The following is a 57,013-nucleotide window of genomic DNA, read 5'->3' on the forward strand; positions in this document are numbered from 1 at the left end:
ACGGCAGGTATTGCGGATCTGGCGTGAGCTGGGGCTAAGCTGATTCACGAGGCGGGGAGGCGTAGGCCTCCCCGGTTCGTTTTTGGAAACCACATGAAAATTCTGATCGTTGGGCCCAGTTGGGTCGGTGACATGGTGATGGCGCAGACACTCTTTCAGTGTCTCAAGCAACGCCACCCGCAATGCGAAATCGACGTCCTGGCCCCCGAGTGGAGCCGGCCGATCCTGGAGCGCATGCCCGAAGTCCGTCAGGCCTTGAGTTTTCCGCTCGGCCACGGTGCCTTGGAATTGGCTACACGGCGGCGCATCGGCAAATCCCTGGCTGGCCAGTACGACCAGGCGATCCTGCTGCCCAACTCGTTGAAGTCGGCGCTGGTGCCGTTCTTTGCCGGCATCGCGAAACGCACCGGCTGGCGCGGCGAATTCCGCTACGGCTTGCTCAATGACGTACGCACGCTGGATAAGGAACGTTATCCGCTGATGATCGAGCGGTTCATGGCCCTGGCCTTCGAGCCTGGCGTCGAGCTGCCAAAACCTTATCCACGCCCGACGCTGCAGATCGACCCGGTGTCCCGCAAAGCGGCGCTGGCCAAGTTCGGCCTGACCCTGGACCGCCCGGTGCTGGCGCTGTGCCCGGGTGCCGAGTTCGGCGAATCCAAGCGCTGGCCCTCCGAGCATTACGCCCAGGTTGCCGAAGCCAGGATTCGCGAGGGTTGGCAGGTGTGGCTGTTCGGTTCGAAAAACGACCACTCCGTTGGCGAGGACATCCGCGCCCGGCTGATCCCGGGCTTGCGTGAAGAGTCGGTGAACCTCAGCGGCGGAACGTCCCTGGCCGAGGCCATCGATTTGCTGTCCTGTGCCGACTCGGTGGTGTCCAACGATTCCGGCCTGATGCACGTGGCCGCTGCGTTGAACCGACCGCTGGTGGCCGTGTATGGCTCCACCTCTCCAGGGTTCACACCCCCCCTGGCCGAGCATGTCGAAATTGTCCGCCTGGGCATCGAATGCAGCCCCTGCTTTGACCGTACGTGCCGTTTCGGTCATTACAACTGCCTGCGCCAGCTTATGCCGCAAGCGGTGAACGAAGCCTTGCAGCGGTTGCAGGGCACTGTGGTCGAGGTCAATTAATTTGCGGGTCCTGTTGATCAAGACGTCTTCGCTCGGTGACGTGATCCATGCGTTACCGGCGCTGACGGACGCGGCCCGGGCGATTCCCGGCATTCAATTCGACTGGGTGGTGGAAGAGGGCTTCGCGGAGATCCCGACCTGGCATCCTGCGGTGGGCAAGGTGATTCCGGTCGCGATTCGTCGCTGGCGCAAAAACATCTGGCAGACCATCAGGAGCGGCGAGTGGAAGCGCTTCAAGCAAAGCATTCGCGCGACAAAATATGATCTGGTGATTGATGCCCAGGGCCTGTTGAAAAGTGCCTTGCTGACTCGTTATGTCAAGTCGCCGGTGGCAGGCCTCGATAAAGGTTCGGCACGTGAGCCGATCGCGGCACGTTTCTATGATCGGCGCCTGGCAGTTGCCCGCGGCCAGCATGCCGTGGAGCGAGTACGCCAATTGTTCGCCATCGCCCTGGGCTACGACTTGCCCAAGGGCCTGGGCGACTATGGCCTGAACGTCGAACGTCTGGTCGAGCTGCCGCGCAAGAATCCCTACGTTTTGTTCCTGCACGGCACCACCTGGGACACCAAGCACTGGCCCGAGGCCTATTGGCGAGAGCTGGCCGAGCGCGTTGGCTACCTGGGCGTCGGCGTGAAGCTGGCTTGGGGCAACCCGGCCGAAAAAGCGCGCGCCGAGCGCATCGCCAAGGACATGCGCCACGTTGAAGTCCTGCCCAAGCTGAACCTGGCGGGCGTTGGCAAAGTGCTGGCCGGGGCGCAGGCCTGCGTGGCGGTGGATACCGGTCTTGGCCATCTGGCAGCGGCGCTGGACGTCCCGACATTGTCGCTGTTCGGCCCGACCAACCCGGGCCTGACTGGCGCCTACGGCAAGTCGCAGATTCACATCGCCAGCGACTTCCCCTGCGCACCCTGCCTGCAAAAGAAATGCACCTATCAACCGACGGCCGAAGATGCCAGCCGGTTTGACCTGAAACGCGAGTGGCCGCTGTGCTTCACGCGTTTGAATCCCGAGCGTGTCGCGACCCGACTGAGCACGTTGTTACTGGCTGAGGAGCTGCGCTGATGCAATTGGCATTCGTCTTGTACAAATATTTTCCATTCGGGGGGCTGCAGCGCGACTTTATGCGCATCGCCCTGGAATGCCAGCAGCGCGGCCACCAGATCCGCGTTTATACGCTGATCTGGGAAGGCGATATTCCGCCGGGCTTTGAGGTGCTGGTAGCTCCGGTCAAGGCGTTCTTCAATCATCGTCGCAACGAGAAACTCAGCGAGTGGATGGCCGCGGATCTGGCCAGGCGTCCTGTGGATCGTCTGATCGGCTTCAACAAGATGCCGGGCCTGGACGTCTACTACGCCGCCGATGGTTGCTTTGAAGACAAGGCGCAGAACCTGCGCAACTCGCTCTACCGTCGCTGGGGTCGCTACCGCCACTTCGCCGAGTACGAGCGCGCCGTGTTCGCCAAGGACGCCAAGACCGAAGTCCTGATGATTTCCGAAGTCCAGCAACCGCTGTTCATCAAGCATTACGGCACCCCGCTGGAGCGCTTTCATCTGCTGCCCCCGGGCATTTCCCAGGATCGTCGCGCACCGGCAAACGCTGCCGAGATCCGCGCTGAATTCCGCCGTGAGTTCAACTTGCAGGACGATGAGCTGCTGTTGGTGCAGATCGGCTCCGGGTTCAAGACCAAGGGCGTCGATCGTAGCCTCAAGGCGCTGGCCGGACTGCCTGCCGATCTGAAAAAACGTACCCGGCTGTTTGTAATTGGCCAGGACGACCCCAAGATATTCCAGATGCAGAGTGCGACATTGGGCCTCGGCGATAACGTGACCTTCCTCAAGGGGCGCAGCGATATTCCGCGGTTTCTGCTGGGTGCGGACCTGTTGATCCACCCGGCTTACAACGAAAATACCGGGACCGTTCTGCTTGAAGCCCTGGTCGCTGGCCTGCCGGTGCTGGTGAGCGCGGTCTGCGGTTACGCCCATTACATCGCCGAGGCGGACGCAGGGCGGGTGTTGGACGAACCATTCGATCAGGCGCAGCTGACCCACTACCTGGCCGACATGCTGAACGACGCTCAGGCGCGTGCGGCCTGGAGTCGCAACGGTCTGGCCTTCGCCGACACGGCCGACCTCTACAGCATGCCGCAGCACGCGGCCGACGTGATTCTGGCGGAGCAGGCGAAATGAAATTGATGTTGGCTGAACCGTTCAAGAGCCTTTGGGCTGGACGCGACCCGTTTACCGAAGTCGAGCGTCTCGAGGGCGAGGTGTATCGCGAGCTTGAGGCGCGCCGCACCTTGCGCACTGAAGTGGACGGCCACGGTTTTTTCGTGAAAATCCACCGTGGCATTGGCTGGGGCGAAATCTTCAAGAACCTGCTCACCGCCAAGCTGCCGGTGCTCGGCGCCGGTCAGGAGTGGAAGGCCATCCAGCGCCTCAAGGAAGTGGGGGTGCCGAGCATGACGGCGGTGGCTTACGGGGAGAAAGGCAGCAACCCGGCCGACCAGCACTCGTTCATTGTCACCGAAGAGCTGGCACCTACCGTCAGCCTCGAAGACTACAGCGTCGATTGGGTCAAGAACCCGCCGGAACCGACACTCAAGCGGGCGCTGATCGCCGAAGTGGCGCGCATGACCGGCATGATGCACCGCGCCGGCGTCAACCACCGCGACTGCTACATCTGCCATTTCCTGCTGCACACCGACAAACCGGTGAAGGCTGACGATTTCAAGCTTTCGGTGATCGATCTGCACCGGGCCCAGACCCGCCCGGCAATCACTCAGCGCTGGCGCAACAAGGACCTGGCCGCGCTGTACTTTTCGGCGCTGGACATTGGCCTGACCCGTCGCGACAAGTTGCGCTTCCTCAAAGGTTACTTCCAGCAGCCGCTGCGGCAGGTCCTGGGCCAGGAAGCAGCCTTGCTCGCCTGGCTCGAAGGCAAGGCGAACAAACTCTACGATCGTAAACAGCGGTACGGAGATGCGCTCTGATGTCGGGTTGGAACCTGGAGCCTGCGTACAGCGAGCTGGCAGAAGATTTCGGAAGTCTTGATGCAGTGTTTGGGCTTCAGGGCGAGCGCCTGACCCGCGATCCGCTGTCCGAAGTCATCCGCGTTCAACGCAACGGCGTCAATTACTACGTAAAGCGTTACGTTGGCGCCGGCAAGGGCCTGCGTCGTTACCTGGGCAAACCTCGGGTCAAGGCCGAATGGCAGAACCTTAAACGGTTCGCCAAGTGGGGTATTCCCACCGCCGAAGTCGTGGCGTGGGGCCTGGAGCGGCGGGGGGCGGCCTATGACCGAGGTGCAATGATCACCCGGGAGCTGCCGCGTACCGAAGACCTGTCGGCACTGGCCGAGCGCCATGATCCGAAACTCCATGACCGTGCCTGGGTCGATGTTGTCAGCCGGCAGTTGGCCGGCTATACACGGACCATGCACGACCATCGGTTCACTCACAACGACCTGAAGTGGCGAAACCTGTTGATTGACGATCAGGCCCGGCTGTTCCTGATCGATTGCCCTAACGGCGACTTCTGGCGCGGTTTTTGGCTCAAGTATCGAATCACCAAGGACCTGGCGTGCCTGGACAAGGTCGCCAAGTACCAGCTGTCGGCCACTCAGCGCCTGCGGTTCTACTTGCAGTACCGCCAACGTGATCGCCTGAATGAGGCGGACAAGCAGCGCATTCGTCACGTTGTCAGATTTTTCGAGGGTCGCGAATGACTGATTTTCTCGCCGCTGATGACCGCGCGTTACTTGAACGCCATGGTCTGGGCACCTTCGAAGCGCTGTGGGCCAGGCAACTGGAAGCGGTGGACGAACCGAACACCGCACGCGGTGGCTGGAGCAGCGTGTTTCGCCTGGACCTGGAAGGTCATGGCTACTACCTCAAGCGGCAGTGCAATTACCAAATGCGTACGTTGCATGCGCCTTTTGGCGAGCCGAGTTTCGCCCGGGAGTTTCGCAATATCAGTCGCTATGAAAGCCTGGGCATTCCGGCGTTGAAAGCGGCGTTCTTTGGTGAGCGCAAGGTCAAGGGCGAAGTGCGGGCGATTCTGCTGACTCGTGCGCTGGATGGATGGGATGACCTCGACTCGCTGTTGCAGCGCTGGTCGCAACTTGGCGAGGTGGAGCAGTCGGCGATCATCCAGGCCTGTGGCCAGCTGGCTCGGCGCCTGCACGGTGCACGCCAGGTTCACGGCTGTTTTTATCCCAAGCACATTTTCCTGCAAACCACCGCCAGCGGTTATCAAGCCCAGCTGATTGACCTGGAAAAGACCCGGCCATTGCTGCTGGGGCAGCGCGACCGGGTGAAGGATCTAGAGCCTCTGCTGCGTCGTGCGCCGCAGTGGAACGACGCACAAGTGCGTGAGTTGCTGGCGGTTTACCTGGATCAGCCAGTGGCCAGTTCACTGATCGACAGCTGGCTGCAGCGCCTGGGTGCGCGGCGCGGTCACAAGGAGGCGCGCTGATGCGTTTGTCCGAACTGAAGCATGCAGGGCGTAACCCGGGCCTGCCATTGAGCATCTCACTGGCCGATGCCGCCGGGCCAGCCAACTTGCAGTTGCTGAGCTTGCTGCGCGTGCTGCCTGGGCAGCGATACGTCGGTGCTGGCGTTTGGCGCGGCCGTCCCGTGCTGGCCAAGTTACTGGTCGGCGCTAAAGCGTCGCGGCACTTCCAGCGCGAACTCAATGGCGTGCGCTTGCTCGCCGATCAAGGCTTGACCACCCCTTTGCTGCTGGCCGATGGCTTGAAGGAAGGCGAGGGCGGCTGGCTGCTGTTCGATTTTCTCGAGGGCGCCGAGAGCCTGGGCGATGCGTGGAAGCAGGTCGAGAGTTTGCCAATGCTCGCGGACGAGCAGTCGGCCGTACTGGCAGCTGCGCTGGGGGCGATCGGGCAGATGCACCGCAAAGGCTTGTGGCAGGAAGATCTGCACCTGGACAACCTGCTGCGCCAGCGAGGCCGTCTGTATTTGATTGATGGCGCGGGAATCTGCGCCGAAACGCCGGGGCAGCCACTGTCGCGGCAGAAAGTACTGGAAAATCTCGGGGTTTTTTTCGCCCAACTGCCCAAATCCCTCGAGCCTTTCACCGAAGAGCTCCTGGTGTATTACCTGTTGAGCAATGGCGAGCATGCCTTGCCCATGGAGGCATTGCAGAAGCAGATCAACAAGGTTCGCGCCTGGCGCCTCAAGGACTTCCTGATCAAGGTTGGGCGCGAGTGCACGCTCTTCAGCGTCCAGCGCGGGGCGTTTGCCTTGAGGGCTATTCGGCGCGAGGAAGAGGCGGCGATGCTGCCAGTGCTGGAGCAGGCGGACGAGTTACTTGATCGAGGCCATCTGTACAAGACCGGTGGCGCGGCGAGTGTAGGAAAAGTCGAGGTAGAAGGTAGAACGCTGGTTATCAAGCGATACAACATCAAGGGGTTCGCCCATTGGTTGAAGCGCTTCTGGCGCCCAAGTCGTGCGTGGCATTCGTGGCGCGAAGGCAATCGCCTGGCTTTCCTGGGCATTGCCACGCCCAAGCCGCTGGCCTTGCTGGAGAAGCGTTTTTTCTGGCTGCGCAGTCGGGCGTACCTGGTCACCGAGTACCTTCCAGGCCCGGATATCATCGAACGTTTTGCCCCCTATGTTGATAGCGGGGACGCTCCCGAGGCCGAGCTGCTGGCGCTGGATCATCTGTTCGCCGAACTGATCGGCGAGCGCATCAGCCATGGCGATTTCAAAGGCCATAACCTGTTCTGGCATCAGGATCGCTGGGCATTGATAGACCTGGACTCCATGTGCCAGCACAGCTCGCCAGGCAGCTTCGCCCCGGCCTATGCGCGGGATCGGGCGCGATTCATGCGCAACTGGCCAGAGAGCAGCGCCCTCTACCAACTCATCGATCAGCGTCTGCCCAAAGACATTTCCAGCGTCTGATACGGCGCGAAGATCGCAGCCTGCGGCAGCTCCTGCGGAGATTTGTGCCGGTCTCGCCTTCGCGCCCGGCTGCAGGAGCTGCCGAGGCTGCGATCTTTTGATCTTGATCGTCCGAGTCAAATAAGCGCTGGGTCATTCCCGCCTTGTTTACGCTATAATCCCGCCCTTTAGCTGTCTCTCGCCGCTTGCGAGGGCACATCAATTTTTTGAGGCGCATTGCGCCTGCATGCAGACTAAAGAGGCTAGACCCCAGTGGCATTGACGATTCTTGGCCTGTCCGGCGCCCTTAGCCATGATCCTTCCGCAGCCTTGTACATCGACGGCAAGCTGGTCGCGGCGGCTGAGGAAGAGCGCTTTGTGCGCGATAAACATGCAAAGAACCGCATGCCCTACGAATCGGCGAAGTTCTGCCTCGAACAGGCGGGCATCAAACCGTCCGACGTCGATGTAGTCGCGATTCCGTTCGCCCCGATCAGCCTGTTCGGCGAGGCTCGCTGGCACTACGCCAAGCGTTACTGGTACGCCCCGGATCGCGCACTTGATGCGATCCTGATGGGCAACCGTCGCTACAAGCGTTATCGCAACAAAATTGTCTGGTGCCTCGAGCAACTGGGCTTCGATCCGAAGAAAATCAAGATCGAGCCGGTCGAGCATCACCTGGCCCACGCCTCCAGCGCCTACCACTGCTCCGGTTTCAAGGAGAAAACCGCGATCCTGGGGATCGACGGCAAGGGTGAGTACGCCACGACCTTCTTCGGTTATGGCGAGAACGGGAAGATTCACAAGATCAAGGAGTTCTTCGATCCTGACTCCCTGGGCGGCCTGTATGGCGCGATCACCGAGTTCCTCGGTTTCGAGATGCTCGACGGAGAGTTCAAGGTCATGGGCATGGCGCCTTATGGCGATGCCAGCAAATATGACTTTTCCCGCCTGGCGTCCTTCGAGAACGGCGAGTTGGTGATCAACACCGATTACGCCAACGTGATCGGCCTGCGCCGCTACAAAGAGAAAGGCAAAGGTTTCTACTTCTCGCCGAAACTTATCGAGTGGCTGGGTCCAAAGCGCGAAGGCGACATTGCCGACGAGCCTTACATCCACTACGCCGCGAGCATGCAGGCGCTGTTCGAGAAGCTGGCGCTGCAGATGATCGACCATTATCTGGGCGACGTGCTCAAGGAAACCGGCAAGCTGGCCTTTGCTGGCGGCTGTGCGTTGAACGTCAAGCTGAACCAGAAGATTATCGCCCGCGACGACGTCAAGGAACTGTTCGTCCAGCCTGCATCGGGCGACGCCGGTACCGCAGTCGGTGCCGCGGCTTATGTGTCGCACGCCCGTGGTGTGCCAGTCGAGAAGATGGAACACGTCTACCTCGGCCCGTCCTACACCAACGAAGACGTGCTGGCAGCATGCGCCCGTCACCCGAGCAAGCCGGTGTGGCGCAAGCTCGAGAACATGCCGGAAAATATCGCCAGGATCATGGTCGATGGCAATCCGGTTGCCTGGTTCCAGGGGCGGATGGAATTCGGCCCGCGTGCGTTGGGCGGTCGTTCGATCATTGGTTGCCCGAGTGCCACTGGCGTGGCTGACCGCATCAACCACCAGATCAAGTTCCGCGAGCGCTGGAGGCCTTTCTGCCCGTCGATGCTCGACACCGTTGCACCGCAGATGATCAAGATCGATCACCCGGCGCCGTTCATGACCTTCACCTTTGAAGTGGCTGAAGAGTGGAAGACCCGCGTGCCGGAAGTCGTCCACGAAGACGGCACCTCCCGGGCCCAAGTGCTCAAGCGCGAATACAACCCGCGTTACTACGACATGATGAAGGCGCTGGAAGTGCTGACCGGCAACGGTGTTTCGCTCAACACCTCGCTCAACCGTCGTGGCGAGCCGATGATTTGCTCACCGACCGACGCCTTGAACATGTTCTTCGGTTCCGACCTGCAGTATCTGATCATGGAAGACATTCTGGTGGTCAAAGAGGGCGCTGACGCATATGACACGCTCGGCTGAACGCCATGTGCTGCAGTTCTGTCACGGCTATGACGGGCCGTTTCTGGACTGCGCCCGGCAGTACGCCAGCCTGTTCGCGGGGACCGGTTATCGGGTGACCACGGTGTTTCTTACCGGGACGGCCGATGCCGAAGTCGCTGCGGGCTGTGCTTCTGATGAAGTGTTGTTCATGGAGTACAGTTCAAAGGCCATTCGTGGCCTGAAGCTGGGCGCGATCCGGGATGTGCGCAAGATCGCCGCGTCGCGCAACTTCAGCTTCTGCATCGCCCACCGCTTCAAACCGATCTACATCGCCTTGCTCGGTACCTCGCTGCCGGTGATTGGCGTGCACCATGCCTTTGGCGATTACAAGCGCGGCACCCGCAAACTTTTTGCGCATATTTTTCGCAAGCGCCTGAGCCTGCTCGGGGTTTCCGATGCCGTGCGCGACGATATGCGCAAATGCCTGCCGAAATGGCCGGATTCCCGAATCCAGACGCTCTACAACCGCATCGACGTGCAGGCATTGCAAGACAGCCAGCTGTCACGGCACGAAGCCCGGGAGACCCTTGGCCTGGCGATGGATGCGTGGATCGTCGGTAACGTCGGGCGCCTGCATCCCGACAAGGACCAGGCCACCTTGTTGCACGGTTTTGCCAAGGCTTTGCCGGGCTTGCCAGTGAATAGCCAGATGGTCATCCTCGGTACCGGTCGTCTGGAGCAGGACCTCAAGGCGCTCGCCCGCGAGTTGGGAGTCGGTGACCGGGTGCTGTTCCTGGGTCAGGTGCCCGAGGCTCGTCGTTATTTCCGCGCTTTCGATGTGTTTGCCCTGAGTTCCGATCACGAGCCGTTCGGCATGGTGCTGCTTGAAGCCATGGCCGCCGGCGTGCCGCTGCTCGCCACTGCAGCGGGCGGCGCCAGGGAAGTGGTCGAAGGTGTCGGTATCCTGTTCCCCCTGGGTGATGCCGAGCATCTGGCCCAAGGCCTGCAACACCTGGCCGCGATGGACGATCAACAGCGCCGCCAATGCGCCGAACTGATGACTGATCGCTTGCGCGAACGCTTCTCCGATCGCGCGGTGGGTGACGCTTTCTGGCGTTTGCCGCGTGTTACCGAACTGGCAACGAGGGGCTGATGCTCAACCGACTTCAAGGCTGGCGCGAACGTGGCTGGGCAGTAATCGATGCCCCGACCTATGCCGATGTCTGGCACCGTTATGGCGGCAGTGTCGCAACTCATCCTATGGTCGTTGAAGGCCTGGCACAGATGGCCGACATCCCGGTGCGTTATCTGGCATGGGAACAGCAAGGTGAAATCAAGGCTGCTATCCCGACCTGGGGTCGCGACCTGGCGCTGTCCAAGGATGTGCTCAAGCGACGGGGTAAAAAAGGCCTGTTCGACCTGGGCAATGCAGAACTGATCCTGCCGGCCGCCGCCGATGCCCAGGCGCCGCTGCGCCATCGGGCACGCTACCTGTGCGCGATGAGCGAAGGAAGGTTCACCGGTATCAGGCTGCAAGCCGAGCAATTGGCCATGGCCCGCACCCCCGAAGAATTGTCGAAAAAGTTCCGCTATAACCAGCGCCGTGAATTGCGTCTTCTGGAAGAGGCCGGCGGCGTCGTGCGACCCGTCACCGAGTTTTCCAGCAGCGAACTGGCAGCGATCTACTGCGATCTGTTCCAGCGCAGATGGGGGTTCCCGGCCACAGGTGCGCAACGCATGGCTGAGGTCATCGAGCTGTTGCGTGAGTTACTGATTGGCTCGGTCATTTTCCTCAATGATGCGCCGATCGCGATTCAACTGGTCTACCGGGTTGAAGCGCCGCAATGGATCAGCGTCGAGTACATCAACGGTGGCGTCGATCCTGAAACCCGCGAATTCAGTCCCGGCAGCGTGCTGAGTTTCCTCAATACGCAAAGTGCCTGGGAGCATGCCCGGGCACTGGACAAGCCCTTGCGATTCTCTTTCGGGCGAGCCGATCGGGAATACAAGGATCGCTGGTGTAATCCTGTCCCGGTATTCACTGTATGAATCAGCCCACCAGCCGTAAACAGCTGCTGCTAAAGCGCCATCGACGCAACAAGCGCCTGAGCCTGCTTATCGCCTTTTTCGTGTTAGTGGCCCTTGGCTGGCTAGTGACCTGGTGGTTGCCGCTGGTCATTGCGGTGCTGGGCTGGGTAGCCCATGAAGCCTGGTTCGCCGACCATTTGTTCTATTCCCCAGGCGATGATTACCAATACAGCTTTGCGCCCTACACTCAGCAACCAAAAGTCCATCTGCACGGCGAACGGTTGCGCCTGGACGAGGGCGTCATGCTGGTCGACGACGCCACGCTGGTGTTGGCACTGCGCATTAAAAGCACCTGGCTGGGACGCTTTTTCGATCCCGTGGTCGAGTTGGCGGGGGGCACTAATCCCGATCGTCAGGCTTTCGAGCGGGGTGTCGACGGGTTGCGTTATCTCAATCTCACCGGGCAGGCGTCGGTGCTGTCCGAAGGGCAACTGCGCTTGCGCGGACGGTTCTGCCGGTTGCTCGGCGAACCCGTGCTGTGGGCCTTCGAATACCCCGACTACCGTGACAAGCGGGTGCTGGTCATCGCCCCCCACGCCGACGACGCCGAGCTGGCGGCGTTTGGCTTGTACAGCAGCGCCGAGCAAAGCTGGATCGTGACGGTGACCGCCGGCGAAATAGAGGCCGAGCACTACCAGCAGATGGGCCTTGATAGCGTCGAAGCGGCGCGCCTCAAAGGCTCGCTGCGTGCGTGGGACAGCATTGGGGTGCCATTGTGGGGCGGTGTCGCGCAGGAACGCTGCATCCAGCTGGGGTATTTCTGTCTGCAATTGCCGGCGATGCAGGATGCCCCGGACTGTCCGGCGGCCTCCCGCGAAGCGCAGCTTGGCGATACTCGCTACTTCCGCCGCTTCAATCCGTTTGCCCTGCGCAGTGATGCTGACGGTGCCCCTACCTGGAACAACCTGCTGGGGGATCTGCATGAGCTCATCGAGCGTATCCAGCCCCAGGTCATCGTGTTGCCGCATCCGCGCTTCGATCCCCATCCGGACCACCAGTGTTCTCAGCAAGCCGTCATGCAGGCGCTGGGCGCCACTGCCTGGCAGCCTGAAACCTTGTTGTATTACGCCAATCACCTCCACGATAACGATCGCTGGCCCATGGGTGAAGCAGGCACTGGCGTGGCGTTGCCGCCGCAACTGACGGCCGACGAGCCCATGCGTCCCTGGGCGCTCGGCCTGTCCGACAAACAACAATGCCGCAAGGCAATGGCGCTGGGCATGATGCACGACCTCCAGCCGAGGCTGCCATTGAAGCGCCTGCTGCGGCGCGCGATACAGAGGTGCCTGGCGGCTCGACGCTGGCCGGCTTACGGGGAAAACGAGTTTTTCCGCAAAACCGTGCGCCGCCATGAATTGTTCTGGGTGCAAGATCTGTCTGGAAAGAGAGAAAACAATTGAAAGTCCTGTTCCTGGTGCAGAAAGAGCAGCGAGCGATCCTTGATCGCCTCTACGACGGAATCGCCGCCCATTGCGATTGCGACAAGCGCGAGTTGACCAGCGAGGAGCAGGACGACCTGCGCGGTTATTTCCGCAATCACGTCGATGTAACTCGCTACGACCGCATTGTGTTCTTCCTGCGCTTCAAGAAGGAAATCAGGCAGGTTCGCTTTATCCAGACCGTGCCCAACCTGGTCTTTCTGGAACACGATGCCTACCAGAATTACATCCCGTGCAAGTACACCGGCAAGTTCAGCGCCCATTACCGCAAGTTGCCGTGGGTGCGGGTGATCAGCTCGGGATATGTGGTGGCCGAGCGTCTTCGCGAGGAAGGGTTTGATGCCGTGTTCGTGCCCAAGGGCTACGACCAGACCCTGCTGCAGGACCAGGGTCGCGAACGTGATATCGAGTTGGCATTTGTCGGCAGCACCAACAGCGTTGCCTACAGCGGTCGCAAAGCCTTGCTCGATGAGCTGGGGCGGGTTGAGCCGCTGGTCGTGACCCGGACCAAGTCCGGTGAGGAATACTGCGATACCCTCAACCGCATCCGTTTCTTCGTCAGTGCCGATGTCGGCATGGGCGAGTTCATGATCAAGAACTTCGAAGCGATGGCCTGCGGTTGTGTGTTGTTGGCGTATGACCAGGGCGAGGCCGAGAGCCGCGCGTTGGGTCTGCAGGACATGCATAACATCGTGTTCTACCAGACCATCGCACAGTTGCAGGAAAAGCTGGCGCAACTGCGGGCCGACCCCGAGCTGGCCCGGCGCATTGCCAGTAACGGCCGGGAACTGGTCGTGGCGCAATTGAGCTTCGCGCGTATCGGCGAACGCATCGTCGAGGCGCTCAAGCCGGCGCTGCGCGCCCGTGCGCCACTGAGTCTGCTGGAAAAAGTGCGCCTGAAGCTGGGCGTTTGACAAGGGCCGGTCAGCCATTGATATTGCTGGCACTTTGACTTTAAACGAGAATCAAGTGCAGTTTTCAACAGAAAGTAACATCACCTTGGTGGTCACCAGCTGTGGCCGCCTGGACCTGCTCAAAACCACTCTCGAGAGTTTTGACCGGTTCAACACAGCGCCCATCCGCGAAGTCTTCATTACTGAAGATGCCGGGGACGAGGCTGTGCATTCGGCCATCCCTGCGGGCTGGAAAGACCATTGCACGATTTTCGTCAATCGCCCGAAGCTCGGTCAGTTGGCGTCCATTGACCTGGCTTACGAACATGTCAGCACTCCGTACATTTTCCATTGCGAAGACGACTGGGAATTCTATCGCCCAGGATTCGTGGAAGATTCGCTGAAAATCCTCGAATTGCGTCCGGAAATCCTCCAGGTCTGGATGCGCAGCTATATTTACGATCTGAATGTTCACAGCCCATATATTCGCCTGGGTGCTCGGGAGTTCATTGGTGGCGTGGCCTGCTATCCGCTGATCTCGGACAAGCCCGAGTGGCAGAGTTTCTCGCTGAACCCCGGGCTGCGCCGAATCAAGGAATATCGGCTGTGTGCCCCTTATGCCTCGCACGACGGGGAGAAGGCGCTGTCCAAGCGTTACGCGCAGCTGAACCTGACTGCAGTGACGCTTGAGGGTGATGCGGTTCGGCATACGGGGTTTGGTTTGCACGTCCAGACTTCTGTCGAGCGTGAGCGCAAGGCGCGGCGCAGTCGGCGCGAACAGATCAAGTTCGCATTGTCTCTACTGGTGGGAGTATGCATTGGCTGGTTCATCAATTAAGTGCACCAGGAGAGAACCCGGCAGATGCCTGAAGCGATACGTGGCGCCATGAGCATTCTTAATGTGATGTGGTCCGGCGGTGCGCCTTTTGCGTCGATACACAAGGTTCACCAACAGATTCTGTCCCAGGCGGCCTCGACATCACCGGTCAAGACCTGGCTGTTACAGGGCTGCGCAACCGATTGTGGCGTGAACGTGGCTGGCGCCAGGGAGTGGAACCTGTCCTCCGCGCAGTTGAAAGGGCGGCATTTCTGGCGGCTGACCAAGCCCTGGATGCAGGCCGGTTTCAAGAAAGCGCTCCTGGAAAGCCAGGCGGATCTGTTGCTGCTCGACGGCCTGGGCGTTGCCCGCACCTTGTTGCCCCTGCTGAAGAAACTGCCTCACGTGCGGGCCATCGTGATTTTTCACGGGTCCACTCGACTTCGTCCCGAAGACCGGGCGCTGTTCCAGCACTTCAAGCCGACTCAACTGACGCTGGTCGCAGTGTCAGGCACGCTGGCGACCAAGCTGGGCCAGGACCTTCAACTCCCTATCCAGGCGCTGCGCAGTGCATATGACCCTGTTGCCTTTCGCGCCGAGGTGCTCTCGCGAGAGGATGCCCGTGCTCGCCTGGGGCTGCCGCTCGACGAGACGCCGGTGCTGGGTGCGGTCGGTCGACTGGAAGACAAGAAAGGGTTTGCGTGCCTGCTCGACGCCTTCGCGCTGGCACTGAAACAGCGCGCAGATCTGCGTCTGGTCATTATCGGCGAGGGCTCGAATCGTGCCGCGCTGCAGGCGCGTATTGATAGCCTGGGGCTCGGCGGCAATGTCTCGTTGCCGGGGCATTTGAACGACGCCGCGCAGCTCTACCGCGCTTTCGACTGGGTGGCGATCCCCTCGTTGAGCGAGGGCCTCGGGCTGATCATGCAGGAGGCCGTCATGGCGGACGTGCCGGTGATAGCCAGCGAACTTCCAGTGTTTCGCGAACAGCTCGATGACAAGGGTGTGTATGTCGCCGCTGCCGACGTCAACGCCTGGAGCGCGGCTATTGTGAGTGCATTCAATGCCTCTGCATCAACGATTGCAGCGGGCCAGTACCGCAAGCTGGCACCTGACCAGGCCTGGCTCGACTTCAGCCAAGCGGTCCGCGAACTGTTGTCATGACGGCATGACGGCCTGCTCCAATGCTTGCATTGGAAAGCTGCCGTTCAGGTTCTCGCGTGCAATATAGCGCGCGAAGTGTTGCAGGTTGCGCTTGATCAGGTGCTTCGGCAGTGGGCCACGCACAAAGCGCATGTCTGCGACATCAATCAAACCCATGCGGTTATCTGGCGTCACCACGATGTTGCCCAGGTGCAACGAGCGAAAATAAATTCCCGATTTGTGCAGGCTGCGGATCAATTCTGCGAGCGCCGGCAGGTTCTGCTGCCAGTCGAAGCCGTCTTTTGCCGCAATCTGGCGCAGGGTTTCACCCGGCAATGGCTCATACAGTACGGCGGTCATGCCTGGACCTTGCAGACGGTAGAACTGCAGCACCTGAAGGGTGGGCACACCGCGCTTTTGCAGTTCCAGGACGTTATCGATGAACCGTTTCGAGTAAGGGCGAAATATGGCGGAAGAAAATAGTCGCTTGCGCCTGAACAGTTTGAGGATATTCCCATCCTGCAACAGGTAGACTTTCGGACCGTAGCTATCAGCCTCCAATACTCTGGCGCCTTCAATCATTTGATTTAAAGCGTCTTGCGGAAGTCGGGAACATTGCATCGTAGAAAGCCTTGTGGGAATTGCGGAGCGCCGTGGCGGGCAATGATGCCGAAAAGTTTCAGTTTTAACCATGCCGGGTGAGGCAGGGCGAACTATCCAAGGAGCAAATCGATGCAGGAAACACGCTGGGCGCAACTATGGATGGCCGCAGGGCTGATCTGGTTTTTACTGGCCATTGCCGTAGCGCCTACCAACAAAGCCTATCAACAGGGCCTGGTCGCTTTGCTCTGGCTCCCGGCCCTGGTATTCGCCTGGCCTGCGCGGGTTCGACTCAAAGAGCTGCTGTACGAACAGCGCTGGATCTACCTGCCGCTGCTGGGTTTGCTCGTCTGGTCGTTGATCAGCCTGTCGTGGACCAACGTCGAGGAACCCGCTCGCGAGGCCAAGCGCCTGTTGTACATCGTCGTGTTCCTGCTGTTTTTTCCGATATTGGCCAATGGTCGACCGGAGCGCGTGATTCGCCTCATGCAGTGGGGCGGTTTCGGCCTGGCGCTGACAGCCCTGGCCGCTGTCATAAAATTCTACGGTGTTAATGGCAATGCCTGGGTTGCACGTCTTGAAGGCCTGGGGGAACTGTCTCACCCGATCCTTGGCGGCTACGTCATCGGGCTGGCGGCCGTGTGGCTCGTGCTTTGGGTGCCCAGCGAGCGCTGGATGCAGGCCCTCTGGGCTGTGGCCTTGGGCTTGCTTGGCGCATTCGTGGTGATGAGCCAGAGCCGGGGCGCGGCGCTGGCGTTGTTCTTCACGTTGCTCGCCATGCCCATCTGGTGCCGGGACCGGCGCAGCTGCGTCGTCGCCATCGGTGCCCTGGCGGTGGCGCTGCTGGCGTTCTGGTTGCTCGAACCACTGGTGCTGGCCCGCGGTGCCTCCTATCGTCCGGAGATCCTGGTTGCCAGCCTCAACATGATCGCCGAGCATCCATGGCGCGGCCTCGGGCTGGGCGGCGACTACAAGGTGTTCGCCGCAGACATGTATTTCGACCATGCCCATAATCTGTTCAGCCATGTGGCAATCGAGCTGGGTCTGCCAGGCCTGCTGCTGTGGTGTGCAGTCTGGTTTGGCGTGCTGCTTGAGGCCTGGAAAGCCAGGACGTCGCTGTACGGCCAGGGCATTATCGGCATCTGGCTGTTTTCCACCCTGGCCATGCAATTTGATGCGGCCAGCCTGACCGGCACGCCCAGGGCTGAGTGGTTCATCAGCTGGCTACCGATCGGGTTGGCCAGTGTTTTGGTATGGGCGCGGGCCAACCCCGGTGCCTGTGATAAAATTTCGCGTTCTTCCTAACAAGTGAGCTCTACGATGAGTGACGCACCGCCCAAAGCGGGACAGGACTCCAGCCTGAAAATCTATCTTCGGCTGTTGGGGTATGTAAAACCCTATGTTGGCCTTTTCCTGCTGAGTATCGTGGGCTTCGTGATCTTTGCTTCCACCCAGCCGATGCTGGCGGGGATCCTCAAATATTTCGTCGACGGCCTGAGCAACCCTGAAGCGGTGCTCTTTCCCAATGTTCCCTATCTCAAGGACCTGCAGTTGCTGATGGCGGTGCCACTGCTGATCATCCTGATCGCGGCGTGGCAGGGCTTGGGCTCGTTCCTGGGTAACTACTACCTGGCGAAGGTTTCGCTGGGGCTGGTGCATGACCTGCGCGTCGAACTGTTCAACAAGCTGCTGGTACTGCCCAACCGCTACTTCGATACCCATAACTCGGGGCATCTGATTTCGCGCATCACCTTCAACGTGACCATGGTCACCGGCGCCGCCACGGACGCGATCAAGGTCGTGATTCGTGAAGGCCTGACCGTGGTGTTCCTGTTTGCCTATCTGTTGTGGATGAACTGGCAGTTGACGATCGTGATGCTGGCGATTCTGCCGGTGATTGCGTTTATGGTGGGTAACACCAGCAAGAAATTCCGCAAGCAGAGCAAGAAAATCCAGGTAGCCATGGGGGATGTGACCCACGTCGCCTCTGAAACCATCCAGGGTTATCGCGTGGTGCGCAGCTTCGGCGGCGAGAGCTATGAAGAGCGCCGCTTTGCCGAAGCCAGCCAGGGCAACACGGACAAGCAGCTGCGCATGACCAAGACCGGCGCGGTGTATACGCCGATGTTGCAGCTGGTCATCTATACCGCCATGGCCGTGTTGATGTTCCTGGTACTGTTCCTGCGGGGCGATGCTACGGCGGGCGACCTGGTGGCCTACATCACGGCGGCGGGCCTGCTGCCCAAGCCAATCCGTCAATTGTCGGAAGTCAGCTCGACCATCCAGAAAGGCGTGGCCGGTGCCGAAAGCATTTTTGAACAGCTGGACGTTGAGCCTGAAGTTGATAGCGGTACGGTCGAGCGTGATCGCGTCAGCGGTTACCTGGAAGTGCGCAACCTGAGCTTTACCTACCCGGACACCGATCGTGAAGTGTTGAAAAACATCAGCTTCACCGCGGCACCCGGCCAGATGATCGCGCTGGTGGGTCGCTCCGGCAGTGGCAAGTCGACCCTGGCCAGCCTGATCCCTCGTTTCTACCATCACGAGACCGGCGAGATCCTGCTCGATGATGTCGAAATCGAAGACTATCGCCTGCGTAACCTGCGTCGGCACGTGGCACAGGTCACCCAGCATGTGACGCTGTTCAATGACACCATCGCCAACAATATCGCCTACGGCGACCTGGCTGGCGCCCCGCGGGCCGATATCGAGAAGGCCGCCACCGATGCTTATGCGATGGACTTCATTTCCCAGATGCCCGATGGCCTGGATACCCAGGTCGGTGAAAACGGCGTGCTGTTGTCCGGTGGTCAACGCCAGCGCCTGGCGATTGCCCGGGCCCTGTTGAAGAACGCCCCGTTGCTGATCCTGGATGAGGCGACCTCGGCACTCGACACCGAGTCCGAGCGCCATATCCAGGCGGCACTGGACCAGGTCATGAAGGGCCGTACCACGCTGGTGATCGCTCACCGCTTGTCGACCATCGAAAAGGCCGACCTCATTCTGGTCATGGACCATGGTGAAATCGTCGAGCGTGGCACCCACGCGCAGTTGTTGGCGCAAAATGGCTACTACTCGCGCCTGCACGCCATGGGGCTCGACGCACCGACGGAAAATATCGCCTGATCCAGACCCGGGGGCGAAGAACGATGTTTCATTCGGTTGCAGCCGTGGCGCAAGCCCACGGCAACCCTGTGTTAATATCGCGCCCCTGTTCATTTTGTATGTGGGTTGCTCCATGAAGTTGTCCATGCCGCGATTCGATCAAGCCCCTGTCTTGGTGGTCGGCGATGTCATGCTCGACCGTTATTGGCATGGTGGTACCTCACGGATCTCCCCGGAGGCGCCGGTACCAGTCGTCAAGGTCGAGCAAATCGAGGACCGCCCAGGCGGTGCCGCCAACGTTGCGTTGAACATTGCCGCTCTAGGTGCGCCGGCCTCCCTGATTGGCGTCACCGGCGACGATGAAGCCGCCGACAGCCTCGCCAACAGCCTCAAGGGCGCCGGCGTGCGGGCATTGTTCCAGCGCATCGCGCACCAGCCGACCATCGTCAAGTTGCGGGTCATGAGTCGTCACCAGCAATTGCTGCGTATCGACTTCGAAGAACCTTTCGCTACCGATGCCCTCGCCTTGGGCGAGCAAGTCGATGGATTGCTCGAAGGCATCAAGGTGCTGGTGTTGTCCGACTACGGCAAAGGCGCGCTGAAGAATCATCAGGTGCTGATCCAGGCTGCCCGCGCTCGTGGTATTCCGGTGTTGGCCGATCCCAAGGGCAAGGACTTCTCCATCTATCGTGGTGCAAGCCTGATCACGCCGAACCTCAGCGAGTTCGAAACCATCGTCGGCAAATGCAGCGATGAGCACGAACTGGTGACCAAGGGCGCGACCCTGATGCAGGAGCTCGACCTCGGCGCCTTGCTGGTGACTCGCGGTGAGCACGGCATGACCTTGTTGCGCCCCGGTCATCCCGCGCTGCACCTTCCCGCGCGGGCGCGTGAAGTGTTCGACGTCACGGGGGCCGGTGATACGGTGATTTCGACCCTGGCAGCAGCGATCGCAGCCGGTGAAGAATTGCCCCATGCAGTGGCCCTGGCCAACCTGGCTGCGGGTATCGTGGTCGGCAAGCTGGGTACTGCTGCCATCAGTGCACCGGAACTGCGGCGCGCCATTCAGCGCGAAGAAGGCTCCGAGCGCGGTGTGCTGGGGCTCGAGCAACTGCTGCTGGCGGTTGACGATGCCCGTGCGCATAAAGAGAAGATCGTGTTCACCAACGGCTGCTTCGACATATTGCATGCCGGTCACGTGACTTACCTGGAGCAGGCGCGGGCCCAAGGCGATCGTCTGATCGTTGCGGTCAACGACGATGCGTCAGTGAGCCGACTGAAAGGTCCTGGGCGTCCGATCAACAGTGTTGACCGGCGCATGGCCGTCCTGGCCGGCCTGGGCGCTGTGGACTGGGTTATCAGTTTCTCGGAGGGGACCCCGGAAAACCTGCTGCGCGAAGTCAAGCCCGACGTTCTGGTCAAGGGTGGCGATTACGGCATTGAGCAGGTGGTGGGTGCGGACATCGTGGCAGCCTACGGCGGCACGGTGAAAGTCCTGGGGCTGGTGGAAAACAGCTCGACTACGGCGATTGTGGAGAAGATCCGCAAGTCGTAAGAGCTGGCCTGCGATCCTTGAAAATTTCTTTGATCGCACGTCAAAGGATCGCAGCCTGCGGCAGCTCCTGCCCTGTAGACGCTGCGATCTTTTGGTTCAGGAACTGACCTTCTTGCGTGGCACGATTCTCTTGAGCAATTGCTTGGCCTTGCCCCGCAACCTCGCTAAACCCGAGTCCTTCCCCGGGGGGCTCAGTCCCTGCTGCTTCACCCAATCCTTCCACTTGATCCGCTCATCGCGCACCAGCCAGCCTTCCTGCAGGGCAAAACTCTCTGCCAGGTACAACCCGCGAGTGCTCGCCGGATACAGGTGGTCTTTCTTCAAGGTGTAGAGCTCAGCCATCGGCTGGCCGTCCTGCAAGGGCATCAGGTACAGATCGGGCCGCTTGCGATCGAGCCTGGCCACCAGTTGGTCGCCTTCCAGGCGTTCGTCGACATGGAACAGGCTGAGCGACTTGGCTTCCTTGGGGACGTCGAGGCGTAAGTCGTAGATCAGTTGCAACGAGGCTGTGGGCAGGTGCACGTAAGCGCGTGGACGTTCGATCAGTTGCATGTTCGCGCAGCGCACCGGTCGAGCCGACCCCGACAGGGGCGTCAATCGAAACGGCAAGGCTTCCCGATAATGCAGGGCGGACGAGTAGGGCGCAGGCAGCCAGGTGTCATTGAAGCGTCCGCCAAGCCAGCCTTCGGGCGTTTCCAGCAGGCATTCTTCGGCGATTTCCTGAATGGCCGTGTGCAGCGGCAGGTTGAGCTCGTGGGCCGGCACATAACCGGAGATCAGCTTGAGCACCACGTCGCCGCGATCCTGTCGGCGCTGGCGCACCAAGACCCAGTAATCGCGGTTCTGCCAGTGCAATGTAAGGCGCACCGAAACCCCGAGATTGGCCAGCTCCACGGCGAAGCGCTCTGCATCGGCCACGGCCACGGGGCGGCGACGCTGCAGGGTTTGCGAGAAATTGAGCGGCATTCCGACGCTCTGGTAACTCAGGCCTTCGGGAGTCGCTTCGACGAATAACGGCAGGGTCTTGAAGTTGCTGGGGTTCTTTCTTATGAGCGTACGCGGCATGTCGGCTCCTGCTTAAGGCCGCGTCGGCGGCGTCAGTTTCTACGAAGGACCTTGGCAACGGTCGCGACATTGTGGGCGAGGTGCAGCGGATTGATGGTCCCGACAATAGCACTGGCAACGCCCGGATGTTCAAACAACAACTCGAAGCTGGCGCGCACCGGATCTACGCCAGGGCTGAGGCACACATGGCCGCTGGCCAGGGCTTTCTTGACGAGAATGGCTTTGCCGTGAGCAGCAGCATAGTCAATGACGGCTTTTTCATTCAATTCGTTCAGATTGTAGGTGACCATCGCGCAATCACCCTGTTCCAGAGCCTTCAAGCCACCTTCGACGGTTTTTCCGGAGAAGCCGAATCCGCGGATCTTGCCCTCTTGCTTGAGCTCGGCGAGGGTTGTGTAGACCTCGCTGTCGTTGAGAATCGCCAGGTCATTGCCGTCGGAGTGCACCAGCACCAGGTCGATAAAATCAGTTTCCAGACGTTTCAGGCTGCGTTCCACTGACAATCGGGTGTGGGCGGCGCTGAAGTCGTGACTGGACTGGCCATTGGCAAACTCTTCGCCCACCTTGCTGACGATCACCCAGTCCTGGCGCTGGTCACGCAGCAACGGGCCGAGGCGTTCTTCGCTGTGGCCATAGGCCGGGGCGGTGTCGATCAGGTTGATCCCCATGTCCCGTGCGAGCTTGAGCAACATGCGCGCTTCATCATCGCCCGGGATCTGGAAACCGTTCGGGTACTTGACGCCCTGGTCGCGGCCCAGTTTCACGGTGCCCAGGCCAAGTGGCGAAACCATCAGGCCGGTGCTGCCCAGCGGGCGGTGCAGTTCGTGCAGGGTTGGTTGGCTCATGGCAGCAGTTGCTCCCAGGCAGGAATGCCCATGGGTGGTTTCGGGAGTTCAGGCAACGTGGCGTTGTGGCTGGGCTGGATGCCATCGCGTTGAAGAGAGGCAATGACCCGGTCAGCGAAGTCCGGCGCCAGTGCCAGCTTGGTCGGCCAGCCGACCAGCAGCCGGCCCTGTTCAGCCAGGAAGGCATTGTCCGGGCGTGTCAGGCCGGACTGCAAAGGCTCGGCACGATCCACTCGCAAAGTGGCCCATCGGGCGCTACTGAGGTCGATCCAGGGCAGGAGCTGGCCGAGTTCTTTCTGCGCGGTGGCAATCTGCTCGACCGGCTCGCGGGCGACGCCTTCGGCTTCGGCAATGTCGCCACCCAGGTACCAGACCCACTGGCCATCTGCCGCCGGGTGCGTGGTGACGGTGATGCGCGGCTTGGTCCCGCCACCCAGGCAGTGGGCGTACAACGGCTTCAGGCCGGGGCCCTTGGCGATGATCATGTGCAGCGGTCGACGTTGCATGGCCGGCTGGCTCAACCCCAGTGCTTCGAGCAGCGCTGCGGTACCCGCCCCGGCGCTGAGAACGATGCGCTGCGCCCGGATATCGCGCCCGTCGACTCTAAGGCCGACCAGCAGGCCAGCTTCCAGAAACGGTTCGATCTCATGCCCGGCCAGCAGGCCGTCGCCCGCGAGGTCGGCCAGGCGCTGGATCAGGCTCGGTACATCGATCACCAGCTCGGCCAGGCGATAGACCTTGCCCTTGAAACGCTTGTCTTGCAGGGCGGGTGGCAGTTGCTCGCCCTTGACCTGGTCGACCCGGCCACGCACGGCTTTGCTGGCGAAGAAACTGGTGAGGTTGCCAGCGATGGTGCCGGGGGACCAGAGATAGTGGGCTTCGGACAGCAGGCGTACGCCGCTCAGATCCAGTTCGCCGTCGCCGGCCAGCGCTTCACGCCAGCGTCGTGGCATATCGGCGATGGCTTCCGAGGCGCCGGTCAGTGCACCGTGCAGCGCATACTTGGCGCCGCCGTGGATGATGCCTTGGGACTTCAGGCTTTGCCCGCCACCGAGGGTGGCGCTTTCCACCAGCACGGTCGAAAAACCCTGGCGGCGCAGGCGCGCGTTCAGCCAGAGGCCGGCGACACCAGCGCCGACAATCAGAACGTCGGTGGAAATAACGGATGGCATGCAGCGACCTCAGTGTTCAAGACGAGGGCGCAGTATACAGACTCAAACATTGCAGCGGCCGACAGACCCGTGGGAGTGAACCTGCTCGCGATAGCGGTTTACCTGGCAACCGATGCGTCGATTGGCGCACCGCTATCGCGAGCAGGCTCACTCCCACACTAGACAGCATTGCGGGCGTTAGTGGCCTGCAGTTTTGGAGAACAACTGGATAACCACCACCCCCAGCACAATCAGCGCCATGCCCAGCATCGCCGGCACATCCAGCTTCTGCCCGTAGATAAACAGCGCGGCGACACTGACCATCACGATGCCCATGCCGGCCCACACCGCATAAGCCACGCCCACCGGTACGCTGCGCACCACCAGCGTCAGCATCCAGAAGGCGATGCCGTAGCCGACGATCACCAGCACCAACGGCAGGGGCGTGCTGAAACCTTTGACGGCTTTCATTGAAACGGTCGCGATCACTTCGGCGCAGATGGCAATGGCCAGGTAGTAGTAAGCGGTCATAGGTGCATCCTCAAGTGATGTGTTGCTTTATCAAGCCTGCATTTTAGAGATTCTCCAGATGCGGTAAAGTCATTACCTATCTGTTACGGAGATGGGTTGCCCATGAGCATGCAATGGAATCTGGAACAGCTTCGTCTGTTTGTCAGCGTAGCGGAACAACGCTCGTTCTCGGCGGTGGCGCGCGTTCAACGCAAGGCCCAGTCGGCCGTGAGCAGTTCGATTGCGCTGTTGGAAGAAGACCTCGGCGTCAGCCTGTTTGATCGCAGTAGCGGGCGCCAGCCGAAATTGACTGAAGCCGGCGATGCCTTGCTCGAAGAAGCAAGGGAAGTCCTGCGTCAGTGCGAGCGTTTGAACGGCCGGGCATTGGCGATGATGCGCGGGCAGGAAGCCCGTCTGCGGGTGGCCCAGGATGAGGCCATGCCCTACCAGGCAGTTGTGGATAGCTTTGAAGCCCTGGCGCAACAATTTCCCAGCCTTGAGGTGCAACTGACCAGTGCTGCCCAGGGCGACGTGGCGCGTAAATTGGTGGAGCGCCGGGCCGACCTCGGCCTGCTGTTTTATCACGACCAGATTCCCGAATCCCTTGAGCGCCGGGTATTGGGTAGCGTCGAAATGGTTACAGTGTGTGGCACCGGCCACCCATTGGCAGGCAAAAACGAAGTTGATTGCCAGCAGTTGGCGCAGCATCGCCAGTTACTCATGTCCACTCAATCCAGTGTCTACCCCGGTAGCGAACCCGCCAGTCCGCAGGTCTGGCGGGCCGACAGTTTCTACGTAATGGCCGAATGGCTGGTACGTGGTCTCGGCTGGGCCTGGTTGCCGCGGCACGTGGTGCAGTACCCGGCTTATCAGGGGCAGATGGTAGAGCTGGTCAGCGAATGGACGCCTCCGGCCCTCGTCGTGGAGCTGGTGTGGCGTCGCGACGAACCACTGGGCCCGGCCGCTCGCTGGCTGGCGGAACGTTTTGCCGTGCACTTGCGGGCGATCGGCGACAAAAGCCGATAAACTCCGCCGCCATGAATAGAACTCTCTACACCGCGCTGTTTTACCTGGGGCTGCCATTGGTAGCGATTCGGCTTTGGCTGCGGGCGCGCAAGGCGCCGGCGTATGCCAAACGCATCGGCGAGCGATTTTCCTATGGCCTGCCGGTGTTGCAGCCCGGCGGAATCTGGGTACACGCGGTGTCAGTTGGCGAGAGCATCGCGGCGGCGCCAATGATCCGCGCTCTGTTGCAACGTTATCCTCAGTTGCCGATCACCGTGACCTGCATGACCCCGACCGGATCCGAGCGCATTCGGGCCCTGTTCGCCAATGAACCGCGAATTCAACACTGCTACCTGCCCTATGACCTGCCCTGTGCGGCAAAGCGATTCCTGGATCGCGTGCGGCCGAAACTGGCCGTGATCATGGAAACCGAGCTATGGCCCAATCATATCCACCAGTGCGCAAAACGGGGTATTCCCGTGGCGCTGGCCAATGCCCGACTGTCCGAGCGCTCGGCCAGGGGTTACGGCCGTTTGCCCAAACTGACCCGGCCGATGCTCGCCGAAATGAGCCTGTTTGCGGTGCAGACCGAGGTCGAGGCCTCACGCTTTCGCGACCTGGGTGCGCGCCCGGAAACCGTCGAAGTCACCGGCTCGATCAAATTCGATCTGACCATCGACCCGCAGCTGCTGCAGCGTGCCACCGAGTTACGCGGCCAATGGCAAGCACGTGAGCGTCCAGTGTGGATTGCCGCCAGCACCCATGAAGGCGAGGACGAGGTGGTGCTGGCGGCGCATCGTCAGTTGCTCGCCAATCATCCCGATGCGCTGCTGATCCTGGTACCGCGCCATCCGGAGCGGTTCAATTCGGTGTTCGAGCTGTGCACCCGGCAGGACTTCGCCACGGTTCGACGCTCCACCGGCGAGACGGTCAGCGCCGGTACTTCAGTACTGCTGGGCGACACCATGGGCGAATTGCTGTTCCTTTACGCCCTGGCGGATACCGCATTCGTCGGTGGCAGCCTTGTACCGAACGGCGGGCACAACCTGCTGGAGCCGGCAGCACTGGCCAAGCCGGTACTGAGCGGCCCGCACCTGTTCAACTTCCTCGAAATAGCCGCGCAACTGCGCAATGCCGGCGCGCTGCAGGAGGTGGAAGATGCCGAAGGGTTGGCGGTAGAGGTGCAACGTTTGTTCGAATTGCCCCGGGACGCGCAGCGCATGGCCCAGGCCGGATTGAGCGTGATGCGCGCCAACCAGGGCGCGTTGCAACGCTTGCTGGATGGGTTGGGGCGGTTGATCGATCGTTAGACTGCGTCGCCTGGAATCAAAGATCGTCCGAACGCGGCCCGAGCCTGCGCGGCAGCGTCTACTTTGGAATGCATTTCCATGTAGGAGCTGCCGCAGGCTCGGGCCGTGTTCGGACGATTTTTTGCGTCTACGGTCGAGCTTTCAATTGCTCAGCCGCAGCCTTGGCCAAATCCGGCGGCAGGAAGTCCTTGTCGGGGTTGTAGTCGGGCTTGAGGTAGCGCTTGAGGTCTTCCAGGTCGCCCGGGTTCAACGTGCCCGCTGCCTGTTTCAGGCGCAGGTTGTCGAGGATGTAGTCGTACCGGGTGTTGTTGTAGTTGCGCACCGAGGTGTACAGCTGGCGCTGGGCATCGAGCACGTCGACGATGTTGCGCGTACCGACCTGATAGCCGATTTCAGTCGCTTCCACCGCGCTCTGGTTGGAAATGATCGACTGCTTGCGCGCCTGCACCTGCTCGACGTCGGTATTCACCGCGCGGTGCAGATTGCGCGTGTTCTCCACGACTTGCCGGCGCAGGCCTTCACGCTGTTGTTCGGTCTGGTCCAGGCGCGAGTAGGACTCCCTGACCTGGGAACTGGTCAGCCCACCGCTGTAGATCGGGATGTTCAGCTGCAGGGCCAGGGTGCGTTGCTCGACGGGGCCGCCATAGGCCTGGCCGAAGGCATTCGGGTTACTGAAGCCAAAAGCGTCGTTGTCACCTTTTTCATACTTCGCCACCGCATCCACCGTCGGAGCGTGGCCGGCCTTGCGCTGTTTGAGCGTTTCTTCAGCAGCGCTGACCGCGTAGTTGCTGGCCAGCAAATTGAGGTTCTGCCGGGCGGCCGTGTCGACCCAGGACTTCGCATCATTCGGTGCCGGCGGGAGGATCGGAAGGGTATGGACGATGCCCTGGATCGAGTTGTACTGACGGTTGGTCAGGGTGATCAGCGCTTCGAACGCATCATCCACCTGGCGCTGCGCAACGATGCGGTTGGCCCGCGCAGTGTCGTAGCTGGCTTGCGATTGCAGCACGTCGGTCTTGTCCGAGAGGCCGACATCGAAGCGTTCGTTGGACTGGTCCAGCTGGCGTTTGAATGCCGCTTCCTCAGCCTTGGTCGAGGCCAGGTTGTCCTGGCTGCGCAGCACATTGAAATAGCTTTCGGCCGTCTGCAGGATCAGGTTCTGCTCTGTCGCGGACAGTTGCAGGGCCGCCTGTTCGTTGACGTCCTTGGCCGCCTGGTACTGGAACCAGCGATCGGCGCGGAACAGTGGCTGGGCCAGTGTCGCCTGATAGGAGTTGGCGCTGCGGGAGGCCACGGCGGACGGCTGATTGATGTCGGTGCGCACATTGGCGACCTGGGCTCCGCCGGACAGATTCGGCAACAACCCGGCCCGTGCCTGCGGCACTACCTCTTTCTGCGCGCCGTACTGGGCGCGAGCAGCGGCCAGGTCGGCGTTATTATCCACGGCTTCCTGATAGACGCTCACCAGGTCAGTCCTGGTCGATAAGGGCGCTTCCGCTGCCCAGGCCATTCCATTCGAAGCACAAGACACGGCAAGGGCCAGTGAAAGTTTGCGCAGCATGCGGCCATCCCTAAAAATTACGCTGATAATTTGCGCCAAGGTACGGCGCGATGTTGTAGATCGTCAACGCACAACGTCATGACGTGATGCGGCGTAGCGAGTGTAGTTGCCCACACGTTCGGCAACAATCCTGTAATTACGCCATTCATCAAGGTGTTTACTGCGGGGTTGGCGTTCTGTGTCAGTTGTGTCTAGACTGGCCGGGTTCTTGTCGGGGTGCCTTGCTATGAGGCTGAGATCGAATAATTTCGGATCCCGTTGAACCTGATCAGGTTAGCGCCTGCGTAGGGAACAAGATTTCTCGTCACCCGGCGAGTCCTCTTGTGCTTCGTCCGGGATGTTGTTCGACAATCGAACACCCCTCGAGCACTGAGCACAGCACCAGCAGCAGTGTCATCGCTGATTGGTCGCGTCCATTCGTTACAGGTTCGCTCCGACAAAAATCCACTGCCTGGATGCTGTCTGGAGAGCCCGTGATGACGATAAAACTAAAAAATACGACGAACCTGAGTGATTCGGCCCAAGTCGATCAACAGTCGGTTCAGCCCTTTACCCGCTCGCAAAAAGTCTACGTCCAGGGCTCTCGCCCGGACATCCTCGTGCCGATGCGCGAAATCAGCCTTGACGTGACCCCGACCGATTTCGGCGGCGAGATCAACGCGCCTGTCGTTGTGTACGACACATCGGGCCCGTACACCGACCCCAACGTCATCATCGACGTGCGCAAAGGCCTGGGCGATGTGCGTTCGCCGTGGATCGAAGCCCGTGGCGACACCGAGCGCCTGAGCGGCCTGAGCTCCAATTTCGGCCAGGAACGCCTGGCCGATGCCGAGCTGACCAAGCTGCGCTTCGCTCACGTGAACAACCCGCGCCGCGCCAAGGCCGGCGCCAACGTCAGCCAGATGCACTATGCGCGCAAAGGCATCATCACCGCCGAGATGGAATACGTTGCCATCCGCGAGAACATGAAGCTGGAAGTGGCCCGTGCCGCCGGCCTGCTGGACCAGCAACACGCCGGCCACAGCTTCGGCGCCAGCGTGCCGAAGATCATCACCCCTGAATTCGTCCGTGAAGAGATCGCCCGTGGCCGCGCGATCATTCCGGCCAACATCAACCACACCGAACTGGAACCGATGATCATCGGCCGTAACTTCCTGGTGAAGATCAACGGCAACATCGGCAACAGCGCCCTGGGTTCGTCCATCGAAGAAGAAGTGGCGAAACTGACCTGGGGCATTCGCTGGGGTTCGGACACGGTCATGGACCTGTCCACCGGCAAGCACATTCACGAAACCCGTGAGTGGATCATCCGCAACTCGCCGGTGCCGATCGGTACCGTGCCGATTTACCAGGCCCTGGAAAAAGTCGGCGGTGCGGCCGAGGACCTGACCTGGGAGCTGTTCCGCGACACCCTGATCGAACAGGCCGAGCAGGGCGTGGACTACTTCACCATCCACGCCGGTGTGCTGCTGCGCTACGTGCCGCTGACCGCCAAGCGCGTGACGGGCATCGTTTCCCGTGGCGGTTCGATCATGGCCAAGTGGTGCCTGGCGCATCACAAGGAAAACTTCCTCTACACGCATTTCGAAGACATCTGCGAAATCATGAAGGCCTACGACGTCAGCTTCTCGCTGGGTGACGGTCTGCGCCCAGGTTCGATTGCCGACGCCAACGACGCCGCGCAGTTCGGCGAACTGGAAACCCTCGGCGAGCTGACCAAAATCGCCTGGAAGCACGACGTGCAGTGCATGATCGAAGGCCCGGGCCATGTGCCGATGCAGCTGATCAAGGAGAACATGGACAAGCAGCTCGAGTGCTGCGACGAGGCGCCGTTCTACACCCTGGGCCCGCTGACCACCGACATTGCGCCGGGCTACGATCACATCACTTCCGGTATCGGTGCGGCGATGATCGGCTGGTTCGGTTGCGCCATGCTCTGCTACGTGACGCCCAAGGAGCACCTCGGCCTGCCGAACAAGGATGACGTGAAAACCGGGATCATCACTTACAAGATCGCCGCGCATGCTGCCGATCTCGCGAAAGGCCATCCGGGTGCACAGATTCGCGACAATGCCCTGAGCAAGGCGCGTTTTGAATTCCGTTGGGAAGACCAGTTCAACCTGGGCCTTGACCCGGACACCGCCCGTTCGTATCACGATGAGACGTTGCCGAAGGATTCGGCCAAGGTCGCGCATTTCTGCTCCATGTGCGGACCGAAATTCTGCTCGATGAAGATCACTCAGGAAGTCCGTGAATATGCGGCCAACCAGAGGATCGAAACCATTGATGCCGAAGTTGCCCAGGGACTGGCGGAGCAGGCTGAGCGGTTCAAGCAGGAAGGCAGTCAGCTGTACAAGAAGGTTTGATCTGACCTGAAAAGGTGGGGCCTGTACAGGCCCCATCGCCAGCAGGCTGGCTCCCACATTGGATCTGTAGCGTTCACAAGTCCCCTGTGGGAGCCAGCCTGCTGGCGATAGCGATCAACACAACAACAAATGTCCCTCTGAGATAACACCCGTGAGCATTCAACCCAGCACTTACTCCCCCGACATTGCGGTGCCCGCTGAAAAGCGTGTCTTCGGTGGTCGCGATCTGTTTTCCCTGTGGTTCTCCCTCGGCATCGGCCTGATGGTGCTGCAAACCGGCGCTTTGCTCGCGCCGGGCCTCGGCCTGTCCGGTTCACTGCTGGCAATCTTCCTCGGCACCTTGGTCGGCGTCCTGCTGCTGGCGGCCGTCGGCGTGATCGGCAGCGACACCGGCTTGTCGTCGATGGCTGCACTCAAGCTGAGCCTCGGCATCAAGGGCGCAAGCCTGCCGGCGGTGCTGAACCTGCTGCAACTGATCGGTTGGGGCTCGTTCGAAATCATCGTCATGCGCGACGCCGCCAGTCTGCTGGGCGCACGCGCCTTCAGCGAAGGCAGTCTGCTGTCGAGCCCACTGTTATGGACCCTGTTCTTCGGTGGCCTGGCGACTTTGCTGGCGGTCAGCGGCCCACTGACGTTCGTGCGCCAGATCCTGCGCAAGTGGGGTATCTGGCTGTTGCTGGCCGCGTGTATCTGGCTGACCTGGAACCTGTTCGTCAAAGCCGACCTGGCCGCACTGTGGGCGCAGGCGGGCGACGGTTCGATGCCGTTCGCCGTGGGCTTCGACATCGCCATTGCGATGCCATTGTCCTGGCTGCCGCTGATTGCCGACTACTCGCGATTCGGCACGCGTGCGAAAAACGTCTTCGGCGGAACCGCGCTGGGCTTTTTTATCGGTAACTTCTGGCTGATGAGCCTTGGCGTGGCCTACACCCTGGCGTTCGCCCCGAGTGGTGAAGTCAATGCCCTGCTGTTGGCACTGGCTGGCGCCGGCCTGGGGATTCCGCTGCTGCTGATCCTGCTGGACGAGTCAGAGAACGCCTTTGCCGACATTCACTCGGCGGCAGTGTCCAGCGGGGTGCTGGTGCGCTTCAAAGTCGAGCACCTGGCGTTGGCCATCGGCCTGGTCTGCACGCTGATCGCCTTGCTGGCGCCATTGGCGCAGTACCAGAACTTCCTGCTGTTGATCGGCTCGGTGTTTGCGCCGCTGTTCGGCGTGGTGCTGGTGGATCACTTCATCCTGCGCAAGCGCAGTGCCCGAGTCGCATCAGCCGCATTGCGCTGGCCGGCGTTGCTCGCCTGGTTGGGCGGGGTGAGCACTTATCATTTGCTGGCCAATCTGTACCCGGACATCGGCGCAACCCTGCCGTCACTGATTCTGGCAGGGTTGCTGCAGTTGGTGCTGGGCCGAGCCTTCAGTTACGGCCAGGAAACAGCTCGGGCCTGAGAATGCCGTTCAGGCGTGGGTAGGGGATCTTCAGTTCGACATGGCCCAGCGCGTAGGGAGCGATGGTGCTGGTTTCGTACTTGAGGATCACCCCGCCGTAGGTCAGCGCCACATTCTGGGTCTTCTGGAAGGGCCAGCTCTTCACGAACTCCGCTTCCTGATCGAGCTTGGTGCTGATCAGCCAGCTGTTGTGAGCCACCTGTGCGGCTTTCCAGAATGCGTCTTCCTGGCCTGGCAGCAACATGTCCGACAACGTCAGCACCTTGTGTTGCTGGCGCGAGTAGTTGATGAAGCTGCGGCCCGGCGTGCCATGGGCTCCGCCAGTGTCCAGGTAACTGGAAAACTCGATGATCACCAAGCCGTCATGCTGCTCCCGTACCTTGGCCTGCAAATAGCTGCTGTAGCGCGGGCCGGCGGTGCGCAAAAACTCATCGCGATAGGCCGCCAGCGTCGGCGCCACCGGGGCGTCGGGCGAGGTGCGGGTCATTTGCAGCAAGCGCTTTTCGATGATGCCGTCGAGCGCAGGCTCGGCAGGGAAGCGCAGGGTGTCGATATTGACCAGCGGGCAATCAGCCGTCGTGCAGCCCGGCTTCAGCTGCTCGGAGGCGTCACGGGTGGTTTCCAGCGGCGTCCGGTAGTTGGGCTGGAACAGACTCTGGCAAGCGGCCAGGGTCAACGCGATTGCGGCCACGGAGGCGATTTTGAAAAGCGACATGGGCGTCCTTCATGAAACAGGGAAAGGCGAAAGTTACCCGCTTCGACTGCCAGCGCGGTAATCAGTTCGCCACTAAGCTAATTAGAGTTGGTTTCGCCCTCACCGTCTATCCCGCTGTCTGGAAAGGGGCTGCATCAAAGGTAGCGGGCGCGTTAGGATGGCGCGAAGTCGAGGCTGGAGCCTCGGAGCAACTACGAGGATTGTCATGACTGATTTTGCCAACGCCATTCCGACCGCTGTTGAGATCGTTCGGCGCGAAAAGTGCTACGAGGGCTTTTACAAGCTTGATCGTGTGCACCTGCGCCACGAATTGTTCGCCGGAGGCATGAGTCGCGAAATCAATCGAGAACTGTTCGTTCGCCATGATGCCGTCTGCGTCCTGCCGTACGACCCGCAGCGTGACGAAGTGGTACTGATCGAGCAGTTTCGCGTCGGCGCCATGGGCAAGACCGACAACCCGTGGCTGATTGAACTGGTCGCCGGTCTGATCGACAAGGATGAAGTGCCGGAAGAAGTTGCTCACCGCGAAGCGCAGGAGGAAGCTGGGCTTGTGTTTGGGGCGCTCTGGCCGATGACCAAGTATTTTCCATCGCCGGGCGGCAGCAATGAGTTTGTGCATTTATACCTGGGACGTTGCGAGACCACCGGGGCCGGGGGCCTGCATGGGCTGGAAGAAGAAGCAGAAGATATCCGCGTTACGGTCTGGGCGTTCGAAGATGCCCTGCAAGCCGTGCGCGACGGACGAATTGCCAACGCGGCCAGCATCATTGCCTTGCAATGGCTAGCTTTAAACCGCGCTGAAGTGAGGGGGTTATGGTCGTAAACAAGTTGCGCGATCGCTATCGAGTCGACCTCGCGGGGCTGCAAGCTTCTTGCGAGGCCAACTATGCGCGCCTTATGCGACTGTTGCCGGACATGCGTAGCGAGCCGGCGGCGCGACGCATTGCCGTGACTCATGGCGACCAGATGCTCGGCGTACTGGCGCTCGAGGTGCTGCAGGTCTGCCCGTACACCACTACCCTGCAAGTGCGCCAGGAGCACAGCCTGCCATGGCTGCCGGTGCCGCAGTTGGAAGTCCAGGTATATCACGACGCCTGCATGGCTGAAGTCGTCAGTGCCGAACATGCACGACGCTTTCGCGGCATCTATCCTTATCCGAATGCCTCAATGCATCAACCGGATGAAAAAGCCCAGCTGAACATGTTCCTGGGGGAGTGGTTGAGCCATTGCCTGGCGTTGGGGCATGAATACGAAGTCGTTCGTTAGTTGTGAACAGCGTTGCGTTCACCACTTTCCTCTTTCGCTTGTCCCCCAGCATAATTGCGGCACTCATCAATACCCGTGCTTTCGCCCTGGGAGAACGCCTTGCCGAGCGTATCCACATTGACCACCGCCGATTCGGCGTTGCTGGTGCAGCTGTCTGACAGCCACTTGTTCGCCGCCGCGGATGGCACGTTGCTGGGCATGAATACCCGGGACAGCCTCGTGAAAGTCATCGAGCTGGTGCGCCTGCAGCAGCCCCGGATTGACCTGGTGATTGCCAGTGGAGATTTGTCCCAGGACGGAACACTGGAGTCTTACCAGCTGTTTCGCGACCTGACCCGCCAGCTCGACGCCCCGGCGCGCTGGATTCCCGGTAACCACGATGAGCCGCAGATCATGGCCGAGGCGGCGGTTCAAAGCGCTTTGCTGGAGCCGGTGGTGGATATCGGCAACTGGCGAGTGACGCTGCTGGATTCGGCGGTGCCGGGCTCGGTGCCGGGTTATTTGCAGGATGAACAGCTGCAATTGCTTGCGTGTTCGCTGAGCGAAGCGCCAGAGCGCCATCACCTGGTGTGTTTCCATCATCATCCGGTGCCGATCGGGTGTCCCTGGATGGAGCCGATCGGCTTGCGCAATCCAGAGGCGCTGTTTGCCGTGCTGGATCGCTTTCCCCAAGTGCGGGCGGTGCTCTGGGGGCATGTGCATCAGGAAATTGACCGTGAGCGCAACGGTGTTCGGTTGATCGCGTCGCCTTCGACCTGCATCCAGTTTGAACCGGGGAGCGATGATTTCAAGGTGGGGGATCAGGCGCCGGGGTATCGATGGTTGCGGTTGCTGCCGGATGGGCGGATCGAGACGGGCGTTGAGCGGGTTACGGGGTTCGAATTCCAGGTTGATTACGACTCTGACGGTTATTAGTCATTCCTGAGGACCGCGTGATGGCCTTCGCGGGCAAGCCCGCTCCCACAGGGACAGCGCATATCCTGTGGGAGCGGGCTTGCCCGCGAAGGCGTTCGCACAGACGCTCCAAATTCCACGGATATCCCCGCTTCCCCTGACACCCTGTAAACTCCGCCTTCTTTACCTGACGAACAGGGAGCTCAAATGTCCGGCTCGATCCTCTATATCCACGGTTTCAACAGCGCGCCCTCCTCGAAAAAGGCCACGCAGCTGATGACGGTGATGGGCCGCCTGGGTTTGAGCGATCAGCTGCGGGTACCCGCCCTGCATCATCATCCGCGCGAAGCCATCGGTCAGCTTGAACAGGCGATTGCCGAGCTGGGGCGGCCACTGCTGGTCGGCAGCTCACTCGGCGGCTACTATGCGACTCACCTGGCCGAGCGCCATGGCCTGAAGGCCCTGCTGGTCAACCCGGCCGTAAGCCCGCACCGGATGTTCGACGGGCACCTGGGGACGCAGAAAAACCTGTACACCGATGAGGCCTGGGAACTGACCCACGACCACGTAACGGCCCTGGCCGAGCTGGAAGTGCCGGCACCGCAGGACCCCCAGCGTTATCAGGTGTGGTTGCAGACCGGTGATGAAACCCTGGACTATCGCCACGCCCAGCACCACTACCGGGCCTGTGCCTTGCGCATCCAGGCCGGCGGCGATCACAGCTTTCAGGGCTTTGCCGCGCTCCTGCCGGCCATGTTGAGTTTTGCCGGCATTGGCGCAGATTTGTATCAAGCGATTGATTTCACAACACTGTGACCGGTCCCTTTTCTACAGAACACTTTTTTCAAAGGACGACGAGACCCCATGGCCACTCCCGGCGCTAGCTCTTATAACGCAGACGCCATCGAAGTCCTCTCGGGCCTCGACCCGGTGCGCAAACGCCCTGGCATGTACACTGACACCAGTCGGCCGAACCACCTCGCCCAGGAAGTCATCGACAACAGCGTCGACGAAGCCCTGGCCGGTCACGCGACCTCGGTGCAGGTGATCCTGCACGCCGATCACTCCCTGGAAGTCAGCGATGACGGCCGTGGCATGCCGGTGGACATCCATCCGGAAGAGGGCGTTTCAGGCGTCGAGCTGATCCTCACCAAGCTCCATGCGGGTGGCAAGTTCTCCAACAAGAACTACCAGTTTTCCGGCGGTCTGCACGGCGTGGGTATCTCCGTAGTCAACGCCCTGTCGACCGAAGTCCGGGTGCGCGTCAAGCGTGACGGCAACGAATACCAGATGACTTTCGCCGATGGCTACAAGAAAACCGAGCTGGAAGTCGTGGGTACCGTCGGCAAGCGCAACACCGGCACCAGTGTTTTCTTCGCCCCGGATCCGAAATACTTCGATTCGCCGAAATTTTCCGTCAGCCGCCTCAAGCACGTACTCAAAGCCAAGGCCGTGCTATGCCCCGGCTTGCTGGTCAGTTTTGAAGACAAGGCCTCCGGCGAGAAAGTCGAATGGCATTACGAAGACGGCCTGCGCTCCTACCTGGTCGATGCGGTCACCGAGTTCGAACGCCTGCCGGACGAGCCGTTCTGCGGCAGCCTGGCCGGTAACAAGGAAGCGGTCGATTGGGCGCTGCTGTGGTTGCCGGAAGGCGGCGACAGCGTGCAGGAAAGCTACGTCAACCTGATCCCGACGGCCCAGGGCGGCACCCACGTCAACGGTTTGCGTCAGGGCTTGCTCGACGCCATGCGCGAATTCTGCGAATTCCGCAGCCTGCTGCCGCGCGGTGTGAAGCTGGCGCCGGAAGACGTCTGGGAACGCATTGCCTTCGTCCTGTCGATGAAGATGCAGGAGCCGCAATTCTCCGGCCAGACCAAGGAGCGCCTGTCGTCTCGTGAGGCGGCGGCGTTTGTCTCCGGGGTGGTCAAGGATGCGTTCAGCCTGTGGCTCAACGCCAATCCGGAAACCGGCATGCTCCTGGCTGAGCTGGCGATCAACAACGCCGGGCGTCGCCTGAAGGCCAGCAAGAAGGTCGAGCGCAAGCGCATCACCCAAGGCCCGGCATTGCCGGGCAAACTCGCCGACTGCGCCGGGCAGGACCCGATGCGTTCCGAGCTGTTCCTCGTGGAAGGTGATTCCGCCGGCGGTTCGGCCAAGCAGGCGCGGGACAAGGAGTTTCAGGCCATCCTGCCGCTGCGCGGGAAGATCCTCAACACCTGGGAAGTCGACGGCAGTGAAGTCCTCGCGAGCCAGGAAGTGCACAACATCGCCGTGGCGATTGGCGTTGATCCCGGTGCTGCGGACATGAGCCAGCTGCGTTACGGCAAGATTTGCATCCTCGCCGACGCCGACTCCGACGGGCTGCACATCGCGACCCTGCTGTGCGCGTTGTTCGTGCAGCATTTCCGCCCGTTGGTGGATGCCGGTCACGTCTATGTCGCGATGCCACCGCTGTACCGTATCGACCTCGGCAAGGAGATCTTCTACGCCCTGGACGAGGCCGAGCGTGATGGCATTCTCGATCGCCTGGTGGCCGAGAAGAAGCGCGGCAAGCCACAGGTCACCCGATTCAAAGGCCTGGGTGAAATGAACCCGCCGCAACTGCGCGAAACCACCATGGACCCGAACACCCGGCGCCTGGTGCAGCTGACGCTGGAAGATTACGAAGCCACCGCTGAAATGATGGACATGCTGCTGGCGAAAAAACGCGCTGGCGATCGCAAGTCCTGGCTGGAGTCCAAAGGTAACCTGGCCGAGGTTCTTGGCTGATGCGGGTTGGCTTGGCCCTGGCGTGTGCGTTACTCCTGAGCACGGCGGCGTTGGCCGACCCGGTCCCGGAGTTGCGCCTGGTGTCCGGGCATGCCGTGGCCGGCATGCATGGCGGCAACCTGTCAGGGCTGGCGCAGTGCGGCGGCGAGCTGTGGACGGTGTCCGATCGCGACGATGACCAGATCTACCGTCTCGATACCCGGCAGGATCCCTGGCAGGCCGCAGCCGTGCACATCGATGTGCCCGTGGTACCGGCCAGCGGTTTGCCCTGGAGCTTGAGCTCGCGCAGTTGGGCGGCATCATTCGTGCGCGGCGGCGACCTGGACTTCGAAGGCATCACCTGCGACAACGCCGGTAATCGATACATCGTCAGCGAATCCCATGCGGCCGTGTTGCAGGTGCCGCCAACCGGACCTGCGTCCTGGTTGAACATTGCGCCCAGGCTGGTCCGCGAGGCGCGGGCCGGGGGCATGTTGTTGCGCTTCAATGCACTGTTCGAAGGCCTGGCGGTCAACCCGCAAGGCGACCAGCTATGGCTGGCCGCCGAGCGTGATCGCCGCGGCCTGCTGCTGATCAAACGTGGGGCCACGCAATGGGACTGTGACGGCAACTGTGTGCTGCTGAGCGAGGGTGGCAAGCGAGCGCAGCCGCCGCAGTTTCACCACGCAAGACCGGTGTCGCTGGACTTCGCCGACCTGTCATTGTTCAACGGCAAGCTGTTCACCCTCGAACGCAATGCCTATGAGATATGCCGGCGCGATGCAACAACGGCCAAGGTCGAGCGTTGCTGGTCGTATGCCGCCGAGTTGCTGCAGGATGACCGGCGTTATCCACAGGACTACGGGCTGGAAGAAGCACTGGTAGTGGACGCCACGGGCGTCTGGATAGGCGTAGACAACAACACAGGGGCTCGCGTCGATGGCGAGGTTCGCCCGTTCATCTGGCGCTTTGCCGCGCCTGAAGGCGGCTGGGGTGGCAAATCATGAGTCAACAGACGCCGGGCAAGCGTGCCGGCCGTGTGCTGATGGTGCTGGCCTGGTGCGCCGCGTTGTTTCTGGCGACGCGGTTTTTCGGCGAATGGGAAGCGCGCCAGCAAAATCCCAACGTTGTGGTCGACTCCGAACAGGGCGAGGGGTTCATCGAGGTAAAACTGGCCAGCAATCGCCAGGGCCACTTCGTCGCCAGCGGCCAGATCAACGGCCAGCCGGTGGATTTCATGCTCGACACCGGGGCGACTGATGTGTCGGTCCCGGCAGAGATGGCCAAGCAGCTGAAACTGGAAGAGGGCTTCGGGGTGACCCTGAGTACCGCCAACGGTTTGAGCAAGGGCTATCGAACCCGAATCGACCGGCTGCAGGTCGGCGACATCGTGCTGCGTGACGTTCGCGCGCTGGTCGCCCCCGGGCTGGAAGGCAAACAGGTGCTGCTCGGTATGAGCGCCCTGAACAAACTTGAATTTACTCAGCGCGGTGGCACCATGCTGCTGCGCCAGACAACGAACCGATGAGGCCCGCATGAGCGACATCCTTGCAGACAGCTTAGACGGCGTAGAACGCCGATCGCTGGCTGACTTCACCGAAAGTGCCTACCTCAACTACTCCATGTACGTGATCATGGACCGCGCCTTGCCACATATCGGCGACGGCCTGAAGCCGGTGCAGCGGCGCATTATCTATGCGATGAGCGAGTTGGGGCTGGACGCCGATTCCAAGCACAAGAAGTCGGCGCGTACCGTCGGTGACGTGCTCGGTAAATTCCACCCGCACGGTGACTCGGCCTGCTACGAAGCCATGGTCCTGATGGCCCAGCCGTTCAGCTATCGCTACACGCTGGTCGACGGCCAGGGCAACTGGGGTGCGCCCGACGATCCCAAGTCGTTCGCCGCCATGCGTTACACCGAGGCGCGGTTGTCGCGTTATTCCGAAGTACTGCTCAGCGAGTTGGGACAGGGCACGGCGGATTGGGGGCCAAACTTCGACGGCACGCTCGACGAACCGCTGGTATTACCTGCACGTTTGCCGAATATCCTCCTCAACGGTACCACCGGCATCGCCGTGGGCATGGCCACCGACGTGCCGCCGCACAACCTGCGTGAAGTGGCCACGGCCTGCGTACGTTTGCTGGATGAACCCAAGGCCACGGTCGAACAACTCTGTGAGCACATCCAGGGTCCGGACTACCCGACCGAGGCGGAGATCATCACCCCCCGCGCCGACCTGCTGAAAATCTACGAGACCGGTCGCGGCTCGGTGCGCATGCGCGCCGTGTACCACATCGAAGACGGCGACATCATCGTTACCGCATTACCGCACCAGGTGTCCGGTGCCAAGGTGCTGGAACAGATCGCCGCGATGATGCAGGCCAAGCCTTCCAAGGCCCCGCAGATCGCTGACCTGCGCGACGAATCGGACCACGAGAACCCGTGCCGGATCGTGATCATCCCGGGCGCGCGCAAGAATTTCGACCACGATGGGTTAATGCAGCACCTGTTCGCCAGCACCGAGCTGGAGTCGAGCTACCGGGTCAACATCAACATCATCGGCCTGGACGGCAAGCCGCAGCTGAAGAACCTGCGCGCGCTGCTGGTGGAATGGCTTGAATTCCGCGTGCAGACCGTGCGTCGCCGCCTGCAATTCCGCCTCGACAAGGTCGAGCGTCGCCTGCACCTGTTGGACGGCTTGTTGATTGCCTACCTCAACCTGGATGAAGTGATCCACATCATCCGTACTGAGGAGCACCCCAAGGCTGCGCTGATCGAGCGCTTTGCCCTGAGCGAGATCCAGGCCGACTACATCCTCGACACCCGCCTGCGTCAACTGGCGCGGCTGGAAGAGATGAAGCTGCGCAGCGAGCAGGACGAACTGCTCAAGGAGCAAGCGAAGCTCCAAGCCTTGCTGAGCAGCGAGGCCAAGTTGAAGAAACTGGTGCGCACCGAGCTGATCAAGGACGCCGAAACCTACGGCGACGACCGTCGCTCGCCAATCGTCGAGCGCGCCGAGGCCAAGGCCCTGACCGAGCACGACCTGCTGCCGAACGAGAAAGTCACGGTGGTGCTGTCGGAAAAAGGCTGGGTACGTTCCGCCAAGGGCCACGAAATCGACGCCACCGGGCTGTCCTACAAGGCTGGTGATGGGTACAAGGCCCTGGCTGCCGGGCGCTCCAACCAGTTCGCGGTATTTATCGACTCTACCGGTCGCAGCTACTCGGTCGCGGCGCATACACTGCCATCGGCCCGTGGCCAGGGCGAACCCCTGACCGGTCGCCTGGCGCCGCCGCCAGGCGCCACCTTTGAATGCGTGATGATGCCCGAGGACGATGCGCTGTACGTGATCGCATCCGACGCCGGTTATGGATTCGTGGTCAAGGGCGAGGACCTGCAGGCCAAGAACAAGGCGGGGAAGGCGCTGTTGAGCCTGCCGAACAACGCCAAGGTGATCCTGCCACGCCCGGTTGCTGATCGTGAGCATAACTGGCTGGCGTCGGTGACCACCGAAGGTCGCCTGCTGATCTTCAAGATCAGTGATCTGCCACAATTAGGTAAGGGCAAAGGCAACAAGATCATCGGCATTCCCGGTGAGCGAGTAGCCAGTCGCGAAGAATATGTCACGGACATCGCCGTGCTGCCCGATGGCGCCACACTGGTGCTGCAGGCCGGCAAACGCACGCTTTCGCTCAAGGCAGACGACCTCGAACACTATAAAGGTGAGCGTGGGCGCCGTGGTAACAAACTGCCACGAGGCTTTCAAAGGGTGGATGCGCTGTTCGTCGAAAACCTCAATTAGGCGTGCTAGAGCGCTCGATCTACGATTTAACGCGTAGATCGACGCTTTCGCGCTGGAGTCGGGACGCATATTCACGGATGATACGGCCTTTCAAGCGCCGGCGTGGCCGAGCGATCTTCATATTTATTGAGTATTTTCACTGTGGTTAGCCGTATGGCAACCACCTGGATGGGACGATGACTGCTCTGCGCCTTCCTTTTATCTTGATGCTCGCTGGCGTTCTTGGCCTGGCGGGTTGCAGCGTTCACCAACCGGTGTCGCTGTATCAGCTGGACAGCGGTAATCCGGTGCAGCCGGCACAAAGTGCCGGCATGGCGGTTTTGCTGGGGCCGGTGACAATTGCCGACTACCTGCAACGTGAGACCCTCTTGCAGCGGCAACCGGATGGCAGCCTCCAGGCGTCGACCGACGGTCGTTGGGCTGGCAGCCTGTCTTCGGACATCGATCAATTGCTGCTACGCCAGGTGTCTGGTCACCTGGACAGCCAGCGCGTGGTGTTGGCGCCGGCGACGCTTGGCTTCACGCCGGATGTGCAGGTGTTGTTGACCATTACACGCCTGGATTCGGGTGAGTCGCAGCCAGCTATCCTGGATGCGCAATGGCGCTTGATCGACCGTCGCGGCCAGGTGCGGGACAACCGCATCATTCATCTGCAGGAGCAGCACGCAGGCGGCACGGCGGCGCAGGTCCAGGCCCAGGGCGTATTGCTGCAACGGCTGGCCGAGCAGCTGTCTGTGGCGCTCAAGCCCCTGGCCAACCAGCCCCCAGTTGCCGAAGGGCCGAAAAAACCGGCCGCCAAGCCTGCCGCACCCGCAGCGGAAAAGGACAAACAGCCGAAGATCCCGATGGCTTCGCCGATTCGCACCGATATGGAAGTGTTCAGGTTTTAAGGCCTGAATGAGGCCAGAACAAAGCCCGCCTTGTGCGGGCTTTGTTCTGTCTGTCTTGGGAGATCGATGTTGCCTGTGGGGGCCTCTTCGCGGGCAAGCCCGCTCCCACAGTGACCTGCGGTGGTCCACAGAACATGTGCAGACCCATAACGGGAGCAAGGCTTGCCCGCGATGGCGCCAGCACAGGCAACAAAAAGCCCGCAGACAATTACTTGTCTGCGGGCTTTTTCACATCAGGGCTTAAGCCCGGCGCTCATGCATCCGCGCCAGTTGCCGCTCCAGCATCGATGGATACGGCTCCATCAAGCGCTCCACGCAGCAGGCGCCTTCAGGGCTGGCGATCGGGCGGATCCGCGCGCGCTGGCGGATCAGCACGTCGTCGCCGATCTTGCGTTCCACCAGCAGCAGGTTGCGGCTGTGTTGAGACAAGGCCAGGGCGTCCTGGGCCGATTCGGTCAGCAGCAGGTCAATCTGGCTCAGACCGAACAGCTCGTCACCCAGGGTCAGGCCCAGCTGCAGTTGCAGGGTAATGCCCGAGTCGGCCACTTCGATCTGCAACTGATGACCCAGTGCGCGCAGCAACTCGCCACAGCAGATCGCATTGGTCAGGTAGTCTTCGCCGCTGTCTTCAGTGTGGAACAGCATCAGGGTGCTGCCGTCGTTCAGGGTGTGCAGCTCGCTCTGATAGAGCGAGGCGGCCTGGTCGAGGCAGTCGCGATAACGCTTGAGCAACTCCTCAAGGCGAGTACGGGGCAGGCGGCGCAGTTGATCCTGGGCACCCAGTTGCACGGCCAGCACCGCGCTGTGTTGAGGCACGTTGGAAGCAGGCGCTTTAACCACGGGCTTGGGCGCGCTGGCCACTGCTTCGTCACGCAGGTCGGCAAACGGGTCTTCGTCGTCATCATCTTCGACAGTGCTGACAATCTGCCGAGGCGCAGGCTTCAAGCCGGCCACCGGCCTGGTTTCGTCGAAACTCGGGTCACGCAGGTTGCGCACTTCGAAAGACGGCTCGTCTTCGTCCTCTGTCTCTTCGTACTCAGGCTCCGGGTCCGGCTCCGGTTCAACCGGCTCCGGGGCGAAGTTGGCGTGCAGTTGACGCGCCAGGTCGCCGATCTCGTCCTGACGCTCGGTGGCCGGGGTGTATTCGTCGATGTTGCGCAGCCACACGCGCAGTTGCAGCAGTGGCGTGGAGATGTGCCGACCCAGGCGCAGGCTCAGCGCCAGGGACAAGGCCAGCAGAATGGCACTGAGAATGCCCATGCTCTGCAGGCTGATGGTCATCGGCTGCTGGAACTGATCCATGTCCAGGCTAATGCGCAGTTGCCCGGCCGTCACGTCCTGGAAAGTGATCTTGCTCTGGTACATGCCCTCGGCTTCGCCCAGCAGGCTGTGCTTGGGGCGCTGACCGGCTTCGGCGAGGATGCGGTTATCCACGCTATAGATGGCCGCATGAGCCACCAGCTTGTTCTTGGTCAGGTTGTTGAGCAGCACGTTCAAGCTGAGGATGTCATTGGACACCAGCAACTCGGTGGCGGAGGTGGCGGTTTGCGTGGTCAGGCTTTCACCCAGCGCATCCGCCTGCTCATGCATGGCCTGCTTGAACTGCAATCCCATCACGCAGGCGTAGATGACCAGGGCCAGGGCGACCAGGATCACGTTATGGCTGGCAATGCGTAATGCAATCGGTACACGGCGATGGCGCAGTGCCCGGAAGATCAGCAGAAAGAAGTTATCGGTTTTTACTGGCGTGGGCCGGTTCACTTGAGCTCGGCTCTTTTGTCCGTGAAGTTGACGCGCAGTATAGCGACAGGCCCCAGACCGGCAAAGCGCTCACGGTGCCCGATGGTCACTGAATGTGGGTAGAATGCGGTTTTTTTCCACTTGCGGGGGTGCGCCTTGCGCGAAATCGTCCTGATAAACATCACGGGAGTCGACCGTCCGGGTCTGACTGCGGCCATTACCGGGGTTCTGGCCCAGGGTGGTGTGAACATTCTCGACATCGGCCAGGCGGTGATCCACGACACCCTGTCGTTCGGCATCCTGGTTGAGATTCCCGACACCGAGCAAGGCAAGTCCGTCCTCAAGGACATACTGTTTACGGCCTACAAGCTCGATCAACAGGTCCGTTTCACGCCGGTTTCCGAAGAGGATTACCAGCAGTGGGTCGGCAACCAGGGAAAAAAACGCCACATCGTTACCCTGTTGACCCGCAAGGTGACTGCCGAGCAATTGCAGGCCGTCAGCTCGATCACGGCCAAGTACGGGCTGAATATCGATCATATCGATCGCTTGTCGGGACGCATGCCGCTGGATACGCCGGCCGACAAGGGCAAGGGCTGTATCGAGTTTTCTGTGCGTGGCGAAGCGGCCGACCCGCAGGCGCTGCGGGCCGAGTTCCTCAGCGTGGCGCAGGACCTGAACGTCGATATCGCTTTCCAGGAAGATTCGCTGTTCCGCCGCAACCGCCGCCTGGCGGTGTTCGACATGGACTCCACGCTGATTGAAGCCGAAGTCATTGATGAACTGGCCAAGGCCGCGGGTGTGGGCGAGCAGGTTTCTGCGATCACCGAGCGGGCGATGGCCGGCGAGCTGGATTTCCGCGCGAGTTTCAAGGAGCGCCTGGCCTTGCTGCAGGGGCTGGACGTCAGCGTGCTGGATTCGATCGGCGCCTCGCTGCGCCTGACCGAAGGCGCCGAGACCCTGTTCGCCGAACTCAAGCGCCTGGGCTACAAGACAGCGATCCTGTCAGGCGGCTTCACTTACTTCGCCAAGCAGCTGCAAGCCAAACTGGGCATCGACTACGTATTTGCCAATGAACTGGAAGTGGTCGACGGCAAGGTAACTGGCGTGGCGGTCGAGCCAATTGTCGATGCGCAGCGCAAGGCGGATCTGTTGCGGGAGCTGGCCCACAAGGAAGGCCTGCGTCTGGAGCAGACGATTGCGGTGGGCGACGGCGCCAACGATTTGCCGATGCTGGCGATCGCCGGGTTGGGCGTGGCGTTCCGTGCCAAACCTCTGGTCAAGCAGTCGGCGAAGCAGGCGATTTCGACCCTAGGGCTGGATGGGGTGCTGTATCTGCTGGGCTTTCGCGATCGTGATGGGCAGCTCTAAGGCTTTAGTCGCTTGATCAGGCCTCATCGCGGGCAAGCCTTGCTCCCACAGAATCACCGACCTGGGAGCAAAGGTTGCCCGCGATGGCCGCACCACATTTTTCATGCCTAACCTCAAAGCGACTTCCACAAAGAATCAAAGTCTTCCTCGACGCCGCCACCGGCGGCGTTATCGTTTTTGGCACCCTCCAAAGACCGGTAAGCGAACTGATTAAAACTGTTGGTACTCGCCACCCGCCGATCCAGCCCTGCCCGATGTTCCTCGCCGTTGGTGTTGATCATCACCTTTTGCCCTTCCTGAAAGGGCAGCCGCGGTGCCAATAGTGTGGCGGGCAGGTCTACCGAGCTGATCGCGGGCAACAACAGGCCGCGCAGGTAGTGGCTGTGATCATCACGGGTGCGCACCAGTTGCAGGCCACAGGGCTCGGCGTACGGTGCAACCTGTTCGATGCCCATCTGTGTGCCGCCGCCACGAACCTGACGAATCCAGCGCACCACCGCAATACTCCAGCCCTGGCCCGCGACATCCTCGATGCCGACCATCTCACCCGCCTGAAGCTCGGCGGGTACTTCGCCAGGCCATGCCAGGCAATAGCCTCCCGGGCTGTGGTTGACCACAGGCAAGACATAAGTCGGAAAATGCCGATTGCTGTCGGCCGTGTCATTGCCGTCATCATTTTGCAGCTGCGGGTATTCGATTTCTTCGTAGGGCAGCAGGTCCTGGGTGTTGCCCTCCGGCGCCACGTCGAAGGCGTGGCTCCATTGGTCCTGGCCCTTGGTGGCCGACGACAGCGCAGAAAATTTCGCCTGCCGGCCGCCGTGGTTTTTCAGCAGCTCACTGAACGAGCGCTGGCCACCCAGATAGAAATGCAGGGCGCTCATGCCGACGCACAGGGTCAGTTGGCCCTGGCTTGCCGTGCGTTGAAAACTGCGCTCGGCGGTCTGCCCCCAGGCGGCACTCAGGTGTTGCAAGGTATCCAGGCTCAAACCCGTCGGCACCAGCAGAGGTTGGGCCGAGTCGGTCTTGTGCAGATGAGCGTCGATGGCCGCCACCAGCGGGGTGGTATCAATGGCCAGCAAATCGCCCTGCTGTTCGCTCCTGAATTTGGAGCGGTAGCGCGGCGCGGTATCGAGCATTGGCGCGACGGCGAACAGCCCTTCCACCGATTGGCCCGGATTCAGGCGTATCAGCGAGCTCCATGACTCCAGCACTTCGGCGAGACGGGCAATCTGGTTCTGCCGCAGTTGATTGCAGCGTGCAGCACCCATCAGCAGCGCCGTGACATAGGTCTGCTCAATGCTGAGGTTTTGCGTCTGGCTGGCCAATTCGTCGCGCACATTCTGGCGCTGGAGCTGGTGCGAGCAGGCGATTTGGTAGAGTTGATGCAGCTCCAGCCAGAGGCCTTCCGGCGCCGGGCAATACAGCTGCGTCGCGCGCATCAGCGGCCCGTTGAGGCAATGGATTGCCCGTTGCAGCGCTTGAGTCAAGAGCGCGGCGCGATCTTTGCTGAAGCGCGGTGACACGCGCAGGACGATCTGCTTGTAACCAATCGCCAGGTGACTTTGCAATGCCTGGCACAGGTTGGCGATCTTGCGCGAGCGCTCGTCCAGCACGATCGCCTGATGCAGGAAGTGCCGCTCCAGGTGTTTGCAGACGTAGTACACCTCGGGTCGCAACAGCTCGAGCAATTGCAGGCGATTGTCACTGGGGGTGAGCAGCTGGTTGAGTTCGCCCAGGCCCTGATAGAGCAAGCGGGCCGTTTCGCCAATGTTGGCCTTGGGCAGGTTGGCGATCCAGCGCTTGAGATCGCGCGGGGTTGGCTCACAGAACGACAGGCGAGCCTGTTGAGGGAGCGGTGCACGTAACAGCTGGAGTGGGGTGGTCTCATTCATGGCGAAAACCATAGCAGGAATCAGACCGTGCAGGCGCTGCCGCAGGCGGCGATCTTTTCATTGCGAATATAAAAACCATGCCGCCCCCGTAGAGCTGCCGCAGGCTGCGATCTTTTGACTCTGTTTTTAACATCAGAAGATCGCAGCCTTCGGCAGCTCCTACCGGGACAGGCCGGTTATCAGGCCTTCGGCAAGCCCAGCGCCTGGCCCATCTGCACCGGCGACAGTGCACCCAGGCCTTCAGCCCATTTCACCTGATCCGGGCCGAACAGCACCACGGCGGTCGAACCTAGCTTGAAGCGCCCCAATTCCGCCCCTTTTTCCAGGTGGATCGGCGCACGGGCGGCCTCGTCGTAGCGGAAGGTTTTCAGTTCACGCTTGGGCGGAGTGACCAGGCCTGCCCAGACGGTTTCGATCGAGGCCACAATCATTGCCCCGACCAGCACAACGGCCATCGGCCCGCGCTCGGTGTCGAAAATGCATGCGACGCGCTCGTTGCGGGCGAACAGTTCCGGCACGTTTTCAGCAGTCGTCTGGTTGACGGAGAAAATGCGGCCCGGGATGTAGACCATCTCGCGCAGGGTGCCGGCCAGCGGCATGTGCACGCGGTGATAGTCTTTCGGCGACAGGTAGATGGTGGCGAAGTCGCCACCCATGAACGGTGCAGCGTTGGCCGCATCGCCACCGAGCAATTCCAGCACGCTGAAACTGTGGCCTTTGGCCTGGAAAACGCGACCATGCTCGATCGGGCCAAGCTGGCTGACTGCGCCGTCGGCCGGGCTGAGGATCGCCCCCGGCGTTTCGTCCAGAGGGCGCGCGCCCTCTTTCAAGGCGCGGGTGAAGAACGCATTGAAATGTTCATAGGCAGTCAGGTCTTCTACCAGTGCCTGGGACATGTCCACCTGGTAGCGCTTGGCGAACCAGGCGGTGAAGGCATTCTTGAACCAGCGCACACGGCATTCGGCAATGCAGCCGGCCAGTCGCGAGAGCAAGTGATGAGGCAGCAGGTATTGGCTGAGGATAAACAGACGCTTGTTCATTAACTGTCCTTAAAAACCTTAGATCTCTACGGGAGTGTCGGGATGGTTGCCCCATTCGCCCCAGGAGCCGGCGTAACCCTTGACCCGCGGATAACCGAGCGCCTTGGCCACCAGATAAGTGAAGCCAGAACGATGGTGAGTCTGGCAGTGAGTAATAACTTCTTTGTCCGGGGTTATCCCCAGTTGTTCCAGGATCTGCGGCATGTCTTTACGGATGCGCAGGTTGCGCGCCTGATCCATGCCGGCGGTCCATTCAAAATTGATGGCTCCGGGAATGTGTCCGGCCTTGGCAGCCAGGACCTTCTCGCCGGAATACTCCTGCGGCGCGCGCGCGTCCCAAATGGCCAGGTCGGCGGCGCCAATCCGGCTTTGCAGGTACTCTCGGGTGGCCGTGGGTTCGTCGTGCAAGGTCAGGCTTACCGGGCCTCCCGCCGAAGCCGGGACCTCGGTCGAGACCGGCAGGCCATCCGCCAGCCAGGACAGCAGGCCGCCATCCAGATAGTGGTAGTGCTTGTGGCCGATGACGTCGAGCAGCCAGATGAAGCGCCCGGCCCAGCCGCCGCCTTCGTCGTCATACACCACGTACAGCGCATCCTTGTGGTGGCCCAGTTCGCCGAACAGCGCTTCAAGTGCCGCGTGTGGCGGGATCAGGCCCGGAGCGGGTAGCTGGCCGAGTTGCGTGCGCTTGGGGTCGACAAAGCGCGCGCCAGGAATATGCCCTTGGGCGTAGCGGGCACTGCTGGTGAGGTCCACCAGGATCAGATTGCGCGCGTCGAGACGGGCGAGCAGGTCGCCGGGCTCGATGACCAGCGCCAAGCCAGAGAAGTCAGACATGTGAGGTCTCCCGAGCACAAAAAGGGGGATTGTAACGCAGCCTCATTGGCCACGGTGGCTAAAGCTGTGCAGCGCCTTCTCGATGCACTGCGCGGTTTTGCCGAAGGCTTGTACGGTGATATCCGAGAACGGTCCGCCACCCTGGTCCGCCACCACCAGCATGATCACCCGGCCATTATTGACCAGTGAACGCAGCAGCAAATGCTCGCCGCCAAACAGCGAGCGCAGGCTGGCCGGGAGCAATGCGGAAAATTGTGCATTATTTTCCGGGGTCAGGCGCACCTGGGCCTGCTGGGCGAGCAGGCGTTGCAGCACGGTGCTCTGGCTGACCAGCAAATTCAGGCTGGCGGCGTCCTTGGGCAGTCCGGCGCTCTGATGCACGCGTAAATTGGCGTGAGTGCGATCAGCCATCAGGATCAGCACCCGGCGCATGCCGCAGGCAACCAGGGCATCCCTGGCGGACGTGGTCAGGTGCATCGCATTGGCAAAGCGGCTCGGCTCCACCAGCAACTCGGCACACACCTTGCGCCATTTGGCCAGGTCTTGCGCAGTCGGCGGCGGGGTCGGCTGTGAGCCTGCCTGCTGGCGCGGGGTGTCCCAGGGCCAGATCAGTGAGACCGCCGGGTGCCAGAGGTCCGGCATGGCATGGTAGCGGGCGCTGTTGGCAGCCTGCTGGTGCAATTGCTGCTGCACCTCGTCCATCGAAACTTGCAGGTACAGGCTGGTCAGGTACTGCCAGCGTCTGCTGTGGGGGCTGTCCCAGGCTTGTTGTGCCGACAGCGCCAGGCCATTGGCCAGTAGTACGGTGTTGGCAGGTTGATTGAGCCAGCGACGCAGGGTCGGGTCGTCATCCAGGCTATTCTGCTGGCGCAACGGGTGGTCACTGTCGCGGGCAATGCGCAGCACCTTGACCAGTTCGCGCTGTTCCTTGAGCAACAGGCGGTAACCCTGCTGCACCCAGATCGGCAGGCGCCACAGATCGACCAGGGCCTGGCAGATGTCCAGCAAACGCACGCCGAACAACTGCTGTTCGACCTTGCGCGCGGATTCACCTCTATGAATCACGCGCCGTTCCCACTCTTCGAGCAACTGCGGGTAGATCAGCGCCATCGGCCACAGTGGTGACAGGAACAGCAGGCTACCCCAATGGATGTCCTGCCAGAGCCGGGCCAGGCGGCTGGCGAAAAAGCCGTTGGCCTGCTGGGTCGCGTGCTGGCTGATCAACTGCAACTGGCGCAAGGTCGCAGGGATTTGCATCTGGGGCAGCGTCGGCAGGCGGGCGAGCAGTTCTTCAGTGCGTTTGAGGCCGAGACGATTGATCGCCACTTCCAGGTTTTCCGCCGGTTCGCTAAGGCCGCTGCGCACCTGCCGATTGGCTTCACGAATCACGCTCAGCGCTAGGGCCGGGCTGCCCTGGATCAGTTCGGCGATGTCACGCAGTGAGCTGCGGCTGTTGCGAATCGCCTGGCATACCCGGTCATGGCTGGCCTGCGGTACGGGCAGCCGGACGCTGTCGAGAAGCTTGATCCAGCCTTCGAGCGTCGTTGGTTTTGGGGTTGGAACGTTCGTTTCATTAGCCATGGATGGACGTGATCATCGTCTGCATTACCTGCGCGCTGAATGAGCCAAAGTGGCTTTTCGCCTGAACGGGCTATAGTCTGGCGCAGTTTCGCCGATAAGTAGAAGAAGAGATTGTTTAACTTCCGAATATGACCTTGAACCCGACTCAGTAAGTGCTCTCCTACCTATGGCTAAAATAATCGGCATCATTGTCGTATTCGCGAGCGTGCTCGGCGGATACGTGCTATCCCACGGCAAAATTGCCGCCCTGATCCAGCCTTTCGAGGTACTGATCATCGGCGGTGCGGCGCTCGGCGCCTTCCTGCAGGCCAACCCCGGCTACATGACGATGCACGTGCTCAAGAAATCCCTGAGCATGTTCGGATCGCGTTTCAGTCACGCCTTCTACCTCGAAGTGCTGGGCCTGATCTACGAAATCCTCAACAAGAGCCGCCGTGAAGGCATGATGGCCATCGAAGGCGACATCGAAGATGCGGCGGCGAGCCCGATCTTCGCCAAGTACCCGACTGTGCTCAAAGATGAGCGCATGACCGCTTTCATCTGTGATTACCTGCGCATCATGTCCTCCGGCAACATGGCTCCCCATGAGCTTGAAGGCCTGTTCGACATGGAGCTCTACAGCCTCAAGGAAGACCTCGAGCACCCATCCCACGCGGTCAACGGCATCGCCGACGCCATGCCGGGTTTCGGTATCGTGGCTGCGGTACTGGGTATCGTGGTGACCATGGCTTCCCTGGGTGAAGGCGACCAGAAAGCGATCGGCATGCACGTCGGTGCGGCACTGGTGGGGACCTTCTTCGGTATCCTCGCGGCCTACGGTTTCTTCGGCCCGCTGGCCACTTCCCTGGCCCACGATGCCAAGGAAGAGTTGAACGTCTACGAAGCCATCAAGGCTTCGCTGGTCGCCTCGGCCTCCGGCATGCCGCCGTCGCTGGCGGTGGAGTTCGGGCGCAAGGTCCTGTACCCGGCGCACCGTCCAAGCTTCTCCGAGCTGGAACAAGCGGTTCGCGGACGCTGAGTCATGGAAAACAACCAGCCGATAATCATCAAGCGCGTCAAACGCATCGCCGGCGGGCATCACGGCGGCGCCTGGAAAATCGCCTTCGCCGACTTCGCGACGGCGATGATGGCGTTCTTCCTGGTGTTGTGGCTGTTGTCCACGGCAACGCCTGAGCAGAAGATCGCCATCGCCGGCTACTTCAAGGACCCTATCGGGTTCTCCGAAAGTGGCACGCCCTACATCATCGATCTGGGCGGCTCGCCGACCCTGGCGCCGGAGAACACCCTCAATCCTGAGGTCAAGTCCCAGCCGCAGCCGGACAAGGTGACCATCGATACCGAGCAGGTCGAAGGCATGGCCGAGCAGGTCGAGAAAGAGCGCCTGGAACTGTTGCTGCAGGAGTTGCAGAACAAGGTTGACGAGAACCCGCAGCTGCAGAAATTCAAGGACCAGATCCTGTTCGAGATTACCCCGAACGGCTTGCGTATCCAGATCATGGACGCGGAAAACCGGCCGATGTTCGACTCGGGCAGCGCCCGGCTCAAGCCTTACTTCGAAGACATCCTGCTGGCCATGGCCGATACCATCAAGGCTGTGCCGAACAAGATCAGCATCAGTGGCCACACCGATGCCACGCCGTACACCGGCAGCGGCGAGTTTGGTAACTGGGAACTCTCGGCCAACCGCGCCAACGCCGCACGACGTGCACTGGTAGCGGGTAGTTATCCTGAATCGCAGGTGGCGCGCGTGGTCGGTTACGCGTCTTCGGCCTTGTTTGACCGGGTCAACCCGGTCAATCCGGTCAATCGCCGTATCGACATAGTGGTCTTGACCAAAAAGGCCCAGGAAGCCATTGAAGGGGCGCAAGGTGCTGATCCTTCGGGAGCGCTGCCCCAGGGGCAGGGCGCGCCGGGGGAGGTCCCGGCCACTCCGGTTGATCCGAATGCCTTGCCTGCCGACCAGCAGCCGATACCGGCGCATGAGATTCGCGAGCGGTTGAATCTGTTCGAGGATGCGGCGCCGAAACCGGGCGCGCCGGCGCAATAGACGTGGACAAGCCCTGCAGAAACATCTGACATCTAATGGTTTCAGGTTTCAGGTTTCAGGTTTCAGGTTTCAGGTTTCAGGTTTCAGGTTTCAGGTTTCAGGTTTCAGGTTTCAGGTTTCAGGCAGGCAGCAGCGAGCCCACCCCCTCGGCATCGAGGGGGCAGGGCAGCTGTTTAGTAGGTGCTTTCCGGCAGACTGGCGATGATCGAGCGGTAGCTGTTCATCCGTTGCTGTTGCACGCGGCCATCTTCCAGGGCCTTGAGCAGGGCACAACCCGGCTCGCGGTCGTGTTTGCAGTCGCGGAAGCGGCAGGTGCCGATCAGGTCGTTGAACTCGATGAAGCCGGCCTCGACATCGGCACGGCTGACGTGGCCCAGGCCGAATTCACGGATGCCCGGGGAGTCGATCAGCTCACCGCCGCCGGGGAAGTGGAACAGGCGCGCGGTGGTGGTGGTGTGAGTACCCTGGCCGGAGAGCTCGGACAGCGGGCCGACACGAGTGTCGACTTCCGGCAGCAGGCTGTTGACCAGCGAGGACTTGCCGACGCCGGACTGGCCGACGAATACGCTGATGCGCCCATCGAGCTGTTGCTGAAGCTGCTCCATGCCATTGCCGTGGTGCGCAGAGACTTCCAGCACCGGATAACCCAGGGTGCGGTAGACCGCCAGCAGGGCATTCAGCGCCGGGGCATTCTGCTCGTCGATCAGGTCGAATTTGTTGAGCAGCAGCAGCGGGCGAATACCCGCATGCTCGGCGGCGACCAGGTAACGGTCGATCAGGTTGGCGTGAGGCTCGGGCAGCGGGGCGAAGACAATCACGATCATGTCGACGTTGGCCGCCACCGGCTTGAGCTGGCCACGGCTGTCCGGTCGACAGAGCTCGGTGTTGCGCGGCAATTGCGCGACGATGACGCCGATGCCCTGGTTGCCGGCACGCCAGACGACCCGATCTCCGGTTACCAGCGCAGGCAGGTTGGCCCGCAAGTGGCAGCGGAATACCTGGCCGGCCAAATCGCCATCGAGCGCTTCGACTTCGACCTGTACACCGAAGTGCGCGATCACCAGGCCGGTCTGTTCCGGGCCCAGGTCGCCACCTTCGAGTGCCTCGACAGCCGAGGACTCGCGTTTGGCGGCGCGGGCAGCGCGCTCGCCCTGAATCTTTTCGATGCGCCAGTTTTGACGACGATTGAGTTGGCGTTTGGCCATGGGTGTTCCGTATCAAGAATGCAGCGATTAGGTAAAACGGCCGCGAGTTTAGCACGCCCAGCCACCTCTCTAAGCTAAACTGCGCAGCATTGCCTAGGAGCCGACACATGCAAAACCCGCAGAATTTGATCTGGATCGACCTGGAAATGACCGGTCTGAACCCTGATACCGACGTCATCATCGAGATGGCCACCATCGTCACCGACAGTGATTTGAACACCTTGGCCGAAGGTCCGGTGATCGCCATCCATCATAGCGATGAAATTCTCGCCGGCATGGATGAGTGGAATACCCGTCAGCATGGCGGCTCAGGCTTGACTCAACGGGTTCGCGACAGCCGCATCAGCATGGCTGAAGCCGAAGCCGAGACCATTGCCTTTCTGAAGAAGTGGGTGCCCAAGGGCAAGTCGCCGATCTGTGGCAACAGCATCTGTCAGGACCGTCGCTTCCTCTATACGCACATGAAATCCCTGGAAAGCTATTTCCACTACCGCAACCTCGATGTGTCGACGCTCAAGGAACTGGCCGCGCGCTGGGCGCCCGAGGTGCGTGACAGCTTCCAGAAGGGCAGCACCCATTTGGCCCTGGATGACATCCGCGAATCCATCGCCGAGCTGCAACATTACCGCAAGCACTTCATCAAGTTCTGATTGCGGACTACGCGCCCTGCGTAGGCGCTGCCGAAGGCTGCGATCTCTTGATCTTGAAAAAAGTTAAAAGACCGCAGCCTGCGGGGGGCACCGCACGCGCCCTCTTTTGGTGCCTCGGCGAAGTGAGTAGACTGCGCGCCTTCCTGCAAGGACCGCCACCATGTTGCTGATGCTCTACCTGATCGCCATCACCGCCGAAGCCATGACTGGCGCCCTGTCTGCCGGGCGTCGCGGCATGGACTGGTTTGGCGTGGTGCTGATCGCCTGCGTCACGGCCCTGGGCGGTGGATCGGTGCGCGATGTGCTGCTGGGGCATTACCCGCTGACCTGGGTCAAACACCCGGAATACCTGGTGCTGACCTCGTTCGCAGCCATGTTCACCATCTTTGCGGCACGCTGGATGCGCCACTTGCGCTCATTGTTCCTGGTGCTGGACGCCGTGGGGCTGGTGGCTTTCACCCTGATCGGCTGCATGACCGCCCTGGAAATGGGCCATGGCATGTTGGTGGCTTCTGTCAGCGGAGTGATCACCGGCGTGTTCGGCGGCATCCTGCGGGACATCTTCTGCAACGATATACCGCTGATCTTCCGCCGCGAGCTATACGCCAGCGTCTCGTTCGCCGCAGCCTGGTGCTACATGTTGTGCATTTACCTGCAGATGCCTGGCGAGCAGGCCATCCTGGTGACGTTGTTTGGCGGATTCCTGCTGCGTTTGCTGGCGATTCGATTCCACTGGGAAATGCCCAAGTTCGTTTACAACGACGAAGCCTGACGCCGCCCTGTAGGCGCTGCCGAAGGTTGCGATCTTTCGATTTTCAAGATCAAAAGATCGCAGCCTGCGGCAGCTCCTACGCCAGTCCATGTTGCTTGAGGGCCCATTCGACATGTTCGCGCACCAGCTCCGACGGATACTCGCGCCGAGCCTTCAGCGCCTCCAGTACCGGAATACTCGACGGTGCATTCCCCAGCCCCACCGCCAGATTGCGCAGCCAACGCTCATAACCCGCCCGGCGTAGCGGCGAGCCTTCAGTGCTGCCGAGAAATTTTTCTTCATCCCACATGAACAGCTCGGCCAGTTCAGCGTTGTCCAGATTGTGCCGCGGCTTGAAATCGCTTTCGCCAGATGGACGGGCAAAACGGTTCCATGGACAGACCATCTGGCAGTCGTCGCAGCCGAACACCCGATTGCCGATCAGCGGCCGGAGTTCTTCGGGAATCGCGCTTTTGAGTTCGATGGTCAGGTAGGAGATGCAGCGGCGGGCATCCAGCACATAGGGCCCCACGAAGGCATTGGTAGGGCAGATGTCCAGGCAAGCGGTGCAGCGGCCGCAGTGCTCGGTGGCGTGGGGCGGGTCTTCCGGCAGGGGCAGGTCGACGAACAGCTCGCTGAGAAAGAAGTAGCTGCCGGCTTTGCGGTTCAACACCAGGGTGTTCTTGCCAATCCAGCCCAGGCCGGCCTTTTCGGCGATCGCTTTCTCGAGCACCGGAGCGCTGTCGACGAAAGCGCGATAGCCGAAGGGGCCAATGACCGCCTGAATTTTTTCTGCCAGCTGTTGCACACGTTTACGGATCAATTTGTGGTAATCGCGGCCCAACGCATAGCGCGAGACATAAGCTTTTTCAGGTTGTGCCAGGCGCTTGGCCATTTCGGTGTCGCCCGGCAGGTAGTCCATGCGCAGGGAAACCACTCGAAGGGTGCCGGGTACCAGCTGTTCCGGGTGCGAGCGTTTGCTGCCGTGGGCGCCCATGTATTCCATTTCGCCGTGGTAGCCGGCTGCCAGCCAGCGCTCCAGGTGCTGCTCATGCTCGGCCAGGTCGAGGCCGCTGATGCCGACTTGCTGAAAGCCCAGCTCGCGGCCCCAGTCCTTGATGGATTGGGCGAGGGCGGGCAGGTCTGTAGTAATAGCGGGCATGAGGCGAGAGAAACCGGAGCTGAGGTGCGTATAATTCTGCCAGACATCGGAGCCCGAAGACGTATGCCGCACACTAAAGATGAATTACCCGACGCGCTGTACAGCGCCGCACAAGTCCGCGAGCTTGATGCGAGCCTGATTGCGGCAGGTACGCCAGGCTTCGAATTGATGCAGCGCGCGGCGCGGGCAACCTGGCGCGCGCTGGTGCGCCAATGGCCGGCGGCGAACGAACTGAGCGTGTTGGCGGGGCACGGCAACAATGCCGGTGACGGCTATCTGGTTGCCGTGCTGGCCCGGCGCGCGGGATGGTCGGTGCGAGTGCTGGCTGTTGCTGACCCCCAGCGGCTGCAGGGGGATGCGGCGCGGGCTTATGCCGAAGCCGTTGCCGAACAGGTCGTCATTGAGGCCTGGGATGCGCAGCCATGCTTGCGTGGCATCGTGCTGGACGCTTTGCTCGGCACCGGGCTGAGCGGCGAAGTACGTGAACCCTATGCCAGTGCAATCGCC

The 57,013-nt window shown here is 61.2% G+C and carries 51 protein-coding genes and 1 riboswitch (2 of these 52 cut by a window edge); of the genes, 37 read left to right on the forward strand and 14 right to left on the reverse strand.

The genetic code is table 11. The features are described from left to right. The 15 genes from glnE to EQV97_RS16685 all read left to right on the forward strand — a co-directional run. Window positions 1–43: the 3' end of a bifunctional [glutamate--ammonia ligase]-adenylyl-L-tyrosine phosphorylase/[glutamate--ammonia-ligase] adenylyltransferase gene (gene glnE, locus EQV97_RS16615; RefSeq protein ID WP_122841523.1), read on the forward strand. Its footprint begins 2,897 nt before the window's first position; only the last 43 of its 2,940 coding nucleotides appear in the window; the start codon falls outside the window, past its left edge; the stop codon is at window positions 41–43. A 50-nt stretch (window positions 44–93) separates the two neighbouring features. Further along, window positions 94–1,128 (forward strand): lipopolysaccharide heptosyltransferase II, encoded by a 1,035-nt coding sequence (waaF, locus tag EQV97_RS16620; protein WP_122841524.1) that lies wholly within the window; start codon window positions 94–96, stop codon window positions 1,126–1,128. Window position 1,129: 1 nt separating this feature from the next. Continuing rightward, complete coding sequence (gene waaC / locus EQV97_RS16625) at window positions 1,130–2,191, forward strand: lipopolysaccharide heptosyltransferase I (protein ID WP_240889281.1); 1,062 nt, start codon at window positions 1,130–1,132, stop codon at window positions 2,189–2,191. Further along, window positions 2,191–3,315: a glycosyltransferase family 4 protein gene (locus EQV97_RS16630; protein ID WP_122841526.1), complete on the forward strand. Its 1,125-nt coding sequence runs from the start codon at window positions 2,191–2,193 to the stop codon at window positions 3,313–3,315. Before waaC ends, EQV97_RS16630 begins: the two co-directional genes overlap by 1 nt. Further along, entirely contained in the window at window positions 3,312–4,118 is an 807-nt protein-coding gene (gene rfaP / locus EQV97_RS16635) for a lipopolysaccharide core heptose(I) kinase RfaP (RefSeq protein ID WP_225569328.1), read from the forward strand. Before EQV97_RS16630 ends, rfaP begins: the two co-directional genes overlap by 4 nt. Further along, window positions 4,118–4,852 carry a lipopolysaccharide kinase InaA family protein gene (locus tag EQV97_RS16640; RefSeq protein WP_240889282.1) on the forward strand — a complete coding sequence of 245 codons (735 nt, stop codon included), beginning with the start codon at window positions 4,118–4,120 and terminating at the stop codon, window positions 4,850–4,852. Before rfaP ends, EQV97_RS16640 begins: the two co-directional genes overlap by 1 nt. After that, window positions 4,849–5,601, forward strand: coding sequence for a lipopolysaccharide kinase InaA family protein (locus EQV97_RS16645; protein WP_240889283.1), 753 nt, complete (start codon window positions 4,849–4,851; stop codon window positions 5,599–5,601). Before EQV97_RS16640 ends, EQV97_RS16645 begins: the two co-directional genes overlap by 4 nt. Continuing rightward, window positions 5,601–7,049 carry a lipopolysaccharide kinase InaA family protein gene (locus EQV97_RS16650; protein WP_240889284.1) on the forward strand — a complete coding sequence of 483 codons (1,449 nt, stop codon included), beginning with the start codon at window positions 5,601–5,603 and terminating at the stop codon, window positions 7,047–7,049. Before EQV97_RS16645 ends, EQV97_RS16650 begins: the two co-directional genes overlap by 1 nt. A 252-nt stretch (window positions 7,050–7,301) precedes the next feature. Continuing rightward, window positions 7,302–9,059, forward strand: coding sequence for a carbamoyltransferase (locus EQV97_RS16655; protein ID WP_045061884.1), 1,758 nt, complete (start codon window positions 7,302–7,304; stop codon window positions 9,057–9,059). Continuing rightward, a complete protein-coding gene (locus EQV97_RS16660; protein WP_240889285.1) occupies window positions 9,043–10,173 on the forward strand; it encodes a glycosyltransferase in 1,131 nt (376 codons plus the stop codon). Before EQV97_RS16655 ends, EQV97_RS16660 begins: the two co-directional genes overlap by 17 nt. Next, a complete protein-coding gene (locus EQV97_RS16665; RefSeq protein WP_122841532.1) occupies window positions 10,173–11,069 on the forward strand; it encodes an antimicrobial resistance protein Mig-14 in 897 nt (298 codons plus the stop codon). The genes EQV97_RS16660 and EQV97_RS16665 overlap by 1 nt, the downstream gene beginning before the upstream one ends. Continuing rightward, window positions 11,066–12,508, forward strand: a complete 1,443-nt coding sequence (locus EQV97_RS16670) for a PIG-L family deacetylase (RefSeq protein ID WP_240889286.1) — start codon at window positions 11,066–11,068, stop codon at window positions 12,506–12,508. The genes EQV97_RS16665 and EQV97_RS16670 overlap by 4 nt, the downstream gene beginning before the upstream one ends. Then, on the forward strand, window positions 12,505–13,461 hold the full coding sequence (locus EQV97_RS16675) for a glycosyltransferase (protein ID WP_240889287.1): 957 nt from the start codon (window positions 12,505–12,507) through the stop codon (window positions 13,459–13,461). The genes EQV97_RS16670 and EQV97_RS16675 overlap by 4 nt, the downstream gene beginning before the upstream one ends. A 55-nt stretch (window positions 13,462–13,516) precedes the next feature. After that, the gene (locus EQV97_RS16680) at window positions 13,517–14,278 is read left to right on the forward strand and encodes a glycosyltransferase family 2 protein (RefSeq protein WP_122841535.1); all 762 of its coding nucleotides are present in this window, start codon (window positions 13,517–13,519) and stop codon (window positions 14,276–14,278) included. Window positions 14,279–14,326: 48 nt separating this feature from the next. Then, window positions 14,327–15,421: a glycosyltransferase gene (locus tag EQV97_RS16685; protein ID WP_240889342.1), complete on the forward strand. Its 1,095-nt coding sequence runs from the start codon at window positions 14,327–14,329 to the stop codon at window positions 15,419–15,421. Here the strand turns inward: EQV97_RS16685 and EQV97_RS16690 are convergent. Continuing rightward, window positions 15,416–15,982 carry a lipopolysaccharide kinase InaA family protein gene (locus EQV97_RS16690; RefSeq protein ID WP_240889288.1) on the reverse strand — a complete coding sequence of 189 codons (567 nt, stop codon included), beginning with the start codon at window positions 15,980–15,982 and terminating at the stop codon, window positions 15,416–15,418. The genes EQV97_RS16685 and EQV97_RS16690 overlap by 6 nt on opposite strands. Window positions 15,983–16,132: 150 nt before the next feature. Here EQV97_RS16690 and EQV97_RS16695 point away from each other — a divergent pair, with 150 nt between their 5' ends. The 3 genes from EQV97_RS16695 (at window position 16,133) to hldE (ending at window position 20,660) form a co-directional block, all read left to right on the forward strand. Continuing rightward, window positions 16,133–17,305 (forward strand): O-antigen ligase family protein, encoded by a 1,173-nt coding sequence (locus EQV97_RS16695; RefSeq protein ID WP_122841537.1) that lies wholly within the window; start codon window positions 16,133–16,135, stop codon window positions 17,303–17,305. A 15-nt stretch (window positions 17,306–17,320) separates the two neighbouring features. Continuing rightward, entirely contained in the window at window positions 17,321–19,126 is a 1,806-nt protein-coding gene (gene msbA / locus EQV97_RS16700) for a lipid A export permease/ATP-binding protein MsbA (protein ID WP_045061877.1), read from the forward strand. Between the two features lie 112 nt (window positions 19,127–19,238). Further along, entirely contained in the window at window positions 19,239–20,660 is a 1,422-nt protein-coding gene (gene hldE, locus EQV97_RS16705; RefSeq protein WP_122841538.1) for a bifunctional D-glycero-beta-D-manno-heptose-7-phosphate kinase/D-glycero-beta-D-manno-heptose 1-phosphate adenylyltransferase HldE, read from the forward strand. 96 nt (window positions 20,661–20,756) lie between these two features. Here the strand turns inward: hldE and EQV97_RS16710 are convergent, their stop codons facing one another. The 4 genes from EQV97_RS16710 to EQV97_RS16725 all read right to left on the reverse strand — a co-directional run bounded on the left by EQV97_RS16710 (window position 20,757) and on the right by EQV97_RS16725 (window position 24,252). Beyond that, window positions 20,757–21,725 carry a metal ABC transporter ATPase gene (locus EQV97_RS16710; protein ID WP_122841539.1) on the reverse strand — a complete coding sequence of 323 codons (969 nt, stop codon included), beginning with the start codon at window positions 21,723–21,725 and terminating at the stop codon, window positions 20,757–20,759. Between the two features lie 32 nt (window positions 21,726–21,757). Then, window positions 21,758–22,570 (reverse strand): aldo/keto reductase, encoded by an 813-nt coding sequence (locus EQV97_RS16715; RefSeq protein WP_225569335.1) that lies wholly within the window; start codon window positions 22,568–22,570, stop codon window positions 21,758–21,760. Continuing rightward, on the reverse strand, window positions 22,567–23,742 hold the full coding sequence (locus EQV97_RS16720; RefSeq protein ID WP_122841541.1) for an FAD-dependent oxidoreductase: 1,176 nt from the start codon (window positions 23,740–23,742) through the stop codon (window positions 22,567–22,569). Before EQV97_RS16720 ends, EQV97_RS16715 begins: the two co-directional genes overlap by 4 nt. A gap of 177 nt (window positions 23,743–23,919) precedes the next feature. Continuing rightward, complete coding sequence (locus EQV97_RS16725) at window positions 23,920–24,252, reverse strand: multidrug efflux SMR transporter (protein ID WP_015093202.1); 333 nt, start codon at window positions 24,250–24,252, stop codon at window positions 23,920–23,922. 102 nt (window positions 24,253–24,354) lie between these two features. Between EQV97_RS16725 and EQV97_RS16730 the strand changes: the two genes are divergently transcribed. Then, window positions 24,355–25,257 (forward strand): LysR family transcriptional regulator, encoded by a 903-nt coding sequence (locus EQV97_RS16730; RefSeq protein WP_205895992.1) that lies wholly within the window; start codon window positions 24,355–24,357, stop codon window positions 25,255–25,257. 11 nt (window positions 25,258–25,268) lie between these two features. After that, entirely contained in the window at window positions 25,269–26,546 is a 1,278-nt protein-coding gene (gene waaA, locus EQV97_RS16735; protein ID WP_122841542.1) for a lipid IV(A) 3-deoxy-D-manno-octulosonic acid transferase, read from the forward strand. 127 nt (window positions 26,547–26,673) lie between these two features. Here waaA and EQV97_RS16740 read toward each other — a convergent pair whose 3' ends face one another. Further along, on the reverse strand, window positions 26,674–28,107 hold the full coding sequence (locus EQV97_RS16740) for a TolC family outer membrane protein (protein WP_122841543.1): 1,434 nt from the start codon (window positions 28,105–28,107) through the stop codon (window positions 26,674–26,676). A gap of 202 nt (window positions 28,108–28,309) precedes the next feature. Next, window positions 28,310–28,415, forward strand: a riboswitch (TPP riboswitch). Window positions 28,416–28,583: 168 nt separating this feature from the next. Between EQV97_RS16740 and thiC the strand changes: the two genes are divergently transcribed. Together thiC and cytX are read left to right on the forward strand one after the other, a co-directional pair. Next, window positions 28,584–30,473: a phosphomethylpyrimidine synthase ThiC gene (gene thiC, locus EQV97_RS16745; protein ID WP_240889289.1), complete on the forward strand. Its 1,890-nt coding sequence runs from the start codon at window positions 28,584–28,586 to the stop codon at window positions 30,471–30,473. A 151-nt stretch (window positions 30,474–30,624) separates the two neighbouring features. Then, complete coding sequence (cytX, locus tag EQV97_RS16750; RefSeq protein ID WP_122841544.1) at window positions 30,625–31,917, forward strand: putative hydroxymethylpyrimidine transporter CytX; 1,293 nt, start codon at window positions 30,625–30,627, stop codon at window positions 31,915–31,917. On the opposite strand, the gene EQV97_RS16755 is transcribed toward cytX, so the two are convergent. Next, window positions 31,886–32,632: an RsiV family protein gene (locus EQV97_RS16755; RefSeq protein WP_122841545.1), complete on the reverse strand. Its 747-nt coding sequence runs from the start codon at window positions 32,630–32,632 to the stop codon at window positions 31,886–31,888. The two genes, cytX and EQV97_RS16755, sit on opposite strands and share 32 nt — an antisense overlap. A gap of 205 nt (window positions 32,633–32,837) precedes the next feature. Here EQV97_RS16755 and EQV97_RS16760 point away from each other — a divergent pair, with 205 nt between their 5' ends. The 9 genes from EQV97_RS16760 to EQV97_RS16800 all read left to right on the forward strand — a co-directional run bounded on the left by EQV97_RS16760 (window position 32,838) and on the right by EQV97_RS16800 (window position 42,233). Further along, window positions 32,838–33,455 carry an NUDIX domain-containing protein gene (locus EQV97_RS16760; protein ID WP_045061864.1) on the forward strand — a complete coding sequence of 206 codons (618 nt, stop codon included), beginning with the start codon at window positions 32,838–32,840 and terminating at the stop codon, window positions 33,453–33,455. Beyond that, window positions 33,446–33,898, forward strand: a complete 453-nt coding sequence (locus tag EQV97_RS16765) for a DUF1249 domain-containing protein (RefSeq protein ID WP_045061863.1) — start codon at window positions 33,446–33,448, stop codon at window positions 33,896–33,898. The genes EQV97_RS16760 and EQV97_RS16765 overlap by 10 nt, the downstream gene beginning before the upstream one ends. Window positions 33,899–33,997: 99 nt before the next feature. Continuing rightward, window positions 33,998–34,813 carry a 3',5'-cyclic-AMP phosphodiesterase gene (gene cpdA, locus EQV97_RS16770; RefSeq protein ID WP_122841546.1) on the forward strand — a complete coding sequence of 272 codons (816 nt, stop codon included), beginning with the start codon at window positions 33,998–34,000 and terminating at the stop codon, window positions 34,811–34,813. Between the two features lie 186 nt (window positions 34,814–34,999). Next, window positions 35,000–35,608: a YqiA/YcfP family alpha/beta fold hydrolase gene (locus EQV97_RS16775; RefSeq protein WP_122841547.1), complete on the forward strand. Its 609-nt coding sequence runs from the start codon at window positions 35,000–35,002 to the stop codon at window positions 35,606–35,608. Between the two features lie 48 nt (window positions 35,609–35,656). Next, window positions 35,657–37,561 carry a DNA topoisomerase IV subunit B gene (gene parE, locus EQV97_RS16780; RefSeq protein WP_045061860.1) on the forward strand — a complete coding sequence of 635 codons (1,905 nt, stop codon included), beginning with the start codon at window positions 35,657–35,659 and terminating at the stop codon, window positions 37,559–37,561. Continuing rightward, on the forward strand, window positions 37,561–38,547 hold the full coding sequence (locus EQV97_RS16785; protein WP_122841548.1) for an esterase-like activity of phytase family protein: 987 nt from the start codon (window positions 37,561–37,563) through the stop codon (window positions 38,545–38,547). Before parE ends, EQV97_RS16785 begins: the two co-directional genes overlap by 1 nt. After that, complete coding sequence (locus EQV97_RS16790) at window positions 38,544–39,068, forward strand: TIGR02281 family clan AA aspartic protease (protein ID WP_122841549.1); 525 nt, start codon at window positions 38,544–38,546, stop codon at window positions 39,066–39,068. The genes EQV97_RS16785 and EQV97_RS16790 overlap by 4 nt, the downstream gene beginning before the upstream one ends. A gap of 7 nt (window positions 39,069–39,075) precedes the next feature. Then, window positions 39,076–41,343 (forward strand): DNA topoisomerase IV subunit A, encoded by a 2,268-nt coding sequence (parC, locus tag EQV97_RS16795; RefSeq protein ID WP_240889290.1) that lies wholly within the window; start codon window positions 39,076–39,078, stop codon window positions 41,341–41,343. Between the two features lie 176 nt (window positions 41,344–41,519). Further along, complete coding sequence (locus EQV97_RS16800; RefSeq protein WP_045061856.1) at window positions 41,520–42,233, forward strand: ABC-type transport auxiliary lipoprotein family protein; 714 nt, start codon at window positions 41,520–41,522, stop codon at window positions 42,231–42,233. Between the two features lie 240 nt (window positions 42,234–42,473). Here EQV97_RS16800 and EQV97_RS16805 read toward each other — a convergent pair whose 3' ends face one another. Further along, window positions 42,474–43,994: an AhpA/YtjB family protein gene (locus EQV97_RS16805; RefSeq protein WP_225569342.1), complete on the reverse strand. Its 1,521-nt coding sequence runs from the start codon at window positions 43,992–43,994 to the stop codon at window positions 42,474–42,476. 135 nt (window positions 43,995–44,129) lie between these two features. On the opposite strand from EQV97_RS16805, the gene serB reads away from it, so the two are divergent. Next, the gene (serB, locus tag EQV97_RS16810; protein WP_045061854.1) at window positions 44,130–45,344 is read left to right on the forward strand and encodes a phosphoserine phosphatase SerB; all 1,215 of its coding nucleotides are present in this window, start codon (window positions 44,130–44,132) and stop codon (window positions 45,342–45,344) included. A gap of 113 nt (window positions 45,345–45,457) precedes the next feature. Here serB and EQV97_RS16815 read toward each other — a convergent pair whose 3' ends face one another. From EQV97_RS16815 to EQV97_RS16830, 4 genes are all read right to left on the reverse strand, one after another. After that, a complete protein-coding gene (locus EQV97_RS16815; RefSeq protein ID WP_240889291.1) occupies window positions 45,458–47,236 on the reverse strand; it encodes a molecular chaperone in 1,779 nt (592 codons plus the stop codon). Window positions 47,237–47,415: 179 nt separating this feature from the next. Further along, window positions 47,416–48,276: an archaetidylserine decarboxylase gene (gene asd, locus EQV97_RS16820; protein WP_045061852.1), complete on the reverse strand. Its 861-nt coding sequence runs from the start codon at window positions 48,274–48,276 to the stop codon at window positions 47,416–47,418. A gap of 18 nt (window positions 48,277–48,294) precedes the next feature. After that, the gene (rhdA, locus tag EQV97_RS16825) at window positions 48,295–49,110 is read right to left on the reverse strand and encodes a thiosulfate sulfurtransferase (RefSeq protein ID WP_240889292.1); all 816 of its coding nucleotides are present in this window, start codon (window positions 49,108–49,110) and stop codon (window positions 48,295–48,297) included. Window positions 49,111–49,152: 42 nt separating this feature from the next. Beyond that, entirely contained in the window at window positions 49,153–50,691 is a 1,539-nt protein-coding gene (locus EQV97_RS16830; RefSeq protein WP_240889293.1) for an HDOD domain-containing protein, read from the reverse strand. A gap of 166 nt (window positions 50,692–50,857) precedes the next feature. On the opposite strand from EQV97_RS16830, the gene motA reads away from it, so the two are divergent. Beyond that, entirely contained in the window at window positions 50,858–51,709 is an 852-nt protein-coding gene (motA, locus tag EQV97_RS16835) for a flagellar motor stator protein MotA (RefSeq protein WP_122841553.1), read from the forward strand. Between the two features lie 3 nt (window positions 51,710–51,712). Continuing rightward, a complete protein-coding gene (motB, locus tag EQV97_RS16840; protein WP_122841554.1) occupies window positions 51,713–52,738 on the forward strand; it encodes a flagellar motor protein MotB in 1,026 nt (341 codons plus the stop codon). Between the two features lie 173 nt (window positions 52,739–52,911). On the opposite strand, the gene rsgA is transcribed toward motB, so the two are convergent. After that, a complete protein-coding gene (gene rsgA / locus EQV97_RS16845; RefSeq protein ID WP_045061846.1) occupies window positions 52,912–53,943 on the reverse strand; it encodes a small ribosomal subunit biogenesis GTPase RsgA in 1,032 nt (343 codons plus the stop codon). Window positions 53,944–54,050: 107 nt separating this feature from the next. Here rsgA and orn point away from each other — a divergent pair, with 107 nt between their 5' ends. Continuing rightward, window positions 54,051–54,593 (forward strand): oligoribonuclease, encoded by a 543-nt coding sequence (orn, locus tag EQV97_RS16850; protein WP_240889294.1) that lies wholly within the window; start codon window positions 54,051–54,053, stop codon window positions 54,591–54,593. A gap of 160 nt (window positions 54,594–54,753) precedes the next feature. Next, complete coding sequence (locus EQV97_RS16855) at window positions 54,754–55,365, forward strand: trimeric intracellular cation channel family protein (protein WP_045061844.1); 612 nt, start codon at window positions 54,754–54,756, stop codon at window positions 55,363–55,365. A 76-nt stretch (window positions 55,366–55,441) separates the two neighbouring features. Here EQV97_RS16855 and queG read toward each other — a convergent pair whose 3' ends face one another. Then, a complete protein-coding gene (gene queG, locus EQV97_RS16860; RefSeq protein ID WP_122841555.1) occupies window positions 55,442–56,506 on the reverse strand; it encodes a tRNA epoxyqueuosine(34) reductase QueG in 1,065 nt (354 codons plus the stop codon). 63 nt (window positions 56,507–56,569) lie between these two features. On the opposite strand from queG, the gene EQV97_RS16865 reads away from it, so the two are divergent. After that, window positions 56,570–57,013, forward strand: partial view of an NAD(P)H-hydrate dehydratase gene (locus EQV97_RS16865; RefSeq protein ID WP_240889295.1) — the beginning only. Its footprint extends 1,056 nt past the window's final position; the window shows 444 of its 1,500 coding nt (coding positions 1–444); the start codon lies at window positions 56,570–56,572; its stop codon lies beyond the right edge, outside the window.

It is taken from the genome of Pseudomonas sp. TMW22090 (assembly GCF_022496665.1).
Taxonomy (GTDB): domain Bacteria; phylum Pseudomonadota; class Gammaproteobacteria; order Pseudomonadales; family Pseudomonadaceae; genus Aquipseudomonas; species Aquipseudomonas gregormendelii.

Excerpts from the sequence above, each read along its gene's own strand:
- rsgA (WP_045061846.1), bottom strand. The coding sequence starts at position 53,943 with ATGGCCAAACGCCAACTCAATCGTCGTCAAAACTGGCGCATCGAAAAG.
- EQV97_RS16645 (WP_240889283.1), top strand. The coding sequence starts at position 4,849 with ATGACTGATTTTCTCGCCGCTGATGACCGCGCGTTACTTGAACGCCAT.
- parE (WP_045061860.1), top strand. The coding sequence starts at position 35,657 with ATGGCCACTCCCGGCGCTAGCTCTTATAACGCAGACGCCATCGAAGTC.
- msbA (WP_045061877.1), top strand. The coding sequence starts at position 17,321 with ATGAGTGACGCACCGCCCAAAGCGGGACAGGACTCCAGCCTGAAAATC.
- EQV97_RS16775 (WP_122841547.1), top strand. The coding sequence starts at position 35,000 with ATGTCCGGCTCGATCCTCTATATCCACGGTTTCAACAGCGCGCCCTCC.
- EQV97_RS16785 (WP_122841548.1), top strand. The coding sequence starts at position 37,561 with ATGCGGGTTGGCTTGGCCCTGGCGTGTGCGTTACTCCTGAGCACGGCG.
- EQV97_RS16755 (WP_122841545.1), bottom strand. The coding sequence starts at position 32,632 with ATGTCGCTTTTCAAAATCGCCTCCGTGGCCGCAATCGCGTTGACCCTG.
- EQV97_RS16800 (WP_045061856.1), top strand. The coding sequence starts at position 41,520 with ATGACTGCTCTGCGCCTTCCTTTTATCTTGATGCTCGCTGGCGTTCTT.
- queG (WP_122841555.1), bottom strand. The coding sequence starts at position 56,506 with ATGCCCGCTATTACTACAGACCTGCCCGCCCTCGCCCAATCCATCAAG.
- EQV97_RS16630 (WP_122841526.1), top strand. The coding sequence starts at position 2,191 with ATGCAATTGGCATTCGTCTTGTACAAATATTTTCCATTCGGGGGGCTG.
- rfaP (WP_225569328.1), top strand. The coding sequence starts at position 3,312 with ATGAAATTGATGTTGGCTGAACCGTTCAAGAGCCTTTGGGCTGGACGC.
- orn (WP_240889294.1), top strand. The coding sequence starts at position 54,051 with ATGCAAAACCCGCAGAATTTGATCTGGATCGACCTGGAAATGACCGGT.
- EQV97_RS16855 (WP_045061844.1), top strand. The coding sequence starts at position 54,754 with ATGTTGCTGATGCTCTACCTGATCGCCATCACCGCCGAAGCCATGACT.
- EQV97_RS16665 (WP_122841532.1), top strand. The coding sequence starts at position 10,173 with ATGCTCAACCGACTTCAAGGCTGGCGCGAACGTGGCTGGGCAGTAATC.
- motA (WP_122841553.1), top strand. The coding sequence starts at position 50,858 with ATGGCTAAAATAATCGGCATCATTGTCGTATTCGCGAGCGTGCTCGGC.
- EQV97_RS16715 (WP_225569335.1), bottom strand. The coding sequence starts at position 22,570 with ATGAGCCAACCAACCCTGCACGAACTGCACCGCCCGCTGGGCAGCACC.
- EQV97_RS16790 (WP_122841549.1), top strand. The coding sequence starts at position 38,544 with ATGAGTCAACAGACGCCGGGCAAGCGTGCCGGCCGTGTGCTGATGGTG.
- EQV97_RS16710 (WP_122841539.1), bottom strand. The coding sequence starts at position 21,725 with ATGCCGCGTACGCTCATAAGAAAGAACCCCAGCAACTTCAAGACCCTG.
- EQV97_RS16760 (WP_045061864.1), top strand. The coding sequence starts at position 32,838 with ATGACTGATTTTGCCAACGCCATTCCGACCGCTGTTGAGATCGTTCGG.
- EQV97_RS16815 (WP_240889291.1), bottom strand. The coding sequence starts at position 47,236 with ATGAATGAGACCACCCCACTCCAGCTGTTACGTGCACCGCTCCCTCAA.
- EQV97_RS16725 (WP_015093202.1), bottom strand. The coding sequence starts at position 24,252 with ATGACCGCTTACTACTACCTGGCCATTGCCATCTGCGCCGAAGTGATC.
- EQV97_RS16650 (WP_240889284.1), top strand. The coding sequence starts at position 5,601 with ATGCGTTTGTCCGAACTGAAGCATGCAGGGCGTAACCCGGGCCTGCCA.
- rhdA (WP_240889292.1), bottom strand. The coding sequence starts at position 49,110 with ATGTCTGACTTCTCTGGCTTGGCGCTGGTCATCGAGCCCGGCGACCTG.
- EQV97_RS16830 (WP_240889293.1), bottom strand. The coding sequence starts at position 50,691 with ATGGCTAATGAAACGAACGTTCCAACCCCAAAACCAACGACGCTCGAA.
- EQV97_RS16765 (WP_045061863.1), top strand. The coding sequence starts at position 33,446 with ATGGTCGTAAACAAGTTGCGCGATCGCTATCGAGTCGACCTCGCGGGG.
- EQV97_RS16670 (WP_240889286.1), top strand. The coding sequence starts at position 11,066 with ATGAATCAGCCCACCAGCCGTAAACAGCTGCTGCTAAAGCGCCATCGA.
- EQV97_RS16685 (WP_240889342.1), top strand. The coding sequence starts at position 14,327 with ATGAGCATTCTTAATGTGATGTGGTCCGGCGGTGCGCCTTTTGCGTCG.
- EQV97_RS16695 (WP_122841537.1), top strand. The coding sequence starts at position 16,133 with ATGCAGGAAACACGCTGGGCGCAACTATGGATGGCCGCAGGGCTGATC.
- waaF (WP_122841524.1), top strand. The coding sequence starts at position 94 with ATGAAAATTCTGATCGTTGGGCCCAGTTGGGTCGGTGACATGGTGATG.
- EQV97_RS16690 (WP_240889288.1), bottom strand. The coding sequence starts at position 15,982 with ATGATTGAAGGCGCCAGAGTATTGGAGGCTGATAGCTACGGTCCGAAA.
- EQV97_RS16720 (WP_122841541.1), bottom strand. The coding sequence starts at position 23,742 with ATGCCATCCGTTATTTCCACCGACGTTCTGATTGTCGGCGCTGGTGTC.
- waaA (WP_122841542.1), top strand. The coding sequence starts at position 25,269 with ATGAATAGAACTCTCTACACCGCGCTGTTTTACCTGGGGCTGCCATTG.
- EQV97_RS16660 (WP_240889285.1), top strand. The coding sequence starts at position 9,043 with ATGACACGCTCGGCTGAACGCCATGTGCTGCAGTTCTGTCACGGCTAT.
- asd (WP_045061852.1), bottom strand. The coding sequence starts at position 48,276 with ATGAACAAGCGTCTGTTTATCCTCAGCCAATACCTGCTGCCTCATCAC.
- EQV97_RS16640 (WP_240889282.1), top strand. The coding sequence starts at position 4,118 with ATGTCGGGTTGGAACCTGGAGCCTGCGTACAGCGAGCTGGCAGAAGAT.
- EQV97_RS16740 (WP_122841543.1), bottom strand. The coding sequence starts at position 28,107 with ATGCTGCGCAAACTTTCACTGGCCCTTGCCGTGTCTTGTGCTTCGAAT.
- motB (WP_122841554.1), top strand. The coding sequence starts at position 51,713 with ATGGAAAACAACCAGCCGATAATCATCAAGCGCGTCAAACGCATCGCC.
- thiC (WP_240889289.1), top strand. The coding sequence starts at position 28,584 with ATGACGATAAAACTAAAAAATACGACGAACCTGAGTGATTCGGCCCAA.
- hldE (WP_122841538.1), top strand. The coding sequence starts at position 19,239 with ATGAAGTTGTCCATGCCGCGATTCGATCAAGCCCCTGTCTTGGTGGTC.
- parC (WP_240889290.1), top strand. The coding sequence starts at position 39,076 with ATGAGCGACATCCTTGCAGACAGCTTAGACGGCGTAGAACGCCGATCG.
- EQV97_RS16730 (WP_205895992.1), top strand. The coding sequence starts at position 24,355 with ATGAGCATGCAATGGAATCTGGAACAGCTTCGTCTGTTTGTCAGCGTA.